The 54,698-nt window shown below is 66.4% G+C and carries 58 protein-coding genes, 1 tRNA gene and 1 riboswitch (2 of these 60 cut by a window edge); of the genes, 35 read left to right on the top strand and 24 right to left on the bottom strand.

All coding sequences use genetic code 11. The annotated features are described in order from the left end of the window. The 6 genes from GLS40_RS02490 to GLS40_RS02515 form a co-directional block, all read left to right on the top strand. A protein-coding gene (locus GLS40_RS02490) for a substrate-binding domain-containing protein (RefSeq protein WP_160381012.1) crosses the window boundary here: on the top strand, positions 1-969 show its 3' portion. Its footprint begins 231 nt before the window's first position; the window shows 969 of its 1,200 coding nt (coding positions 232-1,200); the start codon falls outside the window, past its left edge; it ends in the stop codon at positions 967-969. A 121-nt stretch (positions 970-1,090) separates the two neighbouring features. Beyond that, on the top strand, positions 1,091-1,855 hold the full coding sequence (locus GLS40_RS02495) for an ABC transporter ATP-binding protein (protein WP_160381013.1): 765 nt from the start codon (positions 1,091-1,093) through the stop codon (positions 1,853-1,855). Then, positions 1,852-2,556: an ABC transporter ATP-binding protein gene (locus GLS40_RS02500; RefSeq protein ID WP_160381014.1), complete on the top strand. Its 705-nt coding sequence runs from the start codon at positions 1,852-1,854 to the stop codon at positions 2,554-2,556. The genes GLS40_RS02495 and GLS40_RS02500 overlap by 4 nt, the downstream gene beginning before the upstream one ends. Before the next feature lie 10 nt (positions 2,557-2,566). Continuing rightward, positions 2,567-3,559 (top strand): branched-chain amino acid ABC transporter permease, encoded by a 993-nt coding sequence (locus GLS40_RS02505; RefSeq protein ID WP_160381015.1) that lies wholly within the window; start codon positions 2,567-2,569, stop codon positions 3,557-3,559. Between the two features lie 13 nt (positions 3,560-3,572). Next, positions 3,573-4,643, top strand: a complete 1,071-nt coding sequence (locus GLS40_RS02510) for a branched-chain amino acid ABC transporter permease (RefSeq protein ID WP_160381016.1) — start codon at positions 3,573-3,575, stop codon at positions 4,641-4,643. After that, positions 4,640-5,488: an alpha/beta fold hydrolase gene (locus GLS40_RS02515; protein ID WP_160381017.1), complete on the top strand. Its 849-nt coding sequence runs from the start codon at positions 4,640-4,642 to the stop codon at positions 5,486-5,488. The genes GLS40_RS02510 and GLS40_RS02515 overlap by 4 nt, the downstream gene beginning before the upstream one ends. A 9-nt stretch (positions 5,489-5,497) precedes the next feature. Here the strand turns inward: GLS40_RS02515 and GLS40_RS02520 are convergent, their stop codons facing one another. The 7 genes from GLS40_RS02520 to GLS40_RS02550 all read right to left on the bottom strand — a co-directional run bounded on the left by GLS40_RS02520 (position 5,498) and on the right by GLS40_RS02550 (position 12,412). Beyond that, the gene (locus GLS40_RS02520; protein ID WP_160381018.1) at positions 5,498-6,568 is read right to left on the bottom strand and encodes a 2Fe-2S iron-sulfur cluster-binding protein; all 1,071 of its coding nucleotides are present in this window, start codon (positions 6,566-6,568) and stop codon (positions 5,498-5,500) included. A gap of 4 nt (positions 6,569-6,572) precedes the next feature. Then, positions 6,573-7,802: an aromatic ring-hydroxylating oxygenase subunit alpha gene (locus tag GLS40_RS02525; RefSeq protein WP_160381019.1), complete on the bottom strand. Its 1,230-nt coding sequence runs from the start codon at positions 7,800-7,802 to the stop codon at positions 6,573-6,575. 125 nt (positions 7,803-7,927) lie between these two features. After that, a riboswitch (cobalamin riboswitch) is annotated at positions 7,928-8,127 on the bottom strand. Positions 8,128-8,260: 133 nt separating this feature from the next. After that, positions 8,261-8,470, bottom strand: coding sequence for a hypothetical protein (locus GLS40_RS02530; RefSeq protein ID WP_160381020.1), 210 nt, complete (start codon positions 8,468-8,470; stop codon positions 8,261-8,263). Between the two features lie 137 nt (positions 8,471-8,607). Further along, positions 8,608-8,683 (bottom strand) — tRNA-Thr (locus tag GLS40_RS02535). Positions 8,684-8,754: 71 nt separating this feature from the next. Then, positions 8,755-10,269, bottom strand: coding sequence for a heme biosynthesis protein HemY (locus GLS40_RS02540; protein ID WP_160381021.1), 1,515 nt, complete (start codon positions 10,267-10,269; stop codon positions 8,755-8,757). Positions 10,270-10,335: 66 nt separating this feature from the next. Then, the gene (locus GLS40_RS02545; RefSeq protein ID WP_160381022.1) at positions 10,336-11,622 is read right to left on the bottom strand and encodes a COG4223 family protein; all 1,287 of its coding nucleotides are present in this window, start codon (positions 11,620-11,622) and stop codon (positions 10,336-10,338) included. A 70-nt stretch (positions 11,623-11,692) separates the two neighbouring features. Next, positions 11,693-12,412 carry a uroporphyrinogen-III synthase gene (locus GLS40_RS02550; RefSeq protein ID WP_160381023.1) on the bottom strand — a complete coding sequence of 240 codons (720 nt, stop codon included), beginning with the start codon at positions 12,410-12,412 and terminating at the stop codon, positions 11,693-11,695. Positions 12,413-12,483: 71 nt separating this feature from the next. Here GLS40_RS02550 and tsaD point away from each other — a divergent pair, with 71 nt between their 5' ends. The 5 genes from tsaD to GLS40_RS02575 all read left to right on the top strand — a co-directional run bounded on the left by tsaD (position 12,484) and on the right by GLS40_RS02575 (position 15,697). Then, positions 12,484-13,575, top strand: coding sequence for a tRNA (adenosine(37)-N6)-threonylcarbamoyltransferase complex transferase subunit TsaD (gene tsaD, locus GLS40_RS02555; RefSeq protein WP_160381024.1), 1,092 nt, complete (start codon positions 12,484-12,486; stop codon positions 13,573-13,575). After that, positions 13,572-14,534 (top strand): NAD(P)H-dependent glycerol-3-phosphate dehydrogenase, encoded by a 963-nt coding sequence (locus GLS40_RS02560; RefSeq protein WP_160381025.1) that lies wholly within the window; start codon positions 13,572-13,574, stop codon positions 14,532-14,534. The genes tsaD and GLS40_RS02560 overlap by 4 nt, the downstream gene beginning before the upstream one ends. Next, positions 14,535-14,807, top strand: coding sequence for a YciI family protein (locus tag GLS40_RS02565; RefSeq protein WP_160381026.1), 273 nt, complete (start codon positions 14,535-14,537; stop codon positions 14,805-14,807). Next, entirely contained in the window at positions 14,807-15,226 is a 420-nt protein-coding gene (locus GLS40_RS02570) for an EVE domain-containing protein (protein WP_160381027.1), read from the top strand. The genes GLS40_RS02565 and GLS40_RS02570 overlap by 1 nt, the downstream gene beginning before the upstream one ends. A gap of 75 nt (positions 15,227-15,301) precedes the next feature. Then, positions 15,302-15,697, top strand: a complete 396-nt coding sequence (locus GLS40_RS02575; protein ID WP_160381028.1) for a DUF1761 domain-containing protein — start codon at positions 15,302-15,304, stop codon at positions 15,695-15,697. A gap of 369 nt (positions 15,698-16,066) precedes the next feature. On the opposite strand, the gene GLS40_RS02580 is transcribed toward GLS40_RS02575, so the two are convergent. The 3 genes from GLS40_RS02580 to ahcY all read right to left on the bottom strand — a co-directional run bounded on the left by GLS40_RS02580 (position 16,067) and on the right by ahcY (position 18,423). Continuing rightward, positions 16,067-16,408: a DUF2853 family protein gene (locus GLS40_RS02580; RefSeq protein ID WP_160381029.1), complete on the bottom strand. Its 342-nt coding sequence runs from the start codon at positions 16,406-16,408 to the stop codon at positions 16,067-16,069. A 144-nt stretch (positions 16,409-16,552) separates the two neighbouring features. Beyond that, positions 16,553-17,023 carry a DUF922 domain-containing protein gene (locus GLS40_RS02585; RefSeq protein ID WP_160381030.1) on the bottom strand — a complete coding sequence of 157 codons (471 nt, stop codon included), beginning with the start codon at positions 17,021-17,023 and terminating at the stop codon, positions 16,553-16,555. Next, entirely contained in the window at positions 17,023-18,423 is a 1,401-nt protein-coding gene (ahcY, locus tag GLS40_RS02590) for an adenosylhomocysteinase (RefSeq protein WP_160381031.1), read from the bottom strand. Before ahcY ends, GLS40_RS02585 begins: the two co-directional genes overlap by 1 nt. A gap of 171 nt (positions 18,424-18,594) precedes the next feature. On the opposite strand from ahcY, the gene GLS40_RS02595 reads away from it, so the two are divergent. Further along, on the top strand, positions 18,595-19,191 hold the full coding sequence (locus GLS40_RS02595; protein WP_160381032.1) for an HD domain-containing protein: 597 nt from the start codon (positions 18,595-18,597) through the stop codon (positions 19,189-19,191). Then, positions 19,188-19,676: a GNAT family N-acetyltransferase gene (locus GLS40_RS02600; RefSeq protein WP_160381033.1), complete on the top strand. Its 489-nt coding sequence runs from the start codon at positions 19,188-19,190 to the stop codon at positions 19,674-19,676. The genes GLS40_RS02595 and GLS40_RS02600 overlap by 4 nt, the downstream gene beginning before the upstream one ends. A gap of 40 nt (positions 19,677-19,716) precedes the next feature. Here the strand turns inward: GLS40_RS02600 and GLS40_RS02605 are convergent, their stop codons facing one another. Continuing rightward, entirely contained in the window at positions 19,717-20,265 is a 549-nt protein-coding gene (locus GLS40_RS02605) for an ActR/PrrA/RegA family redox response regulator transcription factor (protein ID WP_160381034.1), read from the bottom strand. Positions 20,266-20,353: 88 nt separating this feature from the next. Beyond that, entirely contained in the window at positions 20,354-20,983 is a 630-nt protein-coding gene (locus GLS40_RS02610) for an SCO family protein (RefSeq protein WP_160381035.1), read from the bottom strand. Between the two features lie 95 nt (positions 20,984-21,078). Here GLS40_RS02610 and regB point away from each other — a divergent pair, with 95 nt between their 5' ends. The 8 genes from regB (at position 21,079) to trxA (ending at position 33,005) form a co-directional block, all read left to right on the top strand. Next, positions 21,079-22,476 carry a sensor histidine kinase RegB gene (regB, locus tag GLS40_RS02615; RefSeq protein WP_160381036.1) on the top strand — a complete coding sequence of 466 codons (1,398 nt, stop codon included), beginning with the start codon at positions 21,079-21,081 and terminating at the stop codon, positions 22,474-22,476. Positions 22,477-22,701: 225 nt separating this feature from the next. Then, positions 22,702-24,114 carry a PAS-domain containing protein gene (locus GLS40_RS02620; RefSeq protein WP_160381037.1) on the top strand — a complete coding sequence of 471 codons (1,413 nt, stop codon included), beginning with the start codon at positions 22,702-22,704 and terminating at the stop codon, positions 24,112-24,114. 52 nt (positions 24,115-24,166) lie between these two features. Beyond that, positions 24,167-24,640 carry a tRNA (adenosine(37)-N6)-threonylcarbamoyltransferase complex ATPase subunit type 1 TsaE gene (gene tsaE / locus GLS40_RS02625; RefSeq protein ID WP_160381038.1) on the top strand — a complete coding sequence of 158 codons (474 nt, stop codon included), beginning with the start codon at positions 24,167-24,169 and terminating at the stop codon, positions 24,638-24,640. After that, a complete protein-coding gene (locus tag GLS40_RS02630) occupies positions 24,633-25,664 on the top strand; it encodes an aminoglycoside phosphotransferase family protein (RefSeq protein ID WP_160381039.1) in 1,032 nt (343 codons plus the stop codon). Before tsaE ends, GLS40_RS02630 begins: the two co-directional genes overlap by 8 nt. Beyond that, positions 25,646-26,329: a nucleotidyltransferase family protein gene (locus GLS40_RS02635; RefSeq protein WP_160381040.1), complete on the top strand. Its 684-nt coding sequence runs from the start codon at positions 25,646-25,648 to the stop codon at positions 26,327-26,329. Before GLS40_RS02630 ends, GLS40_RS02635 begins: the two co-directional genes overlap by 19 nt. Continuing rightward, the gene (gene addB, locus GLS40_RS02640; protein WP_160381041.1) at positions 26,322-29,255 is read left to right on the top strand and encodes a double-strand break repair protein AddB; all 2,934 of its coding nucleotides are present in this window, start codon (positions 26,322-26,324) and stop codon (positions 29,253-29,255) included. The genes GLS40_RS02635 and addB overlap by 8 nt, the downstream gene beginning before the upstream one ends. Further along, positions 29,252-32,623, top strand: coding sequence for a double-strand break repair helicase AddA (gene addA, locus GLS40_RS02645; RefSeq protein ID WP_160381042.1), 3,372 nt, complete (start codon positions 29,252-29,254; stop codon positions 32,621-32,623). The genes addB and addA overlap by 4 nt, the downstream gene beginning before the upstream one ends. A gap of 61 nt (positions 32,624-32,684) precedes the next feature. Next, positions 32,685-33,005, top strand: a complete 321-nt coding sequence (gene trxA / locus GLS40_RS02650) for a thioredoxin (RefSeq protein WP_160381043.1) — start codon at positions 32,685-32,687, stop codon at positions 33,003-33,005. Positions 33,006-33,064: 59 nt separating this feature from the next. Here the strand turns inward: trxA and GLS40_RS02655 are convergent, their stop codons facing one another. After that, on the bottom strand, positions 33,065-33,973 hold the full coding sequence (locus GLS40_RS02655; RefSeq protein ID WP_160381044.1) for a hypothetical protein: 909 nt from the start codon (positions 33,971-33,973) through the stop codon (positions 33,065-33,067). A gap of 99 nt (positions 33,974-34,072) precedes the next feature. On the opposite strand from GLS40_RS02655, the gene hslV reads away from it, so the two are divergent. From hslV to hslU, 3 genes are read left to right on the top strand one after another with little or no spacing between them, the layout of a single operon-like run. After that, entirely contained in the window at positions 34,073-34,630 is a 558-nt protein-coding gene (gene hslV, locus GLS40_RS02660) for an ATP-dependent protease subunit HslV (RefSeq protein WP_160381045.1), read from the top strand. Position 34,631: 1 nt separating this feature from the next. Beyond that, positions 34,632-35,165, top strand: coding sequence for a GNAT family N-acetyltransferase (locus GLS40_RS02665; RefSeq protein ID WP_160381156.1), 534 nt, complete (start codon positions 34,632-34,634; stop codon positions 35,163-35,165). After that, a complete protein-coding gene (gene hslU, locus GLS40_RS02670) occupies positions 35,162-36,469 on the top strand; it encodes an ATP-dependent protease ATPase subunit HslU (RefSeq protein ID WP_160381046.1) in 1,308 nt (435 codons plus the stop codon). The genes GLS40_RS02665 and hslU overlap by 4 nt, the downstream gene beginning before the upstream one ends. Before the next feature lie 6 nt (positions 36,470-36,475). Here the strand turns inward: hslU and GLS40_RS02675 are convergent, their stop codons facing one another. Genes GLS40_RS02675 through GLS40_RS02685 form a run of 3 tightly spaced genes read right to left on the bottom strand, consistent with a single transcriptional unit; the run spans position 36,476 to position 38,765 of the window. After that, a complete protein-coding gene (locus tag GLS40_RS02675; protein WP_160381157.1) occupies positions 36,476-37,039 on the bottom strand; it encodes a Smr/MutS family protein in 564 nt (187 codons plus the stop codon). A 23-nt stretch (positions 37,040-37,062) separates the two neighbouring features. Next, positions 37,063-38,109: a murein transglycosylase A gene (gene mltA, locus GLS40_RS02680; protein ID WP_160381047.1), complete on the bottom strand. Its 1,047-nt coding sequence runs from the start codon at positions 38,107-38,109 to the stop codon at positions 37,063-37,065. Then, positions 38,106-38,765, bottom strand: coding sequence for a Tim44/TimA family putative adaptor protein (locus GLS40_RS02685; RefSeq protein ID WP_160381048.1), 660 nt, complete (start codon positions 38,763-38,765; stop codon positions 38,106-38,108). The genes mltA and GLS40_RS02685 overlap by 4 nt, the downstream gene beginning before the upstream one ends. A gap of 102 nt (positions 38,766-38,867) precedes the next feature. Here GLS40_RS02685 and GLS40_RS02690 point away from each other — a divergent pair, with 102 nt between their 5' ends. Both GLS40_RS02690 and secB read left to right on the top strand, forming a co-directional pair. Beyond that, a complete protein-coding gene (locus tag GLS40_RS02690) occupies positions 38,868-39,335 on the top strand; it encodes an FxsA family protein (RefSeq protein WP_160381049.1) in 468 nt (155 codons plus the stop codon). Positions 39,336-39,418: 83 nt separating this feature from the next. Continuing rightward, positions 39,419-39,919: a protein-export chaperone SecB gene (secB, locus tag GLS40_RS02695; protein ID WP_160381050.1), complete on the top strand. Its 501-nt coding sequence runs from the start codon at positions 39,419-39,421 to the stop codon at positions 39,917-39,919. On the opposite strand, the gene dnaQ is transcribed toward secB, so the two are convergent. From dnaQ to GLS40_RS02715, 4 genes are read right to left on the bottom strand one after another with little or no spacing between them, the layout of a single operon-like run. Then, the gene (gene dnaQ / locus GLS40_RS02700) at positions 39,910-40,611 is read right to left on the bottom strand and encodes a DNA polymerase III subunit epsilon (RefSeq protein WP_160381051.1); all 702 of its coding nucleotides are present in this window, start codon (positions 40,609-40,611) and stop codon (positions 39,910-39,912) included. The two genes, secB and dnaQ, sit on opposite strands and share 10 nt — an antisense overlap. After that, complete coding sequence (coaE, locus tag GLS40_RS02705; RefSeq protein WP_160381052.1) at positions 40,604-41,197, bottom strand: dephospho-CoA kinase; 594 nt, start codon at positions 41,195-41,197, stop codon at positions 40,604-40,606. The genes dnaQ and coaE overlap by 8 nt, the downstream gene beginning before the upstream one ends. Further along, positions 41,194-42,027, bottom strand: a complete 834-nt coding sequence (locus tag GLS40_RS02710) for a shikimate dehydrogenase (RefSeq protein ID WP_160381053.1) — start codon at positions 42,025-42,027, stop codon at positions 41,194-41,196. Before GLS40_RS02710 ends, coaE begins: the two co-directional genes overlap by 4 nt. After that, positions 42,024-42,623, bottom strand: coding sequence for a Maf family protein (locus tag GLS40_RS02715; RefSeq protein ID WP_160381054.1), 600 nt, complete (start codon positions 42,621-42,623; stop codon positions 42,024-42,026). The genes GLS40_RS02710 and GLS40_RS02715 overlap by 4 nt, the downstream gene beginning before the upstream one ends. Positions 42,624-43,042: 419 nt before the next feature. On the opposite strand from GLS40_RS02715, the gene GLS40_RS02720 reads away from it, so the two are divergent. From GLS40_RS02720 to GLS40_RS02750, 7 genes are all read left to right on the top strand, one after another. Beyond that, positions 43,043-43,492, top strand: coding sequence for a CopD family protein (locus tag GLS40_RS02720; protein WP_160381055.1), 450 nt, complete (start codon positions 43,043-43,045; stop codon positions 43,490-43,492). Between the two features lie 120 nt (positions 43,493-43,612). Further along, positions 43,613-44,884 (top strand): transcription termination factor Rho, encoded by a 1,272-nt coding sequence (gene rho, locus GLS40_RS02725; RefSeq protein ID WP_160381056.1) that lies wholly within the window; start codon positions 43,613-43,615, stop codon positions 44,882-44,884. A 39-nt stretch (positions 44,885-44,923) separates the two neighbouring features. Further along, positions 44,924-46,204 (top strand): tRNA uridine-5-carboxymethylaminomethyl(34) synthesis GTPase MnmE, encoded by a 1,281-nt coding sequence (mnmE, locus tag GLS40_RS02730; RefSeq protein ID WP_160381057.1) that lies wholly within the window; start codon positions 44,924-44,926, stop codon positions 46,202-46,204. Positions 46,205-46,207: 3 nt separating this feature from the next. Next, positions 46,208-48,082, top strand: coding sequence for a tRNA uridine-5-carboxymethylaminomethyl(34) synthesis enzyme MnmG (gene mnmG / locus GLS40_RS02735; protein ID WP_202075786.1), 1,875 nt, complete (start codon positions 46,208-46,210; stop codon positions 48,080-48,082). Beyond that, positions 48,079-48,681, top strand: a complete 603-nt coding sequence (gene rsmG, locus GLS40_RS02740; protein ID WP_328598866.1) for a 16S rRNA (guanine(527)-N(7))-methyltransferase RsmG — start codon at positions 48,079-48,081, stop codon at positions 48,679-48,681. Before mnmG ends, rsmG begins: the two co-directional genes overlap by 4 nt. Beyond that, a complete protein-coding gene (locus tag GLS40_RS02745) occupies positions 48,674-49,483 on the top strand; it encodes a ParA family protein (protein ID WP_160381059.1) in 810 nt (269 codons plus the stop codon). The genes rsmG and GLS40_RS02745 overlap by 8 nt, the downstream gene beginning before the upstream one ends. An 11-nt stretch (positions 49,484-49,494) precedes the next feature. Beyond that, positions 49,495-50,406 (top strand): ParB/RepB/Spo0J family partition protein, encoded by a 912-nt coding sequence (locus tag GLS40_RS02750; RefSeq protein WP_160381060.1) that lies wholly within the window; start codon positions 49,495-49,497, stop codon positions 50,404-50,406. Here GLS40_RS02750 and GLS40_RS02755 read toward each other — a convergent pair. From GLS40_RS02755 to rph, 4 genes are read right to left on the bottom strand one after another with little or no spacing between them, the layout of a single operon-like run. Next, positions 50,390-50,749 carry a YbaN family protein gene (locus tag GLS40_RS02755; protein ID WP_160381061.1) on the bottom strand — a complete coding sequence of 120 codons (360 nt, stop codon included), beginning with the start codon at positions 50,747-50,749 and terminating at the stop codon, positions 50,390-50,392. The two genes, GLS40_RS02750 and GLS40_RS02755, sit on opposite strands and share 17 nt — an antisense overlap. 3 nt (positions 50,750-50,752) lie before the next feature. Next, positions 50,753-51,910: a radical SAM family heme chaperone HemW gene (gene hemW, locus GLS40_RS02760; RefSeq protein ID WP_160381062.1), complete on the bottom strand. Its 1,158-nt coding sequence runs from the start codon at positions 51,908-51,910 to the stop codon at positions 50,753-50,755. Further along, positions 51,903-52,511, bottom strand: coding sequence for an RdgB/HAM1 family non-canonical purine NTP pyrophosphatase (gene rdgB / locus GLS40_RS02765; protein ID WP_160381063.1), 609 nt, complete (start codon positions 52,509-52,511; stop codon positions 51,903-51,905). The genes hemW and rdgB overlap by 8 nt, the downstream gene beginning before the upstream one ends. Further along, a complete protein-coding gene (gene rph, locus GLS40_RS02770; protein ID WP_160381064.1) occupies positions 52,504-53,220 on the bottom strand; it encodes a ribonuclease PH in 717 nt (238 codons plus the stop codon). Before rph ends, rdgB begins: the two co-directional genes overlap by 8 nt. Before the next feature lie 112 nt (positions 53,221-53,332). Here rph and hrcA point away from each other — a divergent pair, with 112 nt between their 5' ends. Then, positions 53,333-54,397 (top strand): heat-inducible transcriptional repressor HrcA, encoded by a 1,065-nt coding sequence (gene hrcA, locus GLS40_RS02775; RefSeq protein WP_160381065.1) that lies wholly within the window; start codon positions 53,333-53,335, stop codon positions 54,395-54,397. A gap of 9 nt (positions 54,398-54,406) precedes the next feature. Then, positions 54,407-54,698 carry the 5' portion of a nucleotide exchange factor GrpE gene (locus GLS40_RS02780; protein ID WP_160381066.1) on the top strand. 269 nt of this gene lie beyond the right edge of the window, so the window shows 292 of its 561 coding nt (coding positions 1-292); its start codon is at positions 54,407-54,409; its stop codon lies beyond the right edge, outside the window.

The raw sequence follows: 54,698 nt of genomic DNA on the forward strand, positions 1-54,698 counted from the left end.
CAGTTCAAGCCCGACGTGGCCCGCGCCGTCCTGGCCGAGGCCTATGGCGATGACGAGGTGCTGCTGGCGGTCGGTGCGACCTCGTCCGGCGTGACCGTCGGCATGCTGCCGATTGCCGAGGAATACGAAAAGATCCTGATCGTCGAACCCGCCGTGGCCGACAGCCTCACCGGGCCCGACAGCAACCGCTACGTCTTCAAGACTTCGCGCAACAGCTCGATGGACATGCAGGCCCAGGCGCTGGCCCTGCAGCCCGACGAGAACCTCGTCGTGGCGACCCTGGCCGAGGATTACGCATTCGGCCGCGACGGCATCGCGGCCTTCAAGTCCGCGCTCGACGGCAGCGGCGCCGAGGTGGTGGCCGAGGAATACGTGCCCCAGGGCACAACCGATTTCACCGCCGTGGCCGAGCGCATGTTCAACGCGCTGAAGGACAAGGAAGGCCGCAAGGTCATCCTGATCTACATCGCCGGCGGTGGTGACGCGCCGGGCAAGATCCAGGCGATGGACCCCTCGCGCTATGGCATCGAGATCTCGATGGGCGGGCATATCCTGCCGGTTCTGCCGACCTACAAGCGGTTCCCGGGCATGGAAGGCGCGGTCTATTACTACTACGAAGGCTTCGACAACCCGATCAACGACTGGCTGGTGAAAGAGCACATGGCCCGTTTCGGCACCCCGCCGGACTTCTTTACCGCGGGTGGCATGTCCGCCGCCCTCGCCGTGGCGAAAGCCCTGAAAGAGGCGCCGGATTACGAGACCGACACCCTGATCGAGACGATGGAAGGCATGTCGTGGGAAACGCCCAAGGGCACCATGACCTTCCGCCCCGAGGATCACCAGGCGCTGCAGGACATGCTGCACTTCAAGATCCGCGTGGACGAGGGCGTCGACTGGGCGATCCCGGAAAAGGTCCGCATCATCCCGGCTGACGAGATGGACATTCCCATCGGCCGCACCAACGACTGAGGCGGGGCCTCCCCCTCACGCGACCCATCCCCTCCCCCCGCCCGTCCCCGGGCCGGGGGAGGGACCCAAGGGCGGCGCCATCGCGCAACGCCCCGACCCCGCGCAAAATCCGGGACATGCCATGACCACCCCATCCCTCGTCACGCAGGATCTGACCATCCGTTTCGGCGGCCATGTCGCCGTCAACGCCGTCTCCTGCGCCTTTCACCCCGGAGAGCTGACCGTCATCGTCGGGCCGAACGGGGCGGGCAAGACGACCTTCTTCAACCTCGTCTCGGGCCAGCTGACCGCCACGTCGGGCCGCGTGGTCAAGGACGGGACCGATATCACCGGCATGGCGCCCTCGGCGCGGGCGCGGCAGGGAATCGGCCGGGCTTTCCAGCTGACCAACCTGTTCCCGCAGCTGACCGTGCTGGAAAACATCCGCCTCGCGGTGCAGGCCCGGTCGGGTGACGGCTGGCGGATGCTGCGCCAGGTCACCGCGCAGCGCGGGCTGACCGCCCAGGCCGAAACATATCTTGAGGCGACGCGCCTGACCGCTGTCGCCCGCCAGCCCGCCGCCGCCCTGCCCCACGGCGACCAGCGCAAGCTGGAGGTCGCCCTGCTGATGGCGATGGAGCCCGATATCTACATGTTTGACGAACCCACCGCCGGCATGTCGCTGGATCACGCCCCCGACGTGCTGGAGCTGATCGCCGGCATCAAGGCCGACCCGACCAAGACCGTGCTGCTGGTCGAGCACAAGATGGACGTCGTGCGCGCGCTCGCCGACCGCATCGTGGTGCTGCACAACGGCGAATTGCTGGCCGACGGCCCCCCGGCCGAGGTCATGTCCAGCCAGATCGTGCGTGATGTCTACCTCGGCACCTCGGGGGGCGCGGCATGACCCTGCTGTCCCTGACCGCGATGCAGACCAAGATCGGCCAGTATGCCGTGCTGCATGACGTGGGTTTCGATGTGCCCGAAGGCGGCGTGTTCGTCCTGCTGGGCCGCAACGGCGCGGGCAAGACGACCACCCTGCGTTCGATCATGGGGCTCTGGAGCCCCTCGCCCGGCTCGGTCCATTTCGACGGGCAGGACATCACGCGGATGCACACCGCCGACATCGCCCGCATGGGCATCGCCTATGTACCCGAGAACATGGGAATTTTCGGCACCCTCACAGTGGATGAAAACCTTGTCCTCGCAACCGCCAGGGGCCGGATCGACCCGGCGCGGCTGAAACGGATCCATGCGCTGTTCCCGGCACTGGAGCGGTTCCGCGACAAGCAGGCCTGGTCACTTTCGGGCGGGCAGAAGCAGATGCTGTCGGTTGCCCGCGCGATCATCGAACCGCGCCGCCTGATCCTGATCGACGAACCGACCAAGGGCCTTGCGCCCGCCATCGTCGACGCCATGGCCGAGGCGTTTCGCGAGATCGCGCAGGACGCGACGATCCTGCTGGTCGAACAGAATTTCAATTTCGCCCGGACGCTGGGGCGCGACATGGCGGTGATCGACGACGGCCGCGTGGTGCATCGCGGCAGCATGGCCGATTTCGCCGCCGACGCGGCGCTGCAGGACCGCCTTCTGGGCCTGGCGATGTGAGGGGGCAGGAATGGAACAACTGAGCAATATTCTGGGGCGCATGGGCGGGGTGAACCTGCTGCCGGTCGCCCTAGCGGCGGTGGCCTTCGTGCTGATCGGCGCGCCCTCGTCCTGGGTGACGCTGACGGTGGCGGGGCTGGCCATGGGCATGATGGTGTTCCTCATGGCCTCGGGCCTCAGCCTCGTCTTCGGGCTGATGGATGTGCTGAACTTCGGCCATTCGGCCTTTGTCAGCTTTGGCGCCTTTGTCGCGGCGACGGTGCTGGCGGGGCTTTCGGGCTGGCTGGGCGCGGAAAGCATCGCGCTAGAGGCGCTGGCCCTGGCGCTTGCCTTCCTTGCCGCGATCCTGTTCGGGCTGGTGGCGGGCTGGTTCTTCGAGACGGTGATCATCCGCCCGGTCTACCGCGACCACCTGCGCCAGATCCTGATCACCATGGGCGCGATGATCGTGGCGGAACAGACCATCCTCGCCTTCTGGGGCGGCACGCCCTACGCCGTGCCCCGCCCTCATTTCCTGGAAGGCGCCTGGATCATCGGCGACGTCAGCATCGAGATCTACCGCGGATTCGCCTTTGCCCTGGGGCTGCTCGTCTTCATCGCGATGGTGCTGGTGCTGAACCGCACGCGCATCGGCCTGCTGGTGCGCGCCGGGGTCGAGGACCGCGAGATGGTCGAGGCGCTCGGCTTTCGGGTCGACCGGCTGTTCATCGGGGTCTTCATGGCCGGCTCGGCGCTTGCCGCGCTCGGCGGGGCGATGTGGGCGGGCTACGAGACGCTGATCACCCCCGCGCTTGGCGGCGAACTGATGATCGTGGTGTTCATCGTGGTGATCATCGGCGGGCTCGGCTCGGTCGAGGGCACGTTGCTGGGGGCGATCCTGGTGGGGCTGATGTCGAATTACCTCGGCTTCCTCGCGCCCAAGCTGGCGCTGGCGTCGAACATGGTGCTGATGGTGGCGATCCTGCTGTGGCGGCCGAACGGCCTGCGCCCGGCGGTGAAGTGAGGGGACCGGAGAGATGACCAACGGATTCACCGGCACGCTCGCCATCAAGGGGATCGTGCTGATCATCGCGGCGCTGCTGCTGTTCGCGCCCTTCCTGTTCCAGGACGTGCGCTCGATCGAGGTGGCGGCGCGGATCTGCATCTTCATCGTTCTGGTCGCCAGCTTCGACCTGCTGATCGGCTATACCGGGATCGTCAGCTTTGCCCATACGATGTTCTTCGGCTTTGGCGCCTATGGGGCGGCGATCCTGCTGAAACAGATGGGCCCGGGCTGGACCCCGGTCCTGCTGGGCGCGCTGGCCGGCGTGGCGGTGTCGCTGGTCATGGCGGTGGCCATCGGGTTGCTGTCGCTCAGGGTCAAGGCGATCTTCTTTGCCATGATCACCCTGGCCGCCGCATCTGTCGTGCTGGTGCTGGCCTCGCAGCTGTCGCAGTTCACCGGGGGCGAGGACGGGATCACCTACAAGGCGCCCGACCTGTTCAAACCCGCAACCAAGCTGCTGAGCGATGCCGACGGCAAGGTGCTGCGCCTGTTCGACGTGCGGCTGAACGGCAAGCTGGCGTCCTATTACTTCGTCTTCCTCAGCTGTCTTGTCCTCTTCGTCCTGATGCTGCGATTCACCGGCTCTCCGCTTGGCACCGTGCTCAAGGCGATCCGCGAGAACGAGGCACGCGCCGAGGCCATCGGCTATCGCGTGGTGGCCTATCGCACCTTCGTCTTCTGCCTGTCGGCCACCATCGCCTCGCTCGCCGGGACGATCTACGCGGTCTGGCTGAAATACACCGGGCCGGATACCTCGCTGTCCTTTGCGATCATGATCGACATCCTGCTGATGGTGGTGATCGGCGGCATGGGCACGATGTGGGGCGCGGTGATCGGGGCGGTTCTGCTGGTTATGGCGCAATACTATCTGCGCGACCTGATGGGCGCGGCCGCCGAGGCGGTCGCCTCGGTCCCCCTGCTGCCCGAGCTGCTGAACCCCGACAGGTGGCTGTTCTGGCTGGGGATCATCTTCATCCTGCTGGTCTATTTCTTTCCCAAGGGGATCGCGGGCACCGTCATGGCACGGGATCGCACGACATGACCGCGCCGCGCTTTTCCTTTGTCCCGGTGATGGATCATGAAATCCACGTCACCGAATGGGGCGACCGGTCCGCCCCGCCGCTGGTGATGTGGCACGGGCTGGCCCGCACCGGGCGCGATTTCGACGAGCTGGCGCAGGCGCTGTCGGACGAATGGTTCGTGATCTGCCCCGACACCATCGGGCGCGGGCTGTCCAGCTGGTCGCAGAACCCCGAGGCGGAATATTCGGTCGAATACTACGCCGGGATCGCGGCCGACCTGCTGGACCATTACGGCTTCGAACAGGCGGCCTGGCTGGGCACCTCGATGGGCGGGATGATCGGGATGCGCCTTGCCTCGGGCCCCCATGCCGACCGGCTGTCCTGCCTGCTGATCAACGACATCGGCCCCGAGGTGCCGGACCCGGCGATCCGCCGCATCCTGGACTATGTCGGCGACCTGCCCGATTTCGCCTTTGCCAGCCAGGCCGAGACCTGGCTGCGCGCCGTCTACGCCCCCTTCGGCCCCGCGCCCGAAACCTTCTGGCGGCGGATGACGCGCTGCTCGCTCAGGCGGCGGTCGGACGGACGGCTGACGCTGCATTACGATCCCAGGATCACGGTGCAGTTCGTCGCCTCGCGCGACGAGCTGACGACCTGGGACCGCTACGCCCGGATCACCACGCCCACGCATCTGCTGCGCGGGCGTGACAGCGACATCCTGCCCGCCGAGATCGCCGCCCTGATGCAGCAGCGCGGACCCCGGCCCGGGATGACGGAATTCGACTGCGGCCATGCCCCCAGCCTGTCGCGCCCCGAGGATATCGCCCTGGTGCGCTCTCTTCTGGCCCGGCTGACCGGCGGCTGAGGGCCTGTCTCAGACCTCGACCGTGACCGACCCGATGGGATGCGAGCAGCAGGCAAGGATATAGCCCTCGGCTATGTCGTCCTCGCTGATGCCGCCGTTGTGGACCATGTGCACCTCGCCCGACAGCTTGCGGATCTTGCAGGTGCCGCAGACGCCGAAGGTGCAGCCCGACGGGATGTTCAGCCCGGCGGCGCGGGTGGCGGCCAGCACCGTATCCGTTTCGGCGCAGGTGGTGCGGCTGCCCGAGCTGGCAAAGACGATTTCGGCCTGCGCGGCATCGTCGGGCACCACGTCCTCGGGCACCGGCAGTTCTGTCCCGACCGGGGCGTTGAAGCTTTCCTGGTGGTAATGCTCCATGTCGAAGCCGAGGCCCGCCAGCGCCTCGCGCACCGCGGTCATGAAAGGCTCGGGCCCGCAGCAAAAGACCTCGCGTTCAAGGTAATCGGGCGCCATGAGGCCCAGCATCAGCTGGTTGAACCGGCCCTGATATCCGGTCCAGGGGTGGTAGCGGTCGGGCGCCTCGACAACCCATTTCAGGTCGATCCCAGGCACCCGGCTGGCCATGTGCTCCAACCGCTGGCGGAACACGATTTCCGACGGGCGGCGGGCACAGTTGACGAAGACGATATCGGGTTCCGACCCGAGGTCGAACATGAATGTCGCCATCGACATCATCGGCGTGATGCCCGACCCGGCCGAGATAAACAGGTATTTACCCGCCAGATGTTCCAGGTGGCTGAACGTGCCGGCCGGGCCTATGGCGCGTATGCGCATGCCGGGTTCCATGTTGTCCAGCAGCCAGCGCGTGGCCACGCTGCCCTCCTGCGCCTTGGCGGTGATCGACAGCGACCTGGGCCGCGACGGAGAGGACGAGATCGTCCAGGTCCGGTGCACCGGGCCGCCGGGCACCGGCACTTCCAGCGTCAGGAACTGGCCGGGCAGGAAATCGAACAGCGCGCCGGACGGAGCCCGGAAAGTGAAGGTCGCGCAATTCGCCATCTCGGGGATGACCGAGACGCATTCCAGCATCTCGCCCTGATCCCAGATCGCCCGGGTCCGCAACGGCGTCAGGTCTTTCATCGGCTCACTCCGCCGCCATCGTGACGCGCGCGCCAAGGCGCGAGGTCATCGTGTTGCAGTACCAGTTCACGAACTGGATCACGCCGCTTTCCTGTTTCGAGGAATAGGGCCCGGGGGTGTAGGCCGGGGAATCGATGCCCATCTGGTTGTCCTCGACCACGCGGCGGTCTTCGTCGTTGGTGGCGGTCCAGACCTCGATCAGTCGCTTCAGGTCGTAGTCCCGGCCTTCGACCGCGTCCTTGTGCACCAGCCACTTGGTCGTCACCTGCGTCTGCCGCGGCCCCACCGGGGTGACACGGAAGACAAGGGAATGATCCGGCAGGAAGTGGTTCCAGGTCGTCGGGTAGTGGAACTTCAGCAGCGACCCGGCATCGTCGAAGGGCACGCGGCCCAGGCGGCGGGTCACGGCGATGCCGCCGTCCATCGTATAGCTCTTGGCGCCGACCTTCAGCGGCATCCGCGCCAGGCGGTACTGCCCGGCCGCGTCGATGCGGAACTGCGAGGCGATGCCGGCGGCCTCGCAACGGGCGAAATGGGCGGCCAGATGCGGCGGGGTCTCCCCGTCCTCGATCCCGGTCACGACCGGATCGTCGGGGAAGGTGCGGCAGAGCGCGGGGTGGTTGCCGCCGCAGTGATAGCACTCGCGGTTGTTTTCCCAGACCAGCTTCCAGTTGCCGTTCTCGACGATGCTGGATTCGAACGCGACCTTGGCGTTGTTCAGGTCGTGCGGCTCCAGATAGGGGCGGGCGAGATCGGCGAAGGCGTCGAAATCCGGAGCCGTCTGGGCCAGGCAGATGTAGACCAGCCCGGCGACCTCGCGGCAATGCACCGTGCGCAGGCCATGCTGGGACGGGTCGAAATCGGCATCCATGTCGCGGGCCCAGATCAGACGGCCGTCAAGCTCGTAGGTCCACTGGTGGTACGGGCAGACCAGCTTGGGCGCGCTGCCCTTGGCGGCCTTGCACAGGATCGAGCCGCGATGCCGGCAGGTGTTGTGAAAGGCGCGGATCACGCCATCGGCGCCGCGCACGAGGACCACGCGGTAGTCGCCCACCTGATGGGTCACGTAATTGCCGGCCTTGGGCAGTTCGCAGGCGGGAATGGCGAACAGCCAGTCGCGGTAAAAGATGGTGTCCAGGTCGCTCTGGTAGATGTCGGGATCGCCGTAGAACGGCTGTTCCAGCGCGTGGCCCGGTCTGCGCCGGGCAAGGAGTTCTTGGATCTGGGTCGACATGTCTGTCGGGCCTCCCGCCGCGCCCCGCGGCTTTGATGATCTGTGCGGATGGCACGGGCAGTCCGGCGGCCGCGGCGGGGCGAGGAAGCCACGAACCCATCCGGCGCCCGCACCGCCACCCGCGGCTTGACGTCTTGTGCAAGGCTGGTTTCCGGGCTTGCAGAGGGGCCTTGCGACCCGGACGCGACGCCTTCCCAGGGCTCCTCTTCCCCAGTGGCTGCTGCCGCGTCCTCCGCTCTGTCACCGTTGCGGGGGCAGCGCCGGGTTTGCACCGGCTTCCCAATTCTCGGACCCGGGGGCCCGCACCTTGCAGTTGCTAAATACCGCCAAGCCGAGCGCCTGCTGCATCCGATTGCGACTTCGTGTCGAATGCTTCCGACCTGCAACGCAAAACGGCGGCACATGCAGGATGCACCGCCGCCTTTGCCGGGGGTAAATACCCCCGGATGTCGTCTGCCTCAGGCGGTGAGGACGATGCCGTCACAGACCATCGGCCTGTTGTGATCCGACTCGCACGCCACGGCGTGGACATTGTCGCATATCGCGGGGTCGAGGGTCGGGCCGGCACTGCCGCCCACGACATCCGCTGCCCTGACGTCGATTTCCAGCGCCGGGGTCGAGGCATCGACGTCGAAGACAAGGGAATCGGCCAGATCGGGGGGCGGCACAAGGCCCGTGGAACGGCGGGGCGCTGTCCGGCGCGTACTCCGCGGCCTGCTTTCAGGAGTCCACGGCGGCGACAGGCCAAGTGCCGGAAGCGCGCCATCTGCCGTCTTTGTCCGGGTGTCGGAGGGGGTGAAAAGGATGGTGCCGCTGAAGGGACTCGAACCCCCGACCCCATCATTACGAATGACGTGCTCTACCAGCTGAGCTACAGCGGCATCCTTTTCGGGCAGGACCCACGGCCCTGTGGACCGGGGCTATAGCACCCCGGTCGCGGGCGGAAAAGAGGCTATTTCTCGTCGCCTTTGACGGTATCTTCGCCCTCGGGCGGCAGGACTTCGGCGTCCGCCACCTCGGGATCGGCGGCCGGCAGCGTCGGCATGGGGGCCGGTTCGGGCGGCACGGGCGCATCGGGGCGGGGCTCTTCGATCTTGCCGACGATCATCGGCAGCATCTCGGAACTCATCGGCGTGGAATATTCGCCGGCCGTCGCCTTGCGCCAGGACAGGGTGTCGAAGGCCTCGCAGTTGTCGCAGATCGGCGTCCATTGCGAATGCACGTGGTGGCAGCTGTCGCAAACCCATTGCGGGCCGCGCGGGGCCATGACGGCGCGGGTCAGCCAGCCCTTGACCACCGCATCCGACGATCCCTGCCCGCGCTCGATGGCGGCCATGATGGTCAGGGTCCGGGCGTCGGGTTCCTCGATTGCCAGGTCGCCCAGGGCGCGCTTGGCGGCGGGGAAATCCTCGGCCGCGATGTTCAGCTCGGCCAGCAGCAGGCGGGTCTCGCGGTTCTCGGGGTGGATCTTTGTCAACGTCTGGAACCGCTTGAGCCGGGCGGCCGGGGTTTCGTCCGGCACGATGGCGGAGAAGGCGGCGGCGAGGTCGGGATGCGGCAGGGCATCCCAGGCCTTTTTCAGAACCCGGGTCGCGTATTTCGGCTTGCCCTGTTCGACATAGCCGCGCGCGGCCATCACGGCGGCGGGGATCAGGTCGGGCGACAGGCGGTTGGCCTCGATCGCGGCCTCGCGCGATTCGATCGAATGGCCCTCTTCGAAGACGCCGCGCGCCTCGGACAGGGCCAGCACGGCGTCGCGCCGCTTGTGCACGTCGCGCGGCAGGGCCCCGTGGCGCAGCTTGGCGTTCAGCGTGGCGCGGGCGCCTTTCCAGTCGGCGCTCTGGGCCTGGAGTTTCAGCAGGGTGTCCTGCACCTCCTGATGTGCCGGCTTCAGGGCAAAGGCCTTCTGCGCCAGCTTCATCGCCGTGTCGGTGTCGCCCTCGGCCAGCTTCTGCTTCATGATCCCGCGAATGCCGACAAAGCGGGTGCGGTCGTCGGTCAGCAGCAGCTTGTAGGCCTCGGTCGCGCGGCGCTTGTCGCCGGTCATCTCGGCTGCCTGGGCGGTGATCAGGTTGGTCAGTTCCGGCCGGTCGAGGTATTTCCGCGCCTTGTTCGCCTTGGCCATCGCCAGCCGCCCCTCGCCCGAGGCAAGCGCCAGCATCCCCTCGCTCAGCGCCTGGAAGCCCTTGCGCTCGCGATTGCGGTCGAAATAGCGCGACAGCGCGGTCTCGTCGCCGTTGATGAACCGCAGCAGCGCGATCAGCAGGCCCAGCAGCTTGAGGAACAGCCAGACCGCAAGCACCAGCAGCAACATGGCGATCACCGACTTGATCGGCGACAGGTTGAATTCCATCCCGCCAAAGGCGATCCGCACCCCCCCGTCGAGTTCGAGCAGGTAGCTCGCCCCGAGCGCCGCGGCGGCGACGATCACGACGAAGAGGACAATTTTCACGAGCGACCAGATCATGCGGGCGAAATCCTTGCGTTCCAAGTTTGCGGGCGCGGGCCGCCGTTGCGGCCCGGGCCGTCCGGGTCAGCCGGCATTGAGTTGGGCCGAGAGATCTTCGGCGGCGGTAACGGCCTTGTGCCGGGCGGCAGCGCTGTCGATCCAGTTCGCCATCTCGGCCCGTCCCGCGTCGGGCAGGGTGTCCAGCTCGGCCAGGGTATCGCCCAGGCGGCCGGCCTTCAACGCGGCCTCGGCGCGGCTGAGGATGGCATCGGGGTCGTTGCCTTCGCGCGGCTCCAGCGAGCGGGCGCCCAGCTGCGTGCGCAGGAAATCCCCGACCGAGGAGATGCCGCCATCCTCGGCGGCGCGCACGGCCTCCAGCGCGCGGCGGGCGGCTTCGGGGAAGGTATCGCGCAGGGTCGACATCGAGGTGACACCGGATTCCGCCACGGCGGCCAGTTCCTCGGGCACCTGCTGCCCGGCGGCCTGCAGGTCGCCAAGCGCGCCGGCAAAGCCGGTGCCGCTGTCCAGCGCCGAGAGGATCCGCGTCAGCGCGGCGCGGCGCAGCGTGGTCTCGGCGGTGGCCGAGGCGTCGGCCTCCATCTGCTGGGCCTCGGCGATCAGGTCCTCGACCTCCTTGCGCTGGTCGGCCATCGCCTGCTGCAGGCGGGCGAGTTCGGCCTCGTAGGCGGCGATCGCCTCTTTCGAGACGCCTTCCGAGATCGGGCGTTTTTCCAGCGCGGTGATCCGGTCCTGCAGGGGCGCAAGGCCGCCAGAGACCTCATCGACCCGGGCGGACAGGCCATCGACCTTGTCGGACAGGGCCGAGATCTCGCCGCTCAGACCGCTGAGGTCGGGGCCCTTGGCGACGGTATCCTTAAGCCCGGCAATCTCGCTGCCCTGGCTGGCCTGGGTATCCGACAGTTCGGTCAGGCGGGTTTCGACACCGCCGGCGGATTGCTGCTGCATGTACCAGGCCGCGCCAAATCCGATGGCGGCGGCGACGATCCCGCCGAACAGGGCCGGGAAGAATCCGCCGCGGGACTTGGCGGGCGCGGGGGGTGGCGCGGGTTCGTGCACCGGCGCGGCAGGTTCGACACTGACGGCGGCTTCGGCGGGTTCCGGGTCTTCGGCCGGGATCGTATCCTCGACCGGGTCGATCACCTCGGCGTCCTCGACGGGCGTGGCCAGCGGCTCACCCTCGGGGCGGGGATCGTGTTCGGGAACTTCCAGGTCGGTGGCTTCGGGCGTCTCGGGCGTTTCGGCACCGGGTTCGGGCATCACCACCTCGTCCGCGCTGGCGGTCATGGTGTCCTGGCCCGCGTCAGGCGCGGTATCCTCGGCCCCGTCCTGGGATTTCTTTTTGCCCGCCACTGATTGACCCTTTCGATTCCGACTTCGCTGCCCGGCAGCATTTCGACCTTACTCGGCGCACAACGCGCCCTCAACCCGCCGATCCGTCCAATGCAGCGTGATACTGGTCTATGGTAGTCTCCAGCATGGCATCGGCATCGGGCCGCCCGGCAATGGCGCATTTTGTCCACCGTAGAGGGGATAGCGCCGTCTGGACATGGGGGCTGATCGCCGCCGCGAAAACAGGCGCCCGCAGAATTCCCGCCGCCTGCGCGACAATCAGTGCCGCGCTGCGCGGGGAATAAACCGGCAGCACAACCGGCCCGGGCGCGGCCAGCAGCCTGCGCGCTTCGGCTGTCAGCGCCACTTCGTCCTGGCGGTAGAGCACGGCCGAACTGGCCGTCAGCCCCGCCGCGCGCAGGCGATTCACCAACGCGCCGCGCACATGGGCGCCGTGCAGATGCATCCAGTGGCCGCCGGGCCGGTCGGTGACGATCCGGTCGGCCAGATCGCTGACATTGCCCGCCGCTGACACCGCCTGCACCCCTTCCGCGCGCGCCAGATCGGCCGTCGCCTCGCCCACGCAGTAGCAGGGCAGCACCGGCCCGCCGAGGGCCTGCCACGCCCGCACCCCGTTGCGCGAGGTGAAGATCAGGCCCCCCACGCCCTCCATCGGCGGCATCGCATCGGCAAAGGCAATGCGCAGCACCGGCGCGATCTCGATCCGCGGCGCGTCAAGCCGCGCGCGCAGGGCGGCGGCGACCTCGGCGGAATCGCCTTCGGGCCGGGTGAGCAGGATCGCGGGCGTCATGGGGCATCCCAGTTGTTCGCAACGGGTTCAGGTGTTACCTGCCTGACATATCTCGTGCAACGGTCAGGGCAATGACGGGCGAGTCGATCCTTCTTGGGCTGGAAAGCAGCTGCGACGACACGGCTGCCGCCGTAGTGCAGGGCGTGCCCGGCAAGACGCGCATCCTGTCGTCCGTCGTCTTCGGCCAGGCCGAGCTGCACGCCGCCTTTGGCGGGGTCGTCCCCGAGATCGCCGCCCGCGCCCATGCCGAAAAGCTCGACACCTGCGTGCGCATGGCGCTGGAGCAGTCGGGCAAGCGGCTGTCGGACCTTTCCGCCATCGCCGTGACCTCGGGCCCCGGGCTGATCGGCGGCGTGCTCTCGGGCGTGATGTGCGCCAAGGGGCTGGCCGCCGGGGCGGGGCTGCCGCTGATCGGGGTCAACCACCTGGCCGGCCATGCGCTGACGCCCCGGCTGACCGATGGCGCCGCCTTTCCCTATCTGATGCTGCTGGTCTCGGGCGGGCATTGCCAGTTCCTGATCGTGCGCGGCCCGGGGGAATACCGCCGCCTGGGCGGCACCATCGACGACGCCCCGGGCGAGGCTTTCGACAAGACCGCCCGCCTGCTGGCCCTGCCCCAGCCCGGCGGCCCCTCGGTCGAATCCGAAGCGCGGCATGGCGATCCCGAACGGTTCCGCTTTCCCCGCCCGCTGCTGGACCGGCCCGGCTGCGATTTCAGCTTTTCGGGGCTGAAGACGGCTCTGCTGCGCACCCGCGACGGGGTGATGACCGACAACCGGCTGAAACGGCGCGACCGGGCCGACCTCTGCGCCGGGTTCCAGGCGGCGGTGGCCGAAGTGCTGGCGGAAAAGACCCGCCGCGCCATGACGATCTACATGAACGACAAACCCGCCGCCCCGCTGCTGGCCGTCGCCGGAGGAGTCGCGGCCAACCGCACGATCCGCGCCGCGCTGCTGGAGGTGGCATCGGAATTCGACGCGGCCTTCCTGGCGCCGCCGCTGGCGCTGTGTACCGACAATGCGGCGATGATCGCCTATGCCGGGCTGGAACGCTTTGCCGCCGGAGAGGCCGACGACATGACCCTTGCCGCCCGCCCCCGCTGGCCGCTGGACCGCACCAGCCCCGCCCTGCTGGGCAGCGGCAAGAAGGGGGCCAAGGCATGACCGGCGTGATCGGGGCGGGCGCATTCGGCACCGCATTGGCGATTTCCCTGTCCCAGGACGGCGATCCCGTCACGCTCTGGGCCCGCAACGCAGACCATGCCGCCGCGATGCGGGCCGGGCGCGAGAATGCGGCCCGCCTGCCGGGCGCGCGCCTGCCGGACAGCCTGTCCGTCACCGCGGATATCACCGCCCTGCCCGCCACCGGCCCGCTGCTGCTGGCCGTGCCGATGCAGCAGCTGCGCGCGATGACCACGCAACATGCCGCCGTGCTGGCCGGGCGGCGCGTTGTCGCCTGCTGCAAGGGGATCGAGCTGTCTACCGGGCTCGGCCCTTCGGGCGTGCTGGCGCAGACCCTGCCCGACAGCACCCATGCCCTGCTCACCGGGCCCGGCTTTGCCCGCGACATCGCCAGGGGTCTGCCGACGGCCATGTCGCTGGCCTGCGCCGATCACGACGTGGCGCGCGCCCTGCAAACGGCCCTGTCGACCGCGAACCTGCGGCTCTATCGCACGCCCGACACCGCCGGGGCCGAGATCGGCGGCGCGCTCAAGAACGTCATCGCCATCGCCTGCGGCGCCGCCATGGGCGCCGGCCTGGGCGAAAGCGCCCGGGCCGCCCTGATGACCCGCGGCTATGCCGAGATGCAGCGCCTGGCCCTGGCCCGGGGCGCCCGGGCCGAGACGCTGGCCGGGCTGTCGGGCTTTGGCGATCTGACGCTGACCTGCACGTCGGAACAGTCGCGCAACTATGCCTTTGGCCTGTCCATCGGGCGGGGCGCGACATTCGATACCAGAATTACCGTCGAGGGCGCCGCCACAGCCCGCGCGGTGGATGACACCGCACGCGACATGGCGCTCGACATGCCGATCACGGGGGTCGTGGTGGCCCTGATAGACGGACGCATTGACATGTCCCGCGCGCTGGACATGCTGCTCTCGCGTCCGCTCAAGGAGGAATGAATGCTGATCGCCCTGTTCGCCAAGGACAAACCCGGTGCCCTGCAGGTCCGCAAGGACAACCGCGATGCCCACCTGGCCTATATCGAAAAGACCGGCGTGGTGGCGCAGGCCGGCCCCCTGCTGGACGACGACGGAGAGATGAGCGGATCGCTTGTCATCCTGGACGTGGCCGACATGGCCGCCGCGCGGGACTGGGTCGTGGGTGACCCCTATTCCAAGGCGGGGCTGTTTTCCGACGTCTCGCTGGTCGCGTGGAAGAAGGTCATCGGCTGATGGCCTGTTGGCTGTTCAAATCCGAGCCCGGAACCTGGAGCTGGCAGGACCAGCAGGCCAAGGGCGAGGCGGGCGAGGAATGGGACGGCGTGCGCAACTACCAGGCGCGCAACTTCATGCGCGAGATGCAGGTGGGGGACCTCGGGTTCTTTTACCACTCGCAGGGGGAAAAGGCGGTTGTCGGGATTGTCGAGGTCTGCGCCGCGATCCATCCCGACAGCAGCACCGACGATCCCCGCTGGGAATGCGTCGACATCCGCGCGCTGCGCCCGATGGAGCAGCCGGTCACCCTGGCCATGTGCAAGGACGACCCGCGCCTGGCCGACATGGTGCTGGTGAAGAACACCCGCCTGTCCGTCCAGCCGGTGACCGAGGAGGAATGGCGCGTGGTCTGCGAGCTGGGCAAGACCCGGCCCTGACTGCCTGACAAAACGCTGGCCCGGCGCAAGGACCCGTTGCATAGTCCCCCCGCTGGCACAGGCAGGAGGACAGCAATGGGTTTCGTAGAGGTACTTGCGGCGGCGGCGGCCGGCTTTGCCATGGGCGCGGTCTGGTACATGACCTTTTCCGGCGTCTGGCTCAAGGCGACCGGGCTGGAGCTGGACGAAAAGGGCCAGCCTGTGGAAACCGGCAGTTACGGGCCCTTCGTGGTGGCCGGCATCGCGATGATCCTGGTGGCCGGGATGATGCGCCATGTCTTTGCAATGTCGGGGATCGACGGCGCGGGCGAGTCGCTGGTGGCCGGCCTGGGCATCGGCGCCTTCTTCATCACGCCCTGGGTCGCCATGAACTATGCCTATGCGCAGCGCCGCCCGATGCTGACGATCATCGACGGCGGCTATTCGGTGCTGGGCGCCGGGGTCATCGGTCTGGTGCTGGGCCTGGTCTGAAAAGGCGCTTTCCGGTTCCGGGCAAGGGCTGAGAGGCGCCCCTGTCGCATGCAGCCTGGTCCTGTCCGGGGATCGGTTATCCTGGTCCGGGGAGGCATGGCACCGCGAGCCCGGCGACAAAGCCTTGTTGACGGCATCCTGAACCGCTGGCCCGGCGAACATCCCGGCCCGGCTGCAAGATGCGTAGCGGAGGGCCCGACCTTGGCCGGAACCCTCTACCACCCCGCGTGCTCCCTACGCACCACACGCGAAATCTGTCAAAGGATCCGGCCGTCCTGGCCCGATGCCGAAACGTATAACCCCTGCACAGGGCCGGGGCAAAACAAGAGTGTCTAGGATTGTAGCGATCCGACGCGTCGGCCCGGCCGCTCAGCCGTAAATGGCTTCCTTGCCGAAATGCTTGGTCAGCATGTAGTAGATCACGGCGCGGTACTTGTTGCGCTCGGATTTGCCGTAGGTCTCGATCACCGAGTCCAGCGCCTCGTCCAGTTCCGGCCCGTCCTTCATGCCCAGCTTCTTGATCAGAAAGTTCTTCTTGACCGTCTCCAGCTCTCCGGGCTGCGAGCTGGCCACCGTGCTGGCGTCGGCGTCATAGATCGACGGCCCGCAGCCGATGGTCACCTTGGTCAGCAGCGCCATGTCCGGCGTGATGCCGCATTTGGATTTCAGATCTTCCGCGTAGCGCGCAATCAGATCGTCACGTTTTCCCATGATTATTCTCCCACGTTATGGCCAGCCCCCTGGCCATTGTCCCCATTTGGTGGGGTCACGTTAGCCCCACAATCCCCGGGCACAAAGGGAAAAATCTGCGAAAATAACAGCTTCCGGTTGACCCTCACGTCAGCTTTGCAGGCTTCAGTCGAGATAGGCGCCAGTGTTGCGGCCGTGATCGGTACGGCTGTCCAGCTCGACGTCGCGGGCCGACCAGCGGTCGATCACGCCGCCAGCGTTGCGGCAATGGCTGCTCTCGATCTCTTCCGCGGCGGCGATCCCGAAATCGCGATGCTCGATCTCATGCGCCAGCAGGGCGGCCTCGAACCGCTCCCACTCGGCCCGCAGGGCGGGGGGCAGGCTGTCGGGCGCCGCGTGGCGCGGCATGACGATCCGGGTGCGCAGCGACACCTCGCAGCGGGCGGACCATTCGATGTACCAGGTGGTGTGGGCCCAGTAGTCGTTGGGGCCCTTGGCATCCATCTCGTCGCGCAGGCCCTGACTGTCGAGGGCGGTGACGGAATAATGCTCGACGATATGCGCGCTGGCCACCTCGGCGGCTGCCGGCCCGGTGAGGGCCAGCAGGGCAAGGGAAGCGGCCAGCGCAGGCCGCATCAGTAGCGGTAGTGCTCGGACTTGAACGGCCCTTCGGGTGCGACACCGATATAGGCCGCCTGATCCGGCGCCAGTTTGGACAGTTTCACGCCGATCCGGTCGAGATGCAGGCGCGCGACCTTTTCGTCCAGGTGCTTGGGCAGGATGTAGACCTTGTTCTCGTAGCTATCGCCCTTGGTCCACAGTTCGATCTGCGCCAGAACCTGGTTGGTGAACGAAGCCGACATCACGAAGGACGGATGCCCGGTCGCATTGCCGAGGTTCAGCAGACGCCCTTCGGAGAGCAGGATGATCTTGTTGCCCGAGGGCATCTCGATCATGTCGACCTGTTCCTTGATGTTGGTCCACTTGTGGTTCTTCAGCGCGGCAACCTGGATCTCGTTGTCGAAGTGGCCGATGTTGCCGACGATGGCCATGTTCTTCATCGCGCGCATATGCTCGATGCGGATCACGTCCTTGTTGCCGGTGGTGGTGATGAAGATGTCGGCGCTTTCGACCGCGTCTTCCAGCGTCACCACCTCGAACCCGTCCATCGCGGCCTGAAGCGCGCAGATCGGGTCGATCTCGGTCACTTTCACCCGGGCGCCGGCACCGGCCAGCGAGGCCGCCGAGCCCTTGCCCACGTCACCATAACCGCAGACCACGGCAACCTTGCCGGCCATCATGGTGTCGGTGGCGCGGCGGATGCCGTCGACCAGCGATTCCTTGCAGCCGTACTTGTTGTCGAACTTCGACTTGGTGACGCTGTCGTTCACGTTGATCGCGGGGAAGGGCAGCAGGCCCTTCTTCTGCAGCTCGTACAGGCGGTGGACGCCGGTCGTGGTCTCTTCGGACACGCCCTGGATCTCTTCGCGCTGCTTGGTGAACCAGCCGGGCGAGGCCGCCAGGCGCTTCTTGATCTGGGCGAAGAGGTATTCCTCTTCCTCCGAGGTCGGCACGGCGATCAGGTCGGTTTCACCGGCTTCGACGCGTGCACCCATCAGGATGTACATGGTGGCGTCGCCACCGTCATCGAGGATCATGTTGCAGGTGCCACCCTCGCCGCCGAACTGGAAGATCTTGTCGGTATAGGTCCAGTAGTCCTCAAGCGTTTCGCCCTTGATGGCGAAGACCGGCGTACCGCTTTCGGCGATCGCGGATGCGGCGTGGTCCTGGGTCGAGAAGATGTTGCACGACGCCCAGCGCACATCGGCGCCCAGCGCGACAAGCGTTTCGATCAGCACGGCGGTCTGGATGGTCATGTGCAGCGAGCCGGCAATCCGGGCACCCTTCAGCGGCTGCGCCGCACCGTATTCCTCGCGCAGGGCCATCAGGCCGGGCATCTCCGTTTCGGCAATGTCCAGTTCCTTGCGGCCATATTCGGCCAGATTGATGTCCTTGACGATGTAGTCCTTCGGCATGTGCCGTTCTCCTGTGCGGATTCCGATTGCCCTCGCCTTAGCAGACCGCCCCTCATGGCACAATCTTGGTGGGGTATGGAGGAGGTCTGGCCCGGGTCTAATAGGGAAAGTGCTCCGCATTTACACGCAGGCATGGATTGGGTAACCCATCGGCATTGCCGGAGACCCCCGATGCCGAAACCTCAACGCGCGTGGCAGAGAATGCTGTCAGGTCGCAGGCTTGACCTGCTCGACCCGACGCCCGTGGACATCGAAATCGAGGATATCGCCCACGGCCTGGCCTTTGTCGCGCGGTGGAACGGGCAGACTCACGGGGATTTCGCCTATTCCGTGGCCGAACATTCCCTGCTGGTCGAAGAGATTTATGCCCGGCTGGAACCCCGCGCCCCGGTGCAATGGCGCCTGGCTGCCCTGCTGCACGATGCGCCGGAATATGTCATCGGCGACATGATTTCCCCGGTGAAGGCCGCCGTCGGCCCCAGCTACGGCACCCTGGACGAACGGCTGACCGCAGCCGTGCACATCCGTTTCGGCCTGCCCGCCGCCCTGCCCGCCCCGGTCAAGAAGCAGATCAAGAAGGCCGACCGCCTGAGCGCCTGGATGGAGGCGGTGCGGATCGCGGGCTTTGCCACCGCCGAGGCCGACCGGTTTTTCGGCAAGCCCGATCCGCGGATGATCGAGGGCCTGGAAATCCGCCTGCGCCCGCCGGTCGAGGTGCGCCGCGATTTCACCGCACGCCACGGCGCACTGATGGAGCAGATGCCATGACCCTGCATGTCCGCCCCGCGGGCCCGCTGGATGCCGGCCCCCTGGCCGATCTGCTGAACGAAGTGATCGCCGAGGGCGGCACCACCGCCATCACCACGCCCGTCACGCGCGACTATATCGCGGAGCGGATGGCATCCGACCCCCGCGCGATCTGGCACCTGGCCGAGGATGACGCGGGCGACGTCCTTGGGTTCCAGTGGGTCGACCCGCATCCCGAGCACGGGGCCGACTGCGCCCAGATCGCCACCTTTGCCCGGGTCGGGCGGACGGGGCTGGGCACCGGGTCGGCCCTGTTCGAAAAGACCCGCGCGGCGGCCCTGGCCAGCGGATACCGCTGGATCAACGCCGAGATCCGCGCCGACAACCTGGGCGGGCTGGCCTATTACGGCAGCCGGGGGTTCGAGGATTACGGGCGGATCGAAGGCTATCGGATGGCCAACGGGCAGGTCGTCGACAAGGTGCTCAAGCGCTACGACCTGGACTGAGCGCAGCGGCGGAGGCTGCCGCGCACCGATGCGCCGCCCGCTACTTGGGCGAGCGCTTGGCGAGGATACGCTGCAGGGTCCGGCGGTGCATGTTCAGGCGGCGCGCGGTCTCGCTGACATTGCGGTCGCAGAGCTCGTAGACACGCTGGATATGTTCCCAGCGGACACGGTCGGCGCTCATCGGGTTTTCCGGCGGCGGCGGCAGGGCGTCGGCACGGGCCAGCAGCGCATTGGTTATGTCGGTCGCATCGGCGGGCTTGGACAGATAATCCGTCGCCCCGATCTTGACCGCCGCAACGGCTGTGGCGATGGCGCCATAGCCGGTCAGCACGACGATCCGGCTGTCGGGGCGTTTCTCGCGCAGGATTTCGACAACGTCCAAGCCGTTGCCGTCCTCCAGCCGCAGGTCGCAGACCGCATAAGCGGGGGGGCGGGCGGTCGCGATGGCCTTGCCCGCGGCGACGCTGCCGGCGCATTCCACCTCGAACCCGCGCTTTTCCATCGCCTTGGCGAGGCGCCGCAGGAACGGTTCGTCGTCGTCCAACAGCAACAGCGTCTTGTCTTCGCCCAGGTCCTGGATGTCTTCCATGTATTTTCGAGTCCCCTTGCCGCGGCGGGGCCGCAGGATCGAATGTTTCTACATCGTGCCGCCGACTGCGTCAAACTTTCGCGAGGAGTCAGCGTGCGTCGAGAAAACACTGAACCTTGTCAACCATTTGCGCCGCCGTGTCGTCACGCCGGAAAAACTCGGCAAAACCGGTTCCCGGAAGGGTGAGGTAGGTGAAGGTACTATGGTCGACAAGGTAATAATCCTTGTCCCCCGCATCCGGCGCATGCACCTGGTAGAACGCGCGATAGGCCTGCGCGGCGCCCTTGATCTGCGCCTCGGACCCGGTCAGCCCCAGCAGGCGCGGGTGCAGGTAGTCGGTGAACTCGGCCAGCTGTTCGGGCGTGTCGCGCTGCGGATCGACCGAGATGAACACCGGTTTCACGCGGTAACCGCGATCTTCGAGCAGGGTCACCGCCTCGACGTTGCGGGCCAGGTCCAGCGGGCAGACATCCGGGCAGTAGGTATAGCCGAAATAGACCAGCGCCGGTTCGTCCAGCACCTGGGCGTCGGTCACGGTCGCGCCGGTCTCGTCCACCAGTTCGAACGGCCCGCCGATGCTGCCCGCGCCCCCCGCCACCACGGACGCGCGGCATTGCGCGAACCCGTCGTCGCCCTGCCCGCCCAGTGTCAGCAGCCAGATACCGCCCATCAGGGCGGCCAGGACCGCCGCTCCGGCGATGGCAATAAGGCGGGTCATCGGCACTCTCTCCTCGGGCGGCGGGCATTGCCTGTTCCGGACCCCACATCTAACCTTGCGGGGATGAAGTGCAACGGGGCAAAGGCACAGGGGCGATGAGCCATACGGATTTCGGCGTGCTCAAGGGCCGCGAGCGGGGCAACTGGATCCGCCTGCGCACCGTCATTCTGCTGCGGTGGGGCGCCATTGTCGGCCAGCTTTCGGCGCTGGTGGTGGCGGGCGAGGTCTATCACCTGCAGCTGGAATACGGGCTGAGCTATCTCGTCGTCGGAATCTCGGTCATCGGCAACCTGTCGGCCAGCCTGATCTTTCCGGAAAACAAGCGCCTGACCGAGGCCGAAAACCTGCTCATGGTGCTGTTCGACCTGCTGCAACTGGGCCTGTTGCTGTATCTGACGGGCGGGCTGAACAACCCGTTCTCGGTGCTGGTCGTGGGGCCGGTGACGGTGTCGGCCGCCGCGCTGTCGGCCCGCTCGACGATCTTCCTGGGTATCACCGCCATCGCGATGGTCACCCTGCTGGCGCGGTTCCACCTGCCCCTGCTGACCGCCGACGCGACAGAGCTGCACATCGCCGATGTCTTCCTCTTCGGCAACTGGCTGGCCATCGTGATCGCGGTGGTCTTCCTCGGGATCTATTCCCGCTGGATCGCGACCGAGATGCACGCCATGTCCGACGCGCTGCAGGCCACGCAGATGGCCCTCGCCCGCGAGCAGAAGCTGACCGACCTGGGCGGCGTCGTGGCCGCCGCGGCGCATGAGCTGGGCACCCCCCTGGCCACCATCAAGCTGACCTCCTCGGAGCTGATCGAAGAACTCGAAGACCGCCCCGACCTGCGCGACGACGCCCTGCTGATCCGCGAACAGGCGGACCGCTGCCGCGATATCCTGCGCTCGATGGGCCGGGCCGGAAAGGACGACCTGCACCTGCGGCAGGCCCCCCTCAGCACCGTCATCCACGAGGCCGCCGAGCCGCATCGCGACAGGGGCAAGGCCATCCATTTCGACGAATTCCCCGAGGACGGGCACAGCGGGGCGCAGCCCTCGATCCTGCGGCGGCCCGAGGTGATCCACGGGCTGCGCAACCTGGTGCAGAACGCGGTGGATTTCGCCCGCGCCAATATCTGGGTCGAGGCAAGCTGGTCCGACACCCGCATCGTGGTGCGCATCATGGACGACGGGCGGGGCTATTCGCCCCAGATCATCGGGCGTATCGGCGACCCCTTCATGCGCCGCCGCCGGGCGCAGGGCGAAAGCTCGCAACGCCCGGAATACGAAGGGATGGGCCTGGGCCTGTTCATCGCCAAGACGCTGCTGGAACGCTCGGGCGCCGAGCTGACATTCAGCAACGGGACCGACCGCTCGGATGACGATCCGGAGATGGCCGAGCGCACCGGGGCCGTTGTCGTTGTCTGTTGGCCACGCGCCAAGATCGACGCCCGGACCGGGGATACCCCGGTGCCCACCGGGGTCAATCGGCCGATTGAAATCTGAGAACGGAATACTCGTCTCACTCACCATCATTAATGATTTATTTACCCGATCATTCCAACACTCTCAAAATACGAGGGTTGGGACGACGGTACTCGCATGGACAGCATTTCCGAATTTGCTTTGATTTCATCTGTTTGCTTGTCTTCTACGCTGATCGTGATGTGGCTGGTGTCGTATTTGCCATCCTCACACGCCCGAGGTTTCGGCCCGAATGGGTTAACCGGCATGTCCGACGATGCACCGGTCTTTCTGTTCCTGAACGGCCGGTTGATCGACGCGACCCCCTCGGGGAACGAGCTGCTGGGGGATGCCGATCCCGATGACGACGATTGGCTGCGGCTGGCGGATGTCTTTTCCATCCGCTTCCCCGATTTCCCGCGCGAGATTCCCGGCGAAGGAAAGCTGCAGTTGCAATCCCTGCGCCCCGACGACCTGGGCATGGCCGAGATCAACGCCCGCGAAGGGGTGGTGCGGGTGTCGATTTCCGGCGACCCCCCGTCGTCGCGCGCCGACCGGCATCGCACGCGCACCGCACGCATCGAACGCGACATCCTGCGCGAGGCGGTGAGCCTGGCCCCCTTCCCGGTGTGGAAATGCGACGCCCACGGCCGCATCCTGTGGTCCAACACCGAATACCGCAGGCTGGCCAGCCGCGCCGCCGCGCCCGAGTTCGGATCCGTCCTGTCGCCCGGCCTGCCGCTGCCGCAGGATAACGCGCCGCAATCGTCGCGTGTGCGGATGGCCTGCCGCAGCAACGATACCGTCAGCACCCGCTGGTTCGACGTGACGGTGGTGCGGTCGGGCCATCAATGGCTGCACTATGCATCCGACATCACCCCGGTTGTCATGGCCGAGATCGCACAGCGCAATTTTGTCCAGACCCTGACCAAGACCTTTGCCCAGCTGTCCATCGGGCTGGCGATCTTTGACCGCAACCGCTCGCTCGCCCTGTTCAACCCGGCCCTGATCGAACTGACCTCGCTCTCGCCCGAGTTCCTGAGCGGGCGGCCGGGGCTGCTGGCCTTTTTCGACTGCCTGCGCGACCGTCAGGTGATGCCCGAGCCCAAGGACTATGCCAGCTGGCGCGACCAGATCACCGAACTGGTCGACCGGGCCGTCGACGGCCGCTACCAGGAGACATGGAGCATCTCTCCGGGTGTCACCTTCCGCGTCACGGGGCGCCCGCATCCCGACGGCGCCATCGCCTTTCTGTTCGAGGATATCAGCGCCGAGGTCTCGCTCACCCGCGGCTACCGGCAGCAGATCGAAATCGGCCGGGCCGCGCTGGATTCGCTGGAACAGGGGATCGCGATCTTTTCCGCCCCGGGCGCGCTGGTGTTCTGCAACGCGGCCTATCGCGCGCTTTGGGGGATCGCCCCGGGCGACAGCCTCGCCGAGGTCACGGCAATCGAAGCCACGGCGCACTGGCAGGCCGGATGCAGCGCCACGCCCGTCTGGGGCGAGGTGCGGGATTTCGTCGGCGCCTTCGGCCCCCGCAGCGAATGGCAGTCCGATGTGACGCGCAACGACGGCAGCGTGCTGACCTGCCGCTGCTCTCCGCTTGGGGGTGGGGCCACGCTGGTGGAATTTGCACCCGCGCAGATCGCCCGCATCCCGGAACTCGCCTCAGCCGGCTGAGCGTCGCACCGCTGCGGCTTGCGGCGGGCGATGCAGCGGATAGTCTGGCGGCATGGGCACTTACCGACGATTGCTGACACTGCCGGACCCCGACGCCACGGCAGATCTTGCCGGGCACATCGGAGCCATTCTGCACCCCGGCGACTGCCTGCTGCTGGAGGGCGGGATCGGCGCGGGCAAGACCCATTTCGCCCGCAGCCTGATCCAGAGCCTGATGGACGAGCCGGAGGACGTGCCCTCGCCCACCTTCACGCTGGTGCAGGAATACGACACCTCCGCCGGGCCGGTCTGGCACGCCGATCTCTACCGCCTGTCCGGCCCCGAAGAGTTGATCGAACTGGGCCTGGACGAGGCGCTGGAGACGGCGATCAGCGTGATCGAATGGCCCGACCGCATGGGCCCCGACCGGCCGGATACCGCCCTGACCCTTGCATTCGATGTTGCGGGCGACACGGCCCGCAGGGTAACCATCACGGGTGACGACGCCCTGTGGCGGCCGCGATTGAAGGAGGCCGGGATTGCCTGACCGTACCCAGCTGGCCGCCGTTTTCCTGGCCGGAACGCCCTTTGCCGATGCCGAACGCGGCCCGCTTGCGGGCGATGCGTCGAACCGGCGCTACGAACGCCTGCTGCGTCCCGATGGCAGCCGCGCCGTGCTGATGGACGCTCCGCCGGAAAAGGGCGAGGACGTCCGCCCCTTTGTCCTGATCGCGCGCCACCTGACCGGTCTGGGCCTCTCGGCCCCCGCGATCATGGCCGAGGATGCCGACAACGGGTTCCTGCTGATCGAGGATCTGGGCGACGATCTCTATTCCCGCCTGCTCGCCAGCATGTCCGGGGACGAACGGCAGGACACCGAATTCAGGCTCTATGCCGCCGCAACCGACATGCTCGCCCGCCTCTCGCTGGCCGATCCGCCCGAGGGCGTGGCCGATTATTCGCCCAAGCTGATGAGCGATCTGGCCGGGCTGGCCTATGTCCATTACCGCAAGGCCGGGCCCGACCCGGACGAGGGCCCGCGCGCGGCCTTCCTGCCCGCGATGCGCCAGCTGCTCGACGCGATCGCGCCGCAGCGCAAGGTGCTGATCATGCGCGACGTGCATGCCGAAAACCTGCTGTGGCTGCCGCAGCGCAAGGGCGTCGCACGCGTCGGCCTGCTGGATTTCCAGGACGCGATGTCGGGGCATCCGGCCTATGACCTCGTCTCTCTGCTGCAGGACGCGCGGCGCGATGTGCCCCGGGCGCTGCACCGGGCGATGATCGCACGGTTCTGCGCGCAGACCGGGGCCAACCTTACGACCTTCTCGGCCGCCTACCACGTGCTGGGCGTGCAGCGGAACCTGCGGATCCTGGGTGTCTTTGCCCGGCTGTCGCTGCTCTATGGCAAGCCGCACTACGTCGACCTGATCCCGCGGGTCTGGGACAACCTCGTCAGCAATCTGTCACACCCGGCGCTGCTGCAGATGCGCCGCCGCCTGCTGGCCGACCTGCCGGAACCGACCCCCGCCCTGTTGCAAGAGCTGAAGGACCGATGCGGCACGCTCCGGTGATGATATTCGCCGCCGGGTTCGGCACCCGGATGGGCGCGCTGACCGCCGACCGGCCCAAGCCGCTGATCCCGGTGGCCGGAAAGGCGTTGATCGACCATGCGCTGGACACCGCCCGGGGCGCCAGCGACGGCCCGATCGTGGTGAACACGCATTACAAGGCCGGGATGATGGCGGCGCATCTCGCCCCGCAGAACGTCACTGTTTCGCCTGAACAGCCCGAGATTCTGGACACCGGCGGCGGCCTGCGCAAGGCCCTGCCGCTGCTCGGCGACGGGCCGGTGATGACGCTCAACAGCGATGCGATCTTCACCGGGCCGAACCCGCTGGCCGCGCTCGCCGCCGCCTGGGACCCCGATATCATGGACGCCATCCTGCTTTGCGTGCCGCCGGAACGCGCCGTTGGCCGGGTCGGGGGCGGCGATTTCGCGATCACCGCCGGGCGGCTGTCGCGCGGGGGGCCGCTGGTCTATTGCGGGGCACAGATCCTGAACCCCGCCCTGCTGGGCGAAATCCCCGAAACCGTCTTTTCGCTGAACCTGCTGTGGGACCGGATGATCGCGCGCGGCCGGCTGCACGGGCTGATCCACACCGGGCAATGGTGCGACGTCGGGCGGCCCGAAGGCATCACCTTGGCCGAAGAGACCCTGGCCGCCGCCGATGTTTGAGCCAAGCGACAGACCCCGCGTGATGGGCCTGCCGCCGGGGGCCGATTTCCCGGCGCTGCTGGTGGCGGGCCTCAGACGCCGCCACGAGGGCCGCCCGCCGCAGGAACTGGCCCGGGTCCGGGTGCTGGTGAACACCCGCCGCATGGCCCGGCGCATGCGCGACCTTTTCGACGCCGGGCCGCCCTGCCTGCTGCCCAGGATCGAAACCATCGCCGACCTGGGCCAGTCGATCCATCTGGCCGATATCGAACCGCCCCGCCCCTACCTGCGGCGACGGCTGGAACTGGCGCAGCTGATTTCGGCCCTGCTGGAGAGCGAACCCGACCTCGCCCCCCGCAGCGCGCTTTTCGATCTGGCCGACAGCCTGGCCGAACTGATGGACGAGATGCAGAGCGAGGGCGTCGACCCCGAGGCCCTGTCCCGGCTGGATGTCAGCGACCAGTCCGGCCACTGGGCGCGGGCGCAACGGTTCCTGGGCATCGCGCAGGCCTATTCCAACGCCGCCGGCGGCCCGCCCGATCCGGCCGCGCGGCTGCGCATGGTGATCGAACGCACCATCGCGATCTGGGCCGACAGCCCGCCCGACACGCCGGTGATCCTGGCCGGGTCCACCGGGTCGCGGGGCCCGACCCTGCTGCTGATGCAGGCGGTGGCGCGGCTGCCACAGGGGGCGGTGCTGCTGCCCGGCTTTGATTTCGACATGCCCGGCGCGGTCTGGAATTCGCTCACCGACGCGATGACGGGCGAGGATCATCCGCAGTTCCGGTTTGCCCGCCTGTTGCAGAAACTGGACCTGCCGCATGACGCCGTGACCCGGTGGGACGACACCGAAGCCCCCGATCCGGGGCGGAACAGGGTCGTTTCGCTGGCCCTGCGCCCGGCCCCGGTCACCGATCAATGGCTGGAGGAAGGCCCCGCGCTCAGGGGGATCGAGGCCGCCATGTCCGGTGTCACCCTGCTGGAGGCGCCATCCTCCCGGGCCGAGGCGCTGGCCATCGCCATGCGCCTGCGCCAGTCGGTCGACGAGGGGCGCGTGGCCGCCCTCATCACGCCCGACCGGATGCTGACCCGGCAGGTGGCTGCCGCGCTCGACCGGTGGGGCATCCTGCCCGACGATTCCGCCGGGCGGCCGCTGCAGCTTTCGCCGCCGGGCCGGTTCCTGCGCCATGTGGCACAGCTGTCACGCGACCGGCTGACGGCCGAGGCGCTGCTGACCCTGCTCAAGCATCCGGTAACCCATTCCGGCGCCGACCGCGGCACGCACCTGTTGCTAACCCGCGAGCTGGAGCTGCGCCTGCGCCGCTATGGCCCCCCGCACCCCGACGCCGCCGCGATCCAGGCTTTTGCCGCATCCCGCGACGAAGGGATCGCGCCCGGCTGGGCCAATTGGATCTGCGCCTGTTTCATCGACCGTCATGCGCCCGGGGCCGAACCCCTGCCCACCCGTGTCGACGCCCACATCGCGCTGGCCGAAAGCATCTGCACCGGGTCGTCCGGCGGCGGCCCGCAGGCGCTCTGGCACCGCGACGCCGGGCGCGCCGCAAGCCAGGCGATGACCGGGCTGCAGCGCGAAGCCGACGCCGGGGGTGAGATCGACGCCGCGGATTACTGCCGCCTTGTCGACCTCGCCCTGGGTCGCGAAGAGGTGCGCGTGGGCGATGGGGTGCATCCGAATGTCCTGATCTGGGGCACGCTGGAGGCGCGGGTGCAGGGGGCCGAGCTGGTGATCCTGGCCGGGCTGAACGAAGGGTCCTGGCCCGAAAGCCTTGCCCCCGATCCCTGGCTGAACCGCAGGATGCGGCACGAGGCGGGCCTGTTGCTGCCGGAACGCAAGATCGGCCTCTCGGCGCATGATTTCCAGCAGGCCATCGGCGTGGGCGAGGTCTGGCTGACCCGGTCGATCCGCACCCAGGACGCGGAAACCGTGCCCTCGCGCTGGATCAGCCGGCTGACGAACCTGCTGGACGGGCTGCCGGGCGAGGGTCAGGCCGCGCTGGCCGGGATGCGCGCGCGCGGCGCCGCCTGGCTGACCCGCACCCGGCAGCTGGAGGCCGCGCCGCGGCTGGACCCCGCCCCGCGCCCCGCGCCCTGCCCGCCGGTGTCGGCCCGCCCGCGTGGCCTGTCGGTGACCGAGATCAAGCGCCTGATCCGCGATCCTTACGCGATCTACGCCCGCCATGTGCTGCGGTTGCACCCGCTCGACCCGCTGATGGCCGTGCCCGACGCCCTGCTGCGCGGCACCGTGTTGCACGGGGTGATGGAGGATTTCGTCAGGCAGCTGCGCCAGGATCGCGACGCGCTGTCGATGGCCGATTTAATGCGGATATGTGAGACGAAGCTGGCCCAACACGTGCCCTGGGCCGAAGCGCGGCTGCTCTGGCAGGCGCGGCTGGCCCGGGTGGCCGAGGGCTATCTGAAAGACGAGGCAGAGCGCCTGCGGATCGCCCTGCCCGCCGGGTTCGAGGTCACCGGCAAGGCCGAGATCCCCGACCTGGGATTCACCCTGACGGCCAAGGCCGACCGGATCGACATCGACGGCGCCGGGAATGCCCGGCTGTACGATTACAAGACCGGGAAACCTCCGACCGCCAAGGAACAGCTGCATTTCGACCGGCAGCTGCTGCTTTCGGCGGCCATCGCGCAGATGCAGGGGTTTGGCGAGATCGCTCCGCGCCATGTCGCGGCCGCGGTCTACATCGGCCTTGGCGGCAGCGCCGGAGAGGTCGCCGCCCCGCTGGACGAGGCCCCGCCCGAGGTCGTCTGGCTGGAATTCCAGACCCTGATGCGGGCCTATCTCAGCGATGCGCAGGGCTATACCGCGCGGCGGGCGATGTTCAGCAAGACCGACGTCGGGGATTACGACCAGCTGGCGCGGTTCGGCGAATGGGATGCCTCCTCGGTCCCCGATCTGAGGATACTGGAATGAAGCGGGACGACGCCAGCGAACGCCAGGTGCAGGCCGCGCAGCCACGCCGGTCGACCTGGCTGTCGGCCAATGCGGGGTCGGGCAAGACGCGGGTGCTGACCGACCGGGTGGCGCGGCTGCTGCTGTCGAACGTGGAACCGCAGCGCATCCTCTGCCTGACCTATACCAAGGCCGCCGCCAGCGAGATGCAGAACCGCCTGTTCCGCCGGTTGGGCGAATGGGCGATGCTGGACGATGCGACCCTGCGCGGCCAGTTAGAGACGATGGGCGCCGAAGGGCCTTTCAACCTGCGCGAGGCGCGGACCCTGTTTGCCCGCGCCATCGAAACGCCCGGCGGGCTGAAGATCCAGACCATCCATTCCTTCTGCGCCTCGGTCCTGCGGCGGTTCCCGCTGGAGGCCGGGGTCAGCCCGCAGTTTACCGAAATGGAGGACCGCGCCGCCACGCTGCTGCGCGCGGATATCGTGGAGAGTCTGGCCGAGGGTCCGCGGCGCGACGTGGTGGCCGCGCTTGCGGCGCAGCTGACGGACGAGAGCTTTGACCAGATCACGGCCGAGATCGCCCGCAGCGCCCCGCATTTCGCCCAGCCCATGCCGCGAGAGGCGCTTTGCGCCCTCTTCGACCTGCCGCCGGAGTTCGGCCCCGACGCGCTGACGCGCCTGGCCTGCCCGGCCGAGGCCCCGGCGCTGCTGGAACGGCTTGTCGCCGCGTTGAGCGCCGGGAGCTCTACCGATCAGAAGGCCGCCGACCGTCTGCGCGGGCTGGACGTCACGACCCCCGCCGCCTTGCCGCTGCTGGAACAGGTGTTTCTGACCGGCGCCAAGACGAAAGAGCCGTTTTCGGCCAAGACAGGGTCTTTTCCCACCAAGGCCACCCGCGCCGGTCTGGCCGATATCGCCGGCGCGCTCGACAGCTGGATGCAGGCCGTGGAACAGGCCCGGCCCCTGCGGCTGGCGCTGTCGGCGGTCGAACGGTCCCGGGCGCTGCACGACTTTGCCGCGATCTTTCTGCCCGCCTATGTCCAGGCCAAGCAGCAACGCGGCTGGCTGGATTTCGACGACCTGATCCTGCGTACCCGCGACCTGCTGGCCGATCCGGCGGTGGCGGCCTGGGTGCTGTATCGGCTGGACGGCGGCATCGACCATATCCTGGTCGACGAGGCACAGGACACCAGCCCCGTGCAGTGGGAGGTGGTCGACCGGCTGGCCCGCGAATTCACCGCCGGCGAGGGCGCGCAGCCCGGGCGCAGCCGCACGATCTTTGTCGTCGGCGACCGCAAGCAGTCGATCTACAGCTTTCAGGGCGCCGATCCTGCCGGGTTCGACCGGATGCGCGACGAGTTCCGCGACCGGCTAGCCGCCCTGTCCGACCCGTTGCAGGTGCTGGAGCTGGCCTATTCCTTCCGCTCGGCCCCGGCGATCCTGTCGCTGGTCGACACGGTGTTCGAGGGGCGCGCCGCCGCCGGGTTCACCTCGGACGAGCCGCACCGCGCCTTTCACACCGTGATGCCGGGACGTGTCGACCTGTGGCCGGTGGTCGCCAAGGTCGAGGTCTCGGACGACCGGCACTGGACCGACCCGGTGGATCAGCTGGGGCAGAACGATCACAACGTGGTTCTCGCCGGGCGCATCGCGGGCGAGATCGCCCGCATGGTCCGGACCGGCACGCCGATTCCGGCCGGAATCGACCCGGATGGCAACCAGCGGATGCGGCCCGTGCGGCCCGGGGATTTCCTGATCCTCGTCCAGCGCCGGTCGGATCTGTTCCAGGAGGTGATCCGCGCCTGCAAGGAGATCGGCCTGCCCATCGCCGGGGCCGACCGGCTGAAGGTGGGGGCCGAGCTGGCCGTGCGCGACATCGCGGCGCTGCTGTCGTTCCTCGCCACACCCGAGGACGACCTGTCGCTGGCCGTCGCGCTGAAATCCCCGCTCTTCGGCTGGGACGAGCAGATGCTCTATGACCTGGCGCACAAGCGGACCCGGACCCTTCTCTGGCCCGCCTTGCGCGAGCGCGCGGCCGATTTCCCGCGTGAGATGGAGGTGCTTGAGGATCTGCGCGACAACACCGATTTCCTGCGCCCCTACGACCTGATCGAGCGCATCCTGACCCGCCACGACGGCCGCCGCCGCCTGCTGGGACGGCTGGGAGAAGAGGCCGAAGACGGGATTGACGCCCTGCTGGATCAGGCGCTGGCCTATGAGCGCAACGCGGTGCCCAGCCTCACCGGCTTCCTCGTCTGGCTGGAAACCGACGAGCTGGAGATCAAGCGCCAGATGGACGCGGCCGAGGACCGGATCCGCGTGATGACGGTGCATGGCGCCAAGGGGCTGGAGGCGCCGGTGGTGATCCTGCCCGACACCGGCCAGCGGCGTTTGCAGAACCGCGACCGCCTGCTGCCACTGGGGGCCACCAAGGTCTGGGCCGGGCGCGGCGATGACATGCCCCCGCCCCTGCGCGCCGCCCGCGATGCCCTGTCCGACGCGCGGGCCGAGGAACGCGACCGCCTGCTTTATGTCGCGCTGACCCGGGCCGAGACCTGGCTGATCGTGGCCGCCGCCGGAGAGCTGGGCAGCGATGGCGAGGCCTGGCACGACCGCGTCGGCCACGCGATGGCCACGCTGGGCGCGACCGGGGCCGATTTCCCCACGGGCCAGGGCCTGCGGCTGGAGGGCGGCGACTGGTCCGTCGCGCCCTCGGCAGCCGTGGCGCGGCACGACAGCGCCCCGCCGCCGCTGGACCCTGTGTTCCTGCGGCGGGCGGACAGCGCGCCGTCCCGGGGCACCACGATCAGCCCGTCGGATCTGGGCGGGGCCAAGGCGCTGCCCGGCGAACAGGGGCTGGACGAGGACCAGGCCAAGCGGCGGGGCCGACAGGTGCACCGGCTGCTGGAATTCCTGCCAGGCACCGACCGGACCGACTGGCCCGACACCGCCGCCCGCCTGCTGTCGCAGGGCGAGGACCGGGCCGAAGGGCTGGAACTGGGCCTGCTGCTGGACGAAGCCCGGCGCGTGCTGACCGCCCCGCAGCTTGCCCCGCTCTTTTCCGGCGAGGCGCTGGCCGAGGTCGCGCTGAGCGCGCCGCTGCCGCAGCTCGACGGGCAGCGCGTGCATGGCATCGTCGACCGGCTGATCCTGGACGGCGACCGCGTGCTGGCGGTGGATTTCAAGACCAATGCCATCGTCCCCGACCGCCCCGAGGACTGCCCCGAGGGCCTGCTGCGCCAGATGGGCGCCTATGTTCACGCCCTCGCCGCGATCTACCCGGACAAGCACATTGAAACGGCGATCCTGTGGACCCGGACGGCAACGCTCATGCCCATGCCCCACGATCTTGTGACGGCCGCCCTTGCGACCACTACGCTCGCTTGACGCTCCGGGGGTGCGCGCCTACCTTGGGGTCCGATAGTCATTCAGCCAAGGAGCAAGACCGATGGCGACCGTAGCTGTGACGGACGATACGTTCGACGCCGAAGTGAAGAATTCCGATGTCCCCGTCGTGGTGGACTTCTGGGCCGAATGGTGCGGCCCCTGCAAGCAGATCGGCCCCGCTCTGGAAGAGCTGAGCGAGGAATATGGCGACAAGATCAAGATCGCCAAGGTCGACGTGGATTCGAACCCGAACGCCCCGATGTCGCTGGGCGTGCGCGGGATCCCCGCGCTGTTCATCTTCAAGAACGGCGAAGTCGTGTCGAACCGCGCCGGCGCCGCGCCCAAGGCGGCGCTGCAGAACTGGATCAACGAATCGATCTGATCCCTGCGGATCGGAACGGTCAAGGCGGGCGCCTCAGGGCGCCCGTTTTCGTTTGCGCGTCAGACCGGCCAACCGGCGCGTCGCAGGGCGGCGGCGATCCTCTCGGACGCCTCGGGGCGGCCGGCGTTGATCGACATCTGCTGCCAGAACCAGTGCAGATATCCGGCATAGTCCGGCTGCATGCGCTGAACGGCGGCAAAGGCCCCGGCCTGCCCCAGGCTCGCGACATTGGCCGCGATGTGGTGAAAGTCGATCCGCGCAAACAGCACGCAGGGCTTGCCGAAGAAGAAACCGTTGAACGCGGCCGAGGAATTCTGGGTGACCACGTAGTCGCAGCGCGCGAGATGCGCGACCATTTCGCCTGAATCGACACTGAACCGGCTAAACTCGCGCTGGAGCGCGTCAAGCGCGGCCAGGTCCGCCGCGTCGTATGTCTCGTTCGGATGCAGGGTTGCGACGACCCGCCGGGCGGGATCGTGGCGCAGGACGGCGCGGATCATCTCGACCGGGGCGCAGGTCTGGAAGGAGCGGTGCTGCCGGATCAGCCCCTGCAACGGCACATAGACATGCCCGTCGCGCGTCACCTCGGGCGCGCCGAACAGCCGCTTGCGCCAGAACCCGACAAAGCGGTCGGCCTCTTTCCGGTTCGCCGCGCCGGGGAAATCGGTGCGGGCAACGTGCCAGGTCCAGCGTTCGGCGCTCTGCTCGATCGCCCAGAACGGATAGTGGTACACGCGCCGGATCGTCACCGCACGATCATGTGTCGGCGGATCCATGTGAAACAGGTCGTAACCCCCGTTTCGCCCGGCCTTGCGCCGCGTGTTGGGGTCATTCGGGACCAACTGGACCGACAGCCCGGCATCCTCAACCACGCCTTTGATAAGGTTCAGGAAATTGTGCTTTCCGGCCGCCGCGCTGCGCAGCAGGTCGGGGTCGAGATGGAACCTGACAATGCGATCCTGGGACATGCCCGGACGCTAGGCTGCCACGCGGGGTCAGACAAGGCCCGCCCTTGTCGCCCTGCCCCCGGCGACGCATATAGGCCCCCAGACACGCAGGAGGACCAGATGGCCGACAACGACTTTCCCGGCTGGCACGGCACCACGATCATCGGCGTCAAGAAGGGCGGACAGGTGGTGATCGCCGGTGACGGCCAGGTCTCGATGGGCAACACGGTGATGAAGGGCACGGCACGCAAGGTGCGCAGGCTCTCTCCCGGCGGGTTCGATGTGGTCGCCGGTTTCGCCGGATCGACCGCCGATGCCTTTGCCTTGCTGGAACGGCTGGAGGCCAAGCTGGAGGCGACGCCCGGCCAGCTGGCCCGCGCGAGCGTCGAGCTGGCCAAGGACTGGCGCACCGACAAATACCTGCAAAAGCTGGAGGCGATGCTGATCGTCAGCGACGGCAAGGATATCTTTGTCATCACCGGCGCGGGCGACGTGCTGGAACCTGAACATGACGTGACCGCCATCGGATCGGGCGGGAACTATGCCCTTGCCGCCGCCCGCGCGCTGATGGACAGCGAATATTCGGCCGAAGAGGTCGCGCGCCGGGCGATGGCGATTGCCGCGGATATCTGCGTGTTCACCAATGGCAATCTGACGGTCGAGACCATCCGTGGCTGAGATGTCCGTTTCGACCCCAACCCTGGCGTTCCGGCGCATGACGGTGGCGGACCTGCCGCTGCTGCACGGCTGGATGCAGCGCCCGCACTGGCGCGAGTGGTGGGGCGATCCGGACGAGGAGCTGGCCCATGTCCGCGACATGGTCGAGGGGCGCGACAGCACCGAGCCCTACCTGATCGACATGGACGGCACGCCGGAGGGTTACATCCAGATGTGGCACATCGCCGACAACCGGGTGGAACCCTGGCTGACCCAGGCGCCCTGGCTGCTGGATCTGCCGGACGATGCCGTTGGTATCGACCTCTCGCTGGCCGATCCGTCCCGCCTGTCGCGCGGCACGGGCACCGCCGTGCTGACCCGTTTCGTGGCCGATCTGCGCAAGCGCGGGTTCGGCTGCATCATCATCGACCCGGACCCGGCCAATCTGCGCGCCGTCCGGGCCTATACCAAGGCGGGGTTTCGCCCCGTCCCCGCTCTCGAAGGCCGCACCGGCGATAGCCTGGTCATGCGGCATATGGAGGAACCGACCCAATGACCGACCTGACCCCGCGCGAGATCGTCAGCGAGCTCGACCGCTTCATCATCGGGCAGAAGGACGCCAAGCGCGCCGTCGCCGTGGCCCTGCGCAACCGCTGGCGGCGCAAGCACCTGCCCGACGACCTGCGGGACGAGGTGTATCCCAAGAACATCCTGATGATCGGCCCGACCGGCGTCGGCAAGACCGAGATCAGCCGCCGTCTGGCGAAGCTCGCCCGTGCGCCCTTCATCAAGGTCGAGGCGACGAAATTCACCGAAGTCGGCTATGTCGGCCGGGACGTCGAACAGATCATCCGCGACCTGATGGATGCCGCCATCGCCCAGACCCGGGAATACATGCGCGAGGATGTGCGCGCCGCCGCGCATCAGGCCGCCGAGGACCGGGTGATCGAAGCCATCGCCGGCAAGGACGCCCGCGAAGGCACGCGCGAGATGTTCCGCAAGAAGCTGCGGGCCGGAGAGCTGGACGATACCGAGATCGAGCTGGAGGTCGCCGACACCGCGAACCCGATGCCGATGTTCGACATTCCAGGCCAGCCCGGCGGGCAGATGGGCATGATGAACCTGGGCGACCTGTTCGGAAAGGCATTTGGCGGGCGCAAGGTCTCCAAGCGGCTGAAGGTGCGCGAAAGCCATGACCTGCTGGTGAGCGAAGAGGCCGACAAGCTGCTGGATGACGAGCAGGTCAAGGCCGCCGCCCTGCAGGGGGTGGAACAGAACGGCATCGTCTTCCTCGACGAGATCGACAAGGTCTGTGCCCGTCAGGACGTGCGCGGCGGCGATGTCAGCCGCGAGGGCGTGCAGCGCGACCTGCTGCCGCTGATCGAGGGCACCACCGTCAGCACCAAATACGGGCCGGTGAAGACCGACCATATCCTGTTCATCGCCTCGGGGGCCTTTCACATCGCAAAGCCGTCGGACCTGCTGCCCGAGCTTCAGGGCCGCCTGCCGATCCGGGTGGAACTGCGGGCCCTGACCGAAGCGGATTTCGTGCGCATCCTGACCGAGACCGACAATGCCCTGACCCGGCAGTACACGGCCCTGATGAGGACCGAGGAGGTCGAGGTCACCTTTACCGAAGACGGCATCGCCGCGATGGCCCGTATCGCCGCCGAGGTGAACACCAGCGTCGAGAATATCGGCGCAAGGCGGCTATACACCGTGATCGAGCGGGTGTTTGAGGAGCTGTCGTTCAACGCGCCCGACAAGTCCGGCGACAAGGTCACGGTGGATGCGGATTTCGTGCAGAAGAACGTCGGCAAGCTGGCGGAAAGCGCGGATATCAGCCGCTACGTGCTGTAATCCCCCTCAGTCGCGGTTGCGGCGGAGGTAGACATAGTACGCCCCGCCGCCGCCGTGTTTCAGATGCGCGGGGGTGACCTGCAGCACCATCTGCGACAGGGGTGGGATCGACAGCCAGTGCGGCACGTTGTGGCGCAGCACACCGCGCGGCACGGGGATCGGGCCCTCGCTGTCGCGGTCCTTGCCCTTGCCGGTGATCACCAGAACAAGCCGCCGCCCGTCGGCAAAGGCGCGCAGGATGAACCCGGTCAGCGCCGGATGGGCGCGATCCATCGTCATGCCATGCAGGTCGATCCGCGCCTCGGGCACCAGCTTGCCGCGCTTCATCCGTGTATGCGCCTTGCGGTCCATCCGCATCGGCGCCCGGCCCAGATGATCGTGGATCGGGTCCAGCAGGTCATGGGCGGGGCCGGTGTCGCGCGCTTTCTGGCCCAGCCGGAATTCCAGCAGCGGCTCAGGGGCAGGGGTCGCCGGTTTGGCGGCCCGTTTCTTGGGCTGCTCGGGCGTGGGTCTGCGCTGTTCGGGGTGCATCCGCTCGGTCGACTCGGCGACCCTGCGCCACAGCTCCATATCCTCGGGGCGGAGGCGGCGGCTCACTGGGTGTCCTCCGGCAGCATGGCATAGGCGCGTTGGATCGGCATCAGCACCACCATGCGCCCGGGATCCTTCAGCCGCCCCGCCGCGCGCCCGGCCTTGTCGCCGGTGCCAAAGAAGATATCGGCCCGCTGCGCGCCCTTGATCGCCGACCCGGTGTCCTGCGCGACCATCAGCCGCCGCAACGGGCGCGCGCCGTCCTTTTCGATCCAGACCGGCGCGCCAAGCGGGGTGTAACGCGGGTCGACGGCGATAGAGCGCATCGCCGTGACCGAACGGTTCATCGCGCCAAGCGGGCCGCGATCGGGCGGCACCTCGTTCACCTCGCGAAAGAAGACGTATGAGGGGTTGTGGCGCAGCAGTTCCTCTCCTGCCGTCGGGTTGGAGCGGACCCAGTTCTTGATCACCTGGGCCGACACCTGGTGCGGGTTGAACAGCCCGCGCCGGACCAGTTCCTGCCCGATGGAGCGATAGGGATGCCCGTTGGCCCCGCCATAGCCCACGCGCAGGTAACGCCCGTCAGGCAGGTGAATGCGGCCGGAGCCCTGGATTTGCAGAAAGAACAGCTCTACCGGGTCGTCGACCCAGGCGATTTCCAGTCCGCGCCCGGCCAGGTGGTCGCCCTGTTCGATCTGGCGGCGCGACAGCCAGGGCAGGGCCTGTTTCGCCTCGGGCGGCATGCGGTAGACCGGATAGCGGAACCGGGGCGAGGGGGCGAGGGCGCCGTCAAGCTCGGGTTCGAAATACCCGGTGAAGAGGCCGCTGCCGCCGTCCTGCACCATGATCGGCAGAAAGAAGAGTTCAAAGAAGGTGCGCGCGTTGCTCTGCTGCCCCGCGGCGGCGCAGAGCGCGCGCCAGTCGGGTTCGTCCATATCCCCGCAAGTGGAGAGAAAGACCTTGAGCGCCGCGTCGTGATCGTCGTCGGCCCAGCCTTCCAGCTGGTCGAAATCGAGGATCGCATAGCTTGCGTCCTGCCCCGAGGCAGAGCCGGCGGCGCCGGTCAAGGCGAGACCTGCCAGCAAAGCGGCAAGTCGCAGCCCCGTCATTCGCCAGTTGCGACCAGCTGCCAGTTCGGATTGTCCGTGCCCATCTGCCGGGCGAAGGTCCAGATATCGCGCTGCGTCTTGATCTCTCCGGGCTTGCCCTCGACAACCTCGCCATTGCTGTCGCGCACGACCGAGGTGAGCTGGCCGACAAAGCGAACGGTCAGTTCGGCCGTCTGGCTGTCAGCGTCGTATTCGGCGTCCGACATGGTCAATTCCCGCAGGCCGACAAATTCCGACTCGATATGCAGGCCCTGCTGTTCGCGGGCGGCGACGACCTCGGCAAAGCTGGCGTAGACGTCATCGGACAGGAACGGCCGGATGCTGTCCATCTCGCCCCGTTCGAACCCCATCAGGATCATCTCATAGGCGCCCCGGGCACCGCCGAGGAATTCGCCGACATCAAAACCGGGTTCGGCCTGTTTCATGCGGGCCAGCGCCTCGGCCGCGGGGGACCCTTCGGGGACGTGATCGGTGATATCGCGGTCGGGACCGCCGTCGATCACCTCGAAATTGCGCGAGCGGACGGGCGTGTCCTCGGTCTTGGCGACGGGGGGTTTCTCGAACCCTTCGCGGGTGCCCAGGACACTGCGCAAACGCAGGATCAGGAAGACCGCGATGCCGGCAAGCACGAGAAGCTGAAGGATGGGCGAGTTCATGAAGGTCCTCGTCTGGGGCATGGCAAGTGTTGCGTTACGTTCCTATGTAGGTGCTGGGCGGTGGCAAGTCTACCGCGCCAGACCTTCGAGGAGTGGGAAGACATGTGGCTTTTGTTGGCTTTCATTGCCGTACCGATGATCGAGATCGCGCTTTTCATCCAGGTGGGCGGTCTGATCGGCCTGGGATGGACCCTCGCCATCGTCCTGTTGACCGCAATTGCGGGCACCTGGCTGGTGCGTCAGCAGGGCGCACTGGCGCTGAACCGGATCCGGCAATCGTTCAACCAGCTCAGCGATCCGTCCGAACCGCTGGCCGATGGCGCCATGATCCTGCTGGCCGGCGCCTTGCTGCTGACACCCGGCTTTTTCACCGACACCCTGGGCCTGCTGCTGCTGACCCCGCCGGTGCGCCGCGCTGTATTCAACTGGATGCGCAAACATGTGAAGGTGCAATCCTTCGACAGTTCTGGCCCGGCGCGCCCGCGTCCCGACGTGATCGACGGCGAATATACCGAAGTCGATCCCCCGAAACGGCCCACGCATGAGCCCTCGCAGTGGACCCGGCACTGACTCCAGCCAATCGTTGAGGCCTGTAGCACGAGGTGCTAAGCAAGTGCCGATATAAAAACCGGCATACCGCCAGGAGCACACTGATGACCGATACGCCCGACGCGGGGACCCCGCCGCAGCAACAGCTGAACGTCAAGTTCAACACCATCACCCAGTACATCCGCGACATGTCGTTCGAAAACGTCCTGTCGCGCAAGCCGCAGGGCAGTGCGGTGCAGCCCGACGTACAGGTGCAGGTCGGCCTGGATGCGAAAAAGCGCGAGGCCGAGCATCAGTACGAGGTCAAGATCAACCTCAACATCACCTCCAAGGCCAAGGACGGCACCGACATCCTGTTCATCATGGAGCTGGAATATGTCGGCGTCTTCCATGTCGAGGGCGTGCCCGAGGCGCAGCTGCATGCCTTCCTGCTGATCGAATGCCCGCGCCAGCTGTTCCCCTACCTGCGCCGCATCGTCGGTGACGTGACCCGCGACGGCGGCTTCCCGCCGCTGAACCTGGAAAACATCGACTTCCTGCAGCTCTATCGTCAGGAAATCACCCGCCGGACGCAGCAGGCCTCGACCGAGACCGCTCAGGCCTGACCGAACCGCTTCCACAGAGCGCCGTCGCCCATCTTGGCCACAAAGGCCTCATGTGCGGCGGTTTCCTCTGCCGTGACACGCGGGGGCAGGGGCGTCGGGCGTGGCTTGGGCCGCCAGTTTTCCCCAGCCCCACCAGCCGACCCGCCGGAGCCCGAACCCTGGGACAGGGCGAAATCGGGCTGACGTCCGCCGATCAGTTCCAGATAGACTTCGGCCAGGATTTCGCTGTCCAGCAGCGCGCCGTGCAGCGTGCGCGACGAGTTGTCGATGCCGAACCGCCGGCAGAGCGCATCCAGCGAGGCGGGCGAGCCGGGGAATTTCTTGCGCGCGATCATCAGCGTGTCGACCGCCTGGGTGTCGGGCAGGCGGGGCAGATTCAGCCAGCCCAGTTCCGCATTCAGGAATTTCATGTCGAAGCTGGCGTTGTGGATCACAAGCTTGGCATCGCCGACGAATTCCAGAAAATCCTTGGCGATATCGGCAAAGAGCGGCTTGTCGGCCAGGAATTCGTCGCCCAGCCCGTGCACCTCGAACGCCTCTTGCGGCATGGAACGCTGCGGGTTGATGTAGACGTGATAGGTGTTGCCGGTCGGCACGTGGTTCCACAGTTCGACGCCACCGATCTCGACGATGCGGTCGCCCTGTTCAGGCTCAAATCCCGTGGTTTCGGTGTCGAGGACGATTTCACGCATCCGCCATTTCCCTCCTGATCGCCGCGACGATGGCGCGGACCTGATCGCGCGCTTCCTCCAGCGTTTCGGTGATCACCACGTGATCCGCCAGCCTGCGCTTGTCGGCATCGGGCATCTGCTTGGCGCGGATCGCTTCGAACTGCGCCTCGGTCATGGTGCCCCGGGCCAGCACCCTTTCGCGCTGCACCTCGGGCGGGACGGAAACGACAACGGTGGTGTCCATCATCGCGGCGCCCCGGCCTTCGAACAGCAGCGGGATGTCGAGCACGACAATATCCGCATCCGTCGCGGCGATGAAGGCCTGCCGGTCCTCGCCCACCAGCGGATGCACGATCTGTTCGATCCGCCCAAGCGCCGTGGGATCGGCCCCGATGATCTCTTTCAGCCGTGTGCGCGAAACCGCGCCGTCGACAATCGCATCGGGAAAGGCCGCGCCCATCGGCTCCACCGCCGCGCCGCCCGGGGCGTAGAGGCGATGTACCGCAGCATCGGCATCCCAGACGGCGCAGCCCTCGTCGGCAAACATCCTGGCCGTGGTGCTTTTGCCCATGCCGATGGAGCCGGTCAGCCCGATAAGATAGCTCATGCCAATGCCGCCCTGCGCGCGTCTTCGTCCACCTCGGGGCGGATGCCGAACCAGCGTTCGAACCCCGGCACCGCCTGGTGCAGCAACATGCCCAGGCCGTCGACCGTGGTGCAACCCGCCTGTTCCGCCACGCTCAGCAGCCGGGTACGCAGGGGCGCATAGACCAGATCGGTCACAACCTGGCCGCGGTGCAACCCGTCCAGCGGCACCCGCAGCTCCGGCTTGCCGGTCATGCCCAGCGAGGTCGTGTTCACCACCAGCCCCGCATCCTCGATCCGGTTGCCGGCCTGCACCCATTCGACCACCCGCAGGCGGTTGCCGAAATCTTCGTGCAGCTTGTCGGCGCGGTTGCGGGTGCGGTTGGTGATGATGATCTCGGGGACGCCGGCATCCAGCAGCGAAACGACCACCGCGCGCGCCGCGCCGCCCGCGCCCAGCACGATGGCCGGTGCCGACGAAGGATCCCAGTCCGGCGCGCCCTGGCGGAGGTTTTCGATAAACCCGTACCCGTCCGTATTGTCGGCATGGATACGCCCGTCGCTGCGAAAGATCAGGGTGTTGGCGGCACCGATCAGGATCGCGCGGTCCGACACCAGGTCGGCCAGTTCCATCACCGCTTCCTTGTGCGGGATCGTCACATTGGCTCCGACAAACCCCATGCGGGGCAGGGTGCGGATCACCTCGCGCAGATCGCCCGGGGCGACATCCATGGGAATGTAGTGGCCGGGCAGCCCGAATTTGCGCAGCCAGTGACCGTGCAGCAGGGGCGACCGGGAATGCGCAACCGGATGGCCGATCACGCAGGCCAGGGGGATGCGGGTGTCGGTCATTGTTCGATCAGTCCTCGCAGGGCAAGAAACGACAGCAGTTCCGTCAGCGGCAGGCCGAGAATAGCAAAGTAATCGCCGGTGATGGATGAAAACAAGCGCACCCCTTCGGATTCGATCTGGTAGGCCCCGACCGAAGTGGCGACCGCGGGCCAGTTCCGCTCCAGATAGGAATCGAGGTAGGCGTCGCTGAACCGGTGCATCCGCATCCGCACCTCGGTGATATGGCGCCAGACCGGCCGCCCGTCTTCGCAGATCACGGCGGCGGAGTAGAGCGAGTGCTGCTGGCCGCGCAGATCCTTCAGCTGGGCGGCGGCTTCCTCGCGGCTTTCCGGCTTGGCAAAGACCGTCTTGCCCAGGGCCAGGATCTGGTCGCAGCCGATGACCATGCTGCCGGGCGCCTTGGCGCTGACCCGCTGCGCCTTCATCTCGGCCAGGGCATCGGACATGTCGCGGGGGGGTGTTCCCTCGGCGTCGAGCGACTGGCGCAGGGCCTCTTCGTCGACGCGGGCGGGTTGCACCCGGAAGGGCACCGCCGCGTTACGCAACATCTGTGCCCGGATCGCCGAGCCGGACGCAAGAATGAGATCCTGACCCATGTGGATAACCTCGTGGATGGAGGGGCCTGACACTAGGGGGATGGTTCTGGGCAAAACCCGCTGAAATGGCAAGGCTGTGGTTAACAGCCGCTCTGCGCACAGCTCGTCATGGAACTGTCACATGTGGGTTGGGACAACTGCACCGTCCCCCGTGCCTTAACCATCCAGCGGACAGTCCCGGATTCCATCCACTGTCTACCGACCCGCATAGCCCCTATCATCTACCTGACATCATTCGATTTTTCGCAAGGTCAGCCAACTGCCCCGGGTTTTGTCACATATTTATCCCCAACAGCGGCGGCCCTTGGATAACTTCCGGACAACTCGATAATCCACAGGAACCGGCTTCCCTACATCATCATCATCCTTTCTTTTCTTTTCTTTATTTAATAGATGGGCCGCGCTCACGGAGACCCGCCATGACCGATTTCCTTGCCTCGATCTACCCTTGGACAAAATCACTGCACATCGTTTCGGTGATCGCCTGGATGGCCGGGATCTTCTACCTGCCGCGGCTGTTCGTCTATCACACCGAGCAGGTCGCCGCGGGCTCTCAGACCGACGCGATGTTCCAGGAGATGGAGCGGAAGCTGCTGAGGGCGATCATGAATCCGGCGATGATCGCGACCTGGGTCTTCGGGCTGTGCCTCGTCTTTACCCCCGGGATCGTCGACTGGTCGATGGTCTGGCCCTGGACCAAGGCGGCGGGCGTGCTGGCGATGACCTGGTTCCACCATTGGCTGGGGAAACGGCGCAAGGATTTCGTGGCCGGATCAAACGTTCTGACGGGTCGGCGCTACCGGATGATGAACGAACTGCCCACGTTGCTGCTGATCCTCATCGTCTTCTCGGTTGTGATCCGGTTCTGATGGCAGATTGACTTGCGGCGGTGCTCTGCTTATATCGCCGCCAAGCCGCCCGTCCGGGTGGATATCAATCCAGACAGATGACGATCGCCTGCCCCCCTCGGGCCGATCCGGGATATTTCAATGACGACCGAACGACTGAACCTCTCCGAGCTCAAGGCCAAGAGCCCCAAGGATCTGCTGTCCATGGCAGAGGAGCTTGAGATCGAGAACGCCTCGACCATGCGCAAGGGCGAGATGATGTTCCAGATCCTCCGCGAGATGGCGGACGAGGGCTGGGAAATCGGCGGCGACGGCGTGCTTGAGGTTTTGCAGGACGGCTTTGGCTTCCTCCGCTCGACCGAGGCGAACTATCTGCCGGGCCCCGATGACATCTACGTCTCGCCCGACATGATCCGCCAGTTCTCGCTGCGCACCGGCGACACGATCGAGGGGCTGATGAAGGCGCCCGAGGAGAACGAGCGTTATTTCGCCCTGACCATCGTCACGCGGATCAACTTCGAAGACCCCGAGAAGGCGCGCCACAAGATCGCCTTTGACAACCTCACGCCGCTCTATCCCGACGAGCGGCTGAAGATGGAGGTCGAGGATCCGACGATCAAGGACCGCTCGGCCCGGATCATCGACCTGGTCGCGCCCATCGGCAAAGGCCAGCGGTCGCTGATCGTGGCGCCGCCGCGGACCGGCAAGACGGTGCTGCTGCAGAACATCGCCAACTCGATCGAGAAAAACCACCCGGAGTGCTACCTGATCGTCCTGCTGATCGACGAGCGCCCCGAAGAGGTGACCGACATGCAGCGCAGCGTGAAGGGCGAGGTCATCTCCTCGACCTTCGACGAACCGGCGACGCGCCACGTGGCCGTGTCGGAAATGGTGATCGAAAAGGCCAAGCGTCTGGTCGAGCATAAGCGAGATGTTGTGATCCTTCTGGACTCGATCACCAGACTTGGTAGGGCCTTCAACACTGTGGTGCCGTCCTCGGGTAAGGTCCTTACTGGTGGTGTCGATGCCAACGCCCTGCAACGGCCCAAGCGGTTCTTTGGCGCCGCGCGGAACATCGAAGAGGGCGGCTCGCTGACCATCATCGCGACCGCGCTGATCGATACAGGCAGCCGGATGGACGAAGTGATCTTTGAAGAATTCAAAGGCACCGGAAACTCGGAAATCGTGCTGGACCGCAAGGTCGCCGACAAGCGCGTCTTCCCGGCGATGGACATCCTCAAGTCCGGCACACGGAAAGAGGACCTGCTGGTCGAGAAGGTCGACCTGCAGAAGACCTTTGTCCTGCGGCGCATCCTGAACCCGATGGGCACAACTGACGCCATCGAATTCCTGATTTCCAAGCTCAAGCAGACCAAGACGAATTCGGAATTCTTCGATTCGATGAACACCTGATCCGCGGGGCGCCTGGTCGCCCTGCAAGGAACGCGCGTCATGGATACGATCTTTGCCCTGGCTTCGGCGCCCGGCAAGGCGGGCGTCGCCGTTGTCCGGATTTCGGGCCCTGACGCGCTGACCGCCGGGCGGGCACTGGCGGGCAGTTTGCCCGGCCATCGCGCATCGGCGCTGCGCCGGTTGGTGGACGATCAGGGTAATGTGCTGGACGAGGCGCTGGTGCTCGCCTTCGTCGGCCCGGCCAGTTTCACCGGTGAGGATGTTGTCGAACTGCATCTGCATGGCAGCACGGCGGTGATCGACTCCGTCCTGCGCTGCCTGTCGTCCCGTCCGGGTCTGCGCCAGGCCGAAGCCGGAGAGTTCACCCGCCGCGCGCTGGAGAACAACCGCCTGGACCTCGCCCAGGTCGAAGGGCTTGCCGATCTGATCGACGCCGAAACCGAGGCGCAGAGGCAGCAGGCCCTGCGCGTGTTGTCGGGGCAATTGGGCGATCTGGCCGGGCGCTGGCGGACAGACCTGATCCGGGCGGCCTCTCTGATCGAGGCGACGATCGATTTCGCCGACGAGGATGTGCCTGTCGACGTGATGCCTGAAGTGCGCGAGCTGCTCGACCGCGTCAGAGTTGATCTGCAGAGAGAGATCGCGGGATCGGGCATTGCCGAACGTGTCCGCTCGGGCTTCGAAGTCGCGATCCTCGGCGCGCCAAATGTCGGCAAATCCAGCCTGCTGAACGCGCTGGCTGGTCGCGACGCTGCGATCACCTCGGAATTTGCTGGCACAACCCGGGATGTCATCGAGGTGAGGATGGACCTCGGCGGATTGCCTGTGACCTTGCTGGACACGGCAGGCCTACGCGACACCGAGGATCACGTAGAACGGATCGGCATCGAACGGGCGCGCCAACGCGCGGGCCATGCCGACCTGCGTGTTGTCCTTCAACTGGACGACAGCGTGCCAGAGATCGACTTGCAACCGGATGATATCGTGATCCGGTCCAAGGTCGACCTGGTTGGAGGGGAGGGCATCTCCTCCAGAACCGGCGCGGGGGTCGATGCCCTGGTCAGCCGGATTCGCAGTGTTCTGGTCGGACGCGCGTCAAATGTCGGGATCGCCACGCGAGAGCGGCACCGCACCGCGATGATGAAAGCGGCAGAGCATCTGGCTGCTGCGGACGCGCTGTCGCATCATGGGCCGGACATGGCCGATTTGTGCGCCGAGGAATTGCGGACCGCTATCCGCGCGCTCGATTCTCTGGTAGGTCGCGTCGATGTGGAGTCGTTGCTCGACGAGATTTTTTCGAGCTTTTGCATCGGCAAATGAGGAATGTTTCACGTGGAACATGAATTCGACGTCGTCATCATCGGTGGCGGGCACGCAGGGGCCGAGGCAGCTCACGCCTCCGCCCGTATGGGCGCCCGCACCGCGCTGGTCACGCTGAAGCTGGATGGCATCGGCGTCATGTCCTGCAATCCAGCCATCGGAGGGCTGGGCAAAGGCCACCTGGTTCGCGAGATCGACGCGCTCGACGGGATCATGGGTCGCGCTGCGGATGCGGCGGGTATCCAGTTCCGCCTTTTGAACCGCCGGAAAGGGCCGGCTGTTCAGGGTCCCAGGGCGCAGGCCGACCGGAAACTGTACAAGGCCGCGATTCTGGGAATGGTGCAAGACCAGGACAATCTGGAGATTGTCGAGGGCGAGGCCGTCGATTTCCTTATGGACGGCGAGGCTGTGCGCGGTGTGGTGCTCGACGATGGCAGGGTTCTGAAATCCCATGCGGTTGTCCTGACCACCGGCACATTTCTACGTGGAGTTATCCATATCGGGGATGTGTCGCGGCCTGGTGGGCGAATGGGCGACAAGCCCTCCGTTAAACTTGCGGAGAGGATCGACAGCTTTGGTCTGCCGCTTGGGCGCTTGAAGACCGGCACTCCGCCCAGGTTGGACGGACGTACGATCGACTGGGCCAAGCTGGAAATGCAGCCGGGCGATGACGAGCCCACCCTGTTCTCATTCCTGTCCAAGGATCCAGCCGTGCGTCAGATTTCCTGCGGGATCACGCACAGCAACGAAAAGACACACGAGATCATTCGCCAGAATCTCTCACGTTCCGCCATGTACGGCGGTCATATCGAAGGCGTCGGGCCCCGCTATTGCCCCTCGATCGAAGACAAGATCGTCCGGTTTGCCGACAAGACATCGCATCAAATCTTCCTTGAGCCCGAGGGTTTGGATGATTTCACCGTTTACCCTAACGGAATCTCAACCTCTCTGCCCGAAGACGTACAACATGACTATGTGCGTTCCATCCTTGGGCTTGAGGAGGCAGTGATCCTGCAGCCGGGCTATGCCATCGAATATGACTACGTCGATCCACGGGCCCTTGACGCTCGGCTGGCGCTTCGCGATGTGCCGGGGCTGTTTCTGGCCGGGCAGATCAACGGTACGACAGGGTACGAAGAAGCGGCCGCTCAGGGCATGGTCGCCGGTTTGAACGCCGCCATGTCGGCGCGGAAGGCCGATCCGGTGATCTTCAGCCGGACCGATTGCTATATCGGCGTCATGGTGGACGACCTGACAACTCGTGGGGTGACCGAGCCGTACCGGATGTTCACGTCGCGGGCGGAGTTCCGTCTGTCTCTCCGTGCGGACAATGCTGACCAGCGCCTGACGCCTCTGGGTCTGAGCATCGGCTGCGTTGGGGATGAACGAGCTGGCGCTTTCCGCGACAAGAGCACCCGGCTTGAGGTCGGGCGGACTGTCTTGACCGAGAAGACCTATACCGCCAAGGACCTCGCAACCATCGGGATACGGGTCAGTCAGGACGGCGCGCGGCGCACGCCCTATGAACTGCTCGCATTTCCCGAAGTGACACTCGAAGGCTTGGCATCTTTGGATCCGGCCATTGGCGATCTGGATGCAGAGACGTCGGCCCAACTGGAACGCGACGCGCTGTACGCAAATTACATTGAGCGCCAGCAGCGGGATGTGGAAGCAATGCGCCGGGATGAGAACCACGTGATTCCGGCGGATTTCTCTTATGCCGATCTGGATGGGTTGTCCAACGAGTTGAAGCTGAAACTGGATAGGGCCCGGCCCGGAAACCTTGCTCAGGCGGCACGGGTGGACGGAATGACCCCCGCGGCGCTGACATTGCTTCTTGCGCGCCTTCGCAAAGGTGTGCGGGAGAAAACGGCGTGAAGGGCATTTTCGCGGCGATGGATGTTCCACGTGAAACATCCGAGAAACTTGCGATCTACCAAACACTGCTGAACCAATGGAATCCTCGGATTAACCTCGTTGCCAAGTCGACGTTGGAGGATGCTGCCGAGCGCCACTTTGCAGATTCACTTCAGTTGATGGATATGGTTCAGCCAGGCGCGCATTGGGCCGACCTGGGCAGTGGAGGGGGCTTCCCCGGACTTGTTATCGCGATTGCCCGACCGATGGAGACCAAAGTCAGCTTGGTGGAATCGGACCAGCGCAAGGCGACCTTTCTCAGGACCGTGCTCCGCGAAACCGGTACAACGGCCAACGTGATTACCAAGCGGATCGAAGAGGCCGACCCCCTGGGTGCGGATATCTTGTCTGCCCGGGCGCTGGCATCCCTGGACCGGTTGCTGGCATTTGCCGAGCGTCATCTGCAAGCCGGGGGGACCTGCCTGTTCCACAAGGGCGAAACCTGGCGCGAGGAAGTTGAGGCCGCCCGGGCGCAATGGCGCTTTCAAAGCGAGGCCATCGAAAGTAAAACGAATCCCAGAGCAGTCGTCCTGAAAATCGGAGGAATCGAACGTGTCTGACAGCCTCAGTCCACACGGGCCCCGGATCATCGCCGTAGCCAACCAGAAGGGCGGGGTGGGCAAAACGACCACAACGATCAACCTTGGCGCTGCACTTGTCGAGCAGGGATGCCGGGTTCTGCTGGTTGACCTCGATCCGCAGGGCAATGCCTCGACCGGGCTGGGCGTCGAACCGGACGACCGTGAATTCACCACCTACGATCTGCTTCTGGGCGATGTCGATCTGGCCGAGATCATCCTGACCACAGGCATTGAACGGCTGAACATCATTCCCGCAACTGTCGACCTCAGCTCGGCCGATCTGGAACTGATGTCGAACGAGAAACGCAGCTACCTGCTGCACGATGCGCTGAGACAGCCAGCGATGAACGGGCTGCACTACGATTACATTCTGATCGATTGCCCGCCGTCCCTCAACATATTGACGGTCAATGCGATGGTTGCAGCACATTCTGTGTTAGTACCCCTTCAGAGCGAATTCTTTGCGCTCGAAGGTCTATCGCAGCTGATCATCACCATCCGTGAGGTTCGTCAGAGCGCAAATCCGGGGCTGCGGATCGAGGGCGTCGTGCTGACGATGTACGATTCCCGCAACAATCTGTCCCAGCAGGTGGAGGCCGATGCGCGCGAGAACCTGGGCGACATGGTGTTCGAAACGGTCATTCCCCGGAACGTCCGGGTCAGCGAGGCGCCGTCCTATGCGATGCCGGTCCTGGAATTCGACACGGCCTCGAAGGGCGCGCAGGCCTATCGCAGCCTGGCGCGTGAGCTGATGTCCAAGAACGAAGCGGTGGCTGCATAATGGGGGTGGAGATGAACGACAGGAAAAAGACGCGCGGGCTGGGCCGGGGCCTGTCCGCCCTGATGGCGGATGTGGGCCAGGATGACGCTGTCCAGTCCAGTGCCGCGGCAACCCCGCGCCGGCCGGACATGTATGTGCCGATCGAACAGGTCGCGCCGAACCCGGATCAGCCGCGCCGAAGCTTTACGCCGGAACACCTGGAAGAACTCGCCGCGTCGATCCGCGAAAAGGGGATCATCCAGCCGCTGATCGTGCGCGAAAAGGTTCAGGGCGAACAGCGGTATGAAATCGTCGCGGGCGAGCGGCGTTGGCGTGCCGCGCAGATGGCGCAGCTGCACGAAATCCCCGTGCTGGTGCGAGAGTTCGACGACACCGAGGTGCTGGAAGTCGCGATCATCGAAAACATCCAGCGCGCCGATCTGAACCCGGTGGAAGAGGCCGCCGGCTATCGGCAGCTGATGGATCGCTTTGGTCACACACAAGAGAAACTGGCCGAAGCCCTTGGCAAGAGCCGCAGCCACATCGCCAACCTGTTGCGTCTGCTTCACCTGCCCGAAGAGGTGCAGACCTTCCTGCGCGAGGGCAAGCTGTCGATGGGCCATGCCCGGGCGCTGATCACCTCGGAGGATCCGGGGGCCGTGGCGCGCAAGGTGATTCAGGGCGGATTGTCGGTGCGCGAGACCGAGCGCCTGGCCAAGGGGGCCAGTGAGGCCGCGGGCGGGGCAACCCGGGCGCCCAAGGCACCGGCCGCTCTGGAAAAGGATGCGGATACCCGCGCGCTGGAGGGCGATCTGTCTGCCGCAACCGGGCTGAAGATCAGCATCGACCACGCCGGCGGCGGGGAATCGGGGCAGGTGGTGATCCGCTATGCCAACCTGGAGGAGCTGGACGAAATCTGCCGGATGCTCAGCGCGGCCCGCTAGGTCGGCTCCAGATAAAGATCAGGACGCAGCCCAGAGTGATCCCCTGGATCATCAGCAGCTGCGGCCTTAGACCTGACAGGACCGACATCGAAAAGACCGCAGCGATGGACAGGGTGGCATAGCGTTTGCCCTTGCGCGAGATCGCGCCGTTTTGCTGCCAATCGGCGATGGCGGGGCCGAACCGCGGATGGGTGACGAGCCAGTCGTGCATCCGCTCGGAACTGCGGGCAAAGCAGAAGGCCGCGAGGATCATGAACGGCACGGTGGGCAAGAGCGGCAGCACGATGCCGATCACGCCAAGCGCGACCGAGAGGATGCCGAAGGAGAGCCAGAGCCAGCGCATCCGTCAGCCCGGCATCAGTTCCGCGATGATCGCGTTCAGCACCATGCGCCCATCCGTCGTGACCCGCAGCCCGTCGCCGTCGACCGCGATCATGCCGATATCCGACAGATGTTTCAGTGTGGTTACCGGGATCGGCTCACCCGCCAGCGCCCTGTAGCGCGCCATGTCGATCCCCTCGGTCAGCCGCAGACCCATCAGAAGGTATTCCGATGCCTGCTCCGGTCCAGCCAGCGGGGTGCGGATCGTTTCGGCAGACCCGGTCTCGGCGGCCTCCAGCCACCGGGTCGGCATGCGCCAGGCCTCGGTCGCGTAGCGCTGGCCGTCGAGCGTCAGCCGCCCATGCGCGTCGGGGCCGATACCGACGTAATCGCCATAGCGCCAATAGACCCGGTTGTGCCGGGATTCGGCACCGGGGCGGGCCAGGTTGGACACCTCGTAGCTTTCGAACCCGGCCGCGCCGGCCATCTCCTGGGTCAGCGCGTAAAGATCGGCCGACAGGTCGTCATCGGGCAGATCGCGCAGCTTGCCGGCCTTGTAGCGGTCGCCAAAGGCGGTGCCGTCCTCAATGGTCAGCTGGTAGAGCGACAGGTGATCGACGGCGAGGGACAGCGCGCGGCCCAGTTCGGCGCGCCAGTCCTCCAGCGACTGGCCCTGCCGGGCATAAATCAGGTCAAAGCTCACCCGCTCAAAGGTGTCGCGGGCGATGTCGAAGGCGGCCAGCGCTTCGGCCACCGTGTGGATGCGGCCAAGGCGGCGCAGGTCGTCGTCGTTCAGCGCCTGGACGCCCATCGAGATCCGATTGACCCCGGCCTCGCGATATCCGCGAAAGCGACCGGCCTCGACCGATCCGGGGTTGGCCTCCAGCGTGACCTCCATGTCATTGGCCCAAGGCCAGTGCAGGCGGATACGCTCCAGTATGGCGCTGACCAGTTCGGGCTGCATCAGCGAAGGCGTGCCGCCGCCAAAGAAGACCGATGTCAGCACCCGCCCCGGGACCAGAGCGGCGTGTCGGTCGAGCTCGGCCAGGTAGGCGCGTTGCCAGCGGTCCTGATCTATTTCACGTGAAACATGGCTGTTGAAGTCGCAATACGGGCATTTGGCCTGGCAAAAGGGCCAATGCAGATAGAGGCCAAAGCCCCCGGCCTGCCAGTCTTCAGCCAAAACAGCCCGCTACGAGTTTGCGGAAGGCCTCGGCGCGATGAGACATCTCGTCCTTGCGGCCGGGGTCCATCTCGCCAAAGGTCTCGGTCTCGCCATCCGGGAGGAAGATCGGGTCGAAACCGAACCCGTTCTGGCCCTTCATCGGCCAGGTGACCTGCCCATCGACCCGGCCGACGAAGATCTCGTCATGCCCGTCGGGCCAGGCGAGGCAGAGCGTGCAGTTGAAGGCGGCGGTGCGGGGGAAGGGCGCGTCCCTTTCTTCCAGCAGGGTCCAGACCTTGGTCATCGCCATCGGGAAATCGCGGCCGTTGGGCGTTTCGGCCCAGTCGGCGGTATAGACGCCGGGATCGCCGTCCAGCGCGTCGACCGTGATGCCGCTGTCGTCGGACAGTGCGGGCAGCCCGGTGGCGCTGGCGGCGTAATGCGCTTTGATCCGGGCATTGCCGGCAAAGGTGTCCTCGGTCTCTTCGGGCTCGTCCAGCCCGTGATCGGCGGCAGAGCTGACCTCGACCCCAAAGGGCGCCAGCAGGGCCGCGATCTCGCGCAGCTTGCCGGCGTTGTGGGTGGCGATGACCAGTTGCCTGCCGTCGAACTTACGCACCGATTGCGGCCTTCTGCGCGGCGACCAATTCGTCCACGCCCTTTTCGGCGAGGTCCAGCAACTGGTTCATCTGGTCGCGCGAATAGGTCGAGCCCTCGGCCGACATCTGCACTTCGATCAGCTTTTTGGAGCCGGTCATGATGAAATTTCCATCGACGCCCGCTTCGCTGTCTTCGGGATAGTCGAGGTCCAGCACCGGCTGACCGGCGTAAATCCCGCAGGATACGGCGGCGACCGGGTCGGTCAGCGGGTCGGAAATCACCTGGCCGGTCTTCATCAGCTTCATCACCGCCAGCTTCAGTGCGACCCAACCGCCGGTGATCGAGGCGCAGCGCGTGCCGCCGTCGGCCTGGATGACATCGCAGTCCACCGTGATCTGGCGTTCGCCCAGGGCCACGCGATCCACGCCCGCGCGCAGGCTGCGCCCGATAAGGCGTTGAATTTCAACGGTTCTACCGCCCTGTTTGCCGGCAGCAGCCTCGCGCCGCATGCGCGAGGTGGTCGACCGGGGCAGCATGCCGTATTCGGCGGTAACCCAGCCCAGGCCCGACCCCTTGATAAAGGGCGGCACGCGGTCCTCGATGGTGGCGGTGCACAGCACATGGGTATCGCCGCACCGGATCATGCAGGATCCCTCGGCATGCTTCGTGACCCCGGTCTCGATTGAAATCTGGCGCATTTCGCCTAAATCACGTCCTGACGGTCGCATGAGTGCTCCTCCTGTTTGCGGTCGAGATACGCACTCCCGCATCGTGAACGCAACCCCGATTGACCTTTCGGCAGGGGCCTCTTTAATGGGCGGCCAGACGGGACACATGGGCATGACACAACAGAGCTCGATCCTAGACGAACTGAACGATCGCTCGCGGGAGGTTTTCCGCCGGGTGGTCGAAGGCTACCTCGACAGCGGAGAACCGGTCGGGTCGCGCTCGCTCACCCGCCTGATGAGCGAGAAGGTCAGCGCCGCCACCATCCGCAACGTGATGCAGGACCTTGAATACCTCGGGCTGCTGAACTCGCCGCATATCTCGGCCGGCCGCGTGCCGACACAGCAGGGTCTGCGGATGTTTGTCGACGGCTTGCTGGAGGTCGGCGACCTGCAGGGCAACGACCGCGACCTGCTGGATGCCACGATTTCCGACAACGGCGCCGATGTGACCGCGCTGCTGGACCGGATCGGATCGGCCCTGTCCGGCGCGACTCGCGGGGCCTCGCTGGTGCTGGCGCCCAAACGCGAGGCGCCGATCAAGCATATCGAATTTGTGGGCCTGGGCCATGACCGCGCCCTGGTGGTGCTGGTCTTTGCCGACGGTCATGTCGAGAACAGGATTTTCCATCCGCCCGCGGGCCAGACGCCAAGTTCGATGCGCGAGGCGGCCAATTTCCTGAACGCGCTGATCGAGGGCAAGACCCTCAGCGACGTGCGTTCGGTCATGCGCGAAGAGATCAAGGCCCGCCGGCAGGAGATCGACACCCTGGCGCAGGAGCTGATCGACAGCGGCCTGGCCGTCTGGGACGGCGATGGCAACAATTACGAGCGGCTGATCGTGCGCGGCAGGGCCAATCTGCTGGGGGGGGATGCCGGAGAGGAAGACCTGGATCTGATCCGCGAGCTGTTCGACGACCTGGAGCGGAAACGCGATATCGCCGAGTTCCTCGAACTGGCCGAGGGCGGCGAGGGTGTGCGGATTTTCATCGGCTCAGAGAACAAACTTTTCTCACTTTCGGGTTCCTCTCTGGTGGTTTCTCCATATATGAACGCGGATCGAAAGATCATCGGCGCGGTGGGTGTCATCGGACCTACGCGCCTGAACTATGGACGTATTGTGCCGATCGTGGATTACACGGCGCAACTGGTCGGGCGGATGATTTCCGACCGGAGCTAGAGGTGAAGGATGGCAGAGCCGAAGAACGACGATTTCCTCGACGATATCGAAACCGCCGAGGCGGAAGCCTATGCCGAGGACATGGCCGAGCTGGATGACGAAGCTGTGGAACTGGACACGCTGCGCGCCGAACGGGACGAGCTGCGCGACCGGTTCATGCGCGCGCTGGCGGATGCCGAAAACGCGCGCAAGCGGGCCGACAAGGACCGGCGCGAGGCCGAGAATTATGGCGGGTCGAAACTGGCGCGCGACATGCTGCCGGTCTACGACAACATGAAGCGCGCGCTGGAGGCCGCCGGCG

Source organism: Pseudooceanicola pacificus (assembly GCF_009789075.1).
GTDB lineage: Bacteria > Pseudomonadota > Alphaproteobacteria > Rhodobacterales > Rhodobacteraceae > Pseudooceanicola > Pseudooceanicola pacificus.

Excerpts from the sequence above, each read along its gene's own strand:
- GLS40_RS02495 (WP_160381013.1), top strand. The coding sequence starts at position 1,091 with ATGACCACCCCATCCCTCGTCACGCAGGATCTGACCATCCGTTTCGGC.
- GLS40_RS02500 (WP_160381014.1), top strand. The coding sequence starts at position 1,852 with ATGACCCTGCTGTCCCTGACCGCGATGCAGACCAAGATCGGCCAGTAT.
- GLS40_RS02505 (WP_160381015.1), top strand. The coding sequence starts at position 2,567 with ATGGAACAACTGAGCAATATTCTGGGGCGCATGGGCGGGGTGAACCTG.
- GLS40_RS02510 (WP_160381016.1), top strand. The coding sequence starts at position 3,573 with ATGACCAACGGATTCACCGGCACGCTCGCCATCAAGGGGATCGTGCTG.
- GLS40_RS02515 (WP_160381017.1), top strand. The coding sequence starts at position 4,640 with ATGACCGCGCCGCGCTTTTCCTTTGTCCCGGTGATGGATCATGAAATC.
- GLS40_RS02520 (WP_160381018.1), bottom strand. The coding sequence starts at position 6,568 with ATGAAAGACCTGACGCCGTTGCGGACCCGGGCGATCTGGGATCAGGGC.
- GLS40_RS02525 (WP_160381019.1), bottom strand. The coding sequence starts at position 7,802 with ATGTCGACCCAGATCCAAGAACTCCTTGCCCGGCGCAGACCGGGCCAC.
- GLS40_RS02540 (WP_160381021.1), bottom strand. The coding sequence starts at position 10,269 with ATGATCTGGTCGCTCGTGAAAATTGTCCTCTTCGTCGTGATCGTCGCC.
- GLS40_RS02550 (WP_160381023.1), bottom strand. The coding sequence starts at position 12,412 with ATGACGCCCGCGATCCTGCTCACCCGGCCCGAAGGCGATTCCGCCGAG.
- tsaD (WP_160381024.1), top strand. The coding sequence starts at position 12,484 with ATGACGGGCGAGTCGATCCTTCTTGGGCTGGAAAGCAGCTGCGACGAC.
- GLS40_RS02560 (WP_160381025.1), top strand. The coding sequence starts at position 13,572 with ATGACCGGCGTGATCGGGGCGGGCGCATTCGGCACCGCATTGGCGATT.
- GLS40_RS02565 (WP_160381026.1), top strand. The coding sequence starts at position 14,535 with ATGCTGATCGCCCTGTTCGCCAAGGACAAACCCGGTGCCCTGCAGGTC.
- GLS40_RS02570 (WP_160381027.1), top strand. The coding sequence starts at position 14,807 with ATGGCCTGTTGGCTGTTCAAATCCGAGCCCGGAACCTGGAGCTGGCAG.
- GLS40_RS02575 (WP_160381028.1), top strand. The coding sequence starts at position 15,302 with ATGGGTTTCGTAGAGGTACTTGCGGCGGCGGCGGCCGGCTTTGCCATG.
- GLS40_RS02580 (WP_160381029.1), bottom strand. The coding sequence starts at position 16,408 with ATGGGAAAACGTGACGATCTGATTGCGCGCTACGCGGAAGATCTGAAA.
- GLS40_RS02585 (WP_160381030.1), bottom strand. The coding sequence starts at position 17,023 with ATGCGGCCTGCGCTGGCCGCTTCCCTTGCCCTGCTGGCCCTCACCGGG.
- ahcY (WP_160381031.1), bottom strand. The coding sequence starts at position 18,423 with ATGCCGAAGGACTACATCGTCAAGGACATCAATCTGGCCGAATATGGC.
- GLS40_RS02595 (WP_160381032.1), top strand. The coding sequence starts at position 18,595 with ATGCCGAAACCTCAACGCGCGTGGCAGAGAATGCTGTCAGGTCGCAGG.
- GLS40_RS02600 (WP_160381033.1), top strand. The coding sequence starts at position 19,188 with ATGACCCTGCATGTCCGCCCCGCGGGCCCGCTGGATGCCGGCCCCCTG.
- GLS40_RS02605 (WP_160381034.1), bottom strand. The coding sequence starts at position 20,265 with ATGGAAGACATCCAGGACCTGGGCGAAGACAAGACGCTGTTGCTGTTG.
- GLS40_RS02610 (WP_160381035.1), bottom strand. The coding sequence starts at position 20,983 with ATGACCCGCCTTATTGCCATCGCCGGAGCGGCGGTCCTGGCCGCCCTG.
- regB (WP_160381036.1), top strand. The coding sequence starts at position 21,079 with ATGAGCCATACGGATTTCGGCGTGCTCAAGGGCCGCGAGCGGGGCAAC.
- GLS40_RS02620 (WP_160381037.1), top strand. The coding sequence starts at position 22,702 with ATGTCCGACGATGCACCGGTCTTTCTGTTCCTGAACGGCCGGTTGATC.
- tsaE (WP_160381038.1), top strand. The coding sequence starts at position 24,167 with ATGGGCACTTACCGACGATTGCTGACACTGCCGGACCCCGACGCCACG.
- GLS40_RS02635 (WP_160381040.1), top strand. The coding sequence starts at position 25,646 with ATGCGGCACGCTCCGGTGATGATATTCGCCGCCGGGTTCGGCACCCGG.
- addB (WP_160381041.1), top strand. The coding sequence starts at position 26,322 with ATGTTTGAGCCAAGCGACAGACCCCGCGTGATGGGCCTGCCGCCGGGG.
- addA (WP_160381042.1), top strand. The coding sequence starts at position 29,252 with ATGAAGCGGGACGACGCCAGCGAACGCCAGGTGCAGGCCGCGCAGCCA.
- trxA (WP_160381043.1), top strand. The coding sequence starts at position 32,685 with ATGGCGACCGTAGCTGTGACGGACGATACGTTCGACGCCGAAGTGAAG.
- GLS40_RS02655 (WP_160381044.1), bottom strand. The coding sequence starts at position 33,973 with ATGTCCCAGGATCGCATTGTCAGGTTCCATCTCGACCCCGACCTGCTG.
- hslV (WP_160381045.1), top strand. The coding sequence starts at position 34,073 with ATGGCCGACAACGACTTTCCCGGCTGGCACGGCACCACGATCATCGGC.
- GLS40_RS02665 (WP_160381156.1), top strand. The coding sequence starts at position 34,632 with ATGTCCGTTTCGACCCCAACCCTGGCGTTCCGGCGCATGACGGTGGCG.
- hslU (WP_160381046.1), top strand. The coding sequence starts at position 35,162 with ATGACCGACCTGACCCCGCGCGAGATCGTCAGCGAGCTCGACCGCTTC.
- GLS40_RS02675 (WP_160381157.1), bottom strand. The coding sequence starts at position 37,039 with ATGGAGCTGTGGCGCAGGGTCGCCGAGTCGACCGAGCGGATGCACCCC.
- mltA (WP_160381047.1), bottom strand. The coding sequence starts at position 38,109 with ATGACGGGGCTGCGACTTGCCGCTTTGCTGGCAGGTCTCGCCTTGACC.
- GLS40_RS02685 (WP_160381048.1), bottom strand. The coding sequence starts at position 38,765 with ATGAACTCGCCCATCCTTCAGCTTCTCGTGCTTGCCGGCATCGCGGTC.
- GLS40_RS02690 (WP_160381049.1), top strand. The coding sequence starts at position 38,868 with ATGTGGCTTTTGTTGGCTTTCATTGCCGTACCGATGATCGAGATCGCG.
- secB (WP_160381050.1), top strand. The coding sequence starts at position 39,419 with ATGACCGATACGCCCGACGCGGGGACCCCGCCGCAGCAACAGCTGAAC.
- dnaQ (WP_160381051.1), bottom strand. The coding sequence starts at position 40,611 with ATGCGTGAAATCGTCCTCGACACCGAAACCACGGGATTTGAGCCTGAA.
- coaE (WP_160381052.1), bottom strand. The coding sequence starts at position 41,197 with ATGAGCTATCTTATCGGGCTGACCGGCTCCATCGGCATGGGCAAAAGC.
- GLS40_RS02710 (WP_160381053.1), bottom strand. The coding sequence starts at position 42,027 with ATGACCGACACCCGCATCCCCCTGGCCTGCGTGATCGGCCATCCGGTT.
- GLS40_RS02715 (WP_160381054.1), bottom strand. The coding sequence starts at position 42,623 with ATGGGTCAGGATCTCATTCTTGCGTCCGGCTCGGCGATCCGGGCACAG.
- GLS40_RS02720 (WP_160381055.1), top strand. The coding sequence starts at position 43,043 with ATGACCGATTTCCTTGCCTCGATCTACCCTTGGACAAAATCACTGCAC.
- rho (WP_160381056.1), top strand. The coding sequence starts at position 43,613 with ATGACGACCGAACGACTGAACCTCTCCGAGCTCAAGGCCAAGAGCCCC.
- mnmE (WP_160381057.1), top strand. The coding sequence starts at position 44,924 with ATGGATACGATCTTTGCCCTGGCTTCGGCGCCCGGCAAGGCGGGCGTC.
- mnmG (WP_202075786.1), top strand. The coding sequence starts at position 46,208 with ATGTTTCACGTGGAACATGAATTCGACGTCGTCATCATCGGTGGCGGG.
- GLS40_RS02750 (WP_160381060.1), top strand. The coding sequence starts at position 49,495 with ATGAACGACAGGAAAAAGACGCGCGGGCTGGGCCGGGGCCTGTCCGCC.
- GLS40_RS02755 (WP_160381061.1), bottom strand. The coding sequence starts at position 50,749 with ATGCGCTGGCTCTGGCTCTCCTTCGGCATCCTCTCGGTCGCGCTTGGC.
- rph (WP_160381064.1), bottom strand. The coding sequence starts at position 53,220 with ATGCGACCGTCAGGACGTGATTTAGGCGAAATGCGCCAGATTTCAATC.
- hrcA (WP_160381065.1), top strand. The coding sequence starts at position 53,333 with ATGACACAACAGAGCTCGATCCTAGACGAACTGAACGATCGCTCGCGG.